The following is a 57,671-nucleotide window of genomic DNA, read 5'->3' on the forward strand; positions in this document are numbered from 1 at the left end:
AGAAGATGTGAATAGGAAGAGATTCTAGAGTGGGGTTTTTAGTTATTGTTTGGATATGAAGTCAAACATACACTAAACAATAAGAACAAGCAGTTTTATTGTTTACATACATTGCATTGTGTTCATGAGTCTTGCCTATAACCCTTTATTTTGTGAAAATAGCTTTTAACTTTGATTTTTCTAACTGCATGTCGAGAGTGAAAAAAATAAAAACATAGGAAAGTTAGGATTTGCAAGAGTAACACATGCTTATAGCTGGGCTTTATATTGAAACAAAAATTATGTGAGATATGTTAATGTTTTCAACTAGTTTAAAGATACGAAGCAAAAAGAAGTAAGATAGCCTATAAAGATAAGCTATCCAAAGTCAAAGTTATCTAACTTTGAAGATACATTTAAGGCAAATGAGATAAAAGCCTTTAGGTTATCCCGCATTACACCTTAGAGTATAACTAAGATTAGAATTTATATGAATAAGATGAGCCTACATAGATTGCTGCACCAACGCTTGTTGTCTTGCCATCCATGTTGAATGCTGCACCTACTTTTGCACCGATATCAAACTCATGGTGAGCCCTCACTGTTGTTCTTGAGCCGATATTGATACCAGCAGTTGTGCCAACGGTTGTATTGCCTCTTGGTTGCCCAGCAGGCACATAGATAGGCGTATTAATAAGCGCACCACCAAAGAAACCACAATACATACCAGTTGTAAAGTCATCATCGCTTACAAAGTCAAATAGCATGTCGCCGTTTAAGTCAGCCATAACGCTAAGATTCACATTCATACCAGATGTAACACCACCAGCACCATTCACACCAAGCAAACCAAATGCACCGATACCAGAAAGATAGAATCTAGCCCCAATTCTATCGTAGAAAAACGCCTGATAACCACCTTTTAAACCAACTGCAATTGAAGAGTTTAAGGAAACATTATTGCTTAATTGCCCAGTAATCATACCGCCAAGATTTAAACCTAAAAACGCACCATTGTTTTCCTCTGCTGCATTCAATGCACTAAAGCTAAGTGTGCTAGCAAGCACCGCTGAAGCTAAGTATTTTTTCATAAGTAAGTCCTTTTCCTTTAAAAGTTTGTAACCGCATTCTACAAAAAAAAAAAAAGGATTTTCAAGGTTTTTTTTATGATTTTATAAAATATTAAAAAATGTTACTATATGTAACAAATTAAGATAAAATATAGCATAATTTATGACGATGTTGTATGAATGTTAGAATCTCAAGATAGCACTTCAAACATTTTTGTTTGACATAATTTATGTAAAGTCATATATAGCATAAATGAAATGTTAGTGCCTACACAATTAGCTCAAAAAATAGCTATTGGGCGAAGAATGGGGTGATCAAGGAGGGCTATTTTTCACACACAAGCCACACAAAGCTTTAGCTGCTTTGTCCTACGAAGCAAAGAAACTAAAGAAACTTTTGTTATAATTCCATTCCATAGGATTTTGCAAATAGATAATACATGGAATCTAAAAGGGAAAATATGCAAACACAAAATAATATAAAAATACTCGCACAAACAAGAAGTAATAATAATACAAACAAGACCTTTATTCAGGCAATGCTTGACCCAAATGCAGAATATGGCGGACTTTATACATTTTGCGATATAAAACCTCTAGTAAATTTAGAGAATCTTTACGCTCTCTCATACAACAAAATGTGTGAAAAAATTTTCACGCATTTAGGTATTGACATTCCCTCTAATCTTTTAGAATCTGCACTGAAAAGCTATGAAACATTTCGCACAAAAGAGATCGCTCCGCTTGTAGAAATAGAGAAAAACTTGTATTCATTAGAGCTTTATCACGGACCAACCTATGCGTTTAAAGACATGGCATTGCAGCCTTTTTCAGCCCTGCTATCAGCCATTGCTCTGCAAAGAAATGAGAGATATTTAATCCTTAGCGCTACAAGCGGCGATACAGGTCCTGCGACATTAAGCGGCTTTGCAAATAGGGAAAATATCAAAGCCATTTGCATTTATCCACAAGGTGGCACAAGCGATGTGCAACGATTGCAAATGACAACACAAGATGCAAAAAACCTAAAAGTATATGGCATAAAAGGCGACTTCGATTTAGCCCAAAGCACATTAAAATCTTTGCTGAAAAGTGAAACATTTAGGGATTTGGTAGCAAAAAAGGGTTATGCTTTAAGTGCGGCAAACTCCGTGAATATCGCGCGAATAGCATTTCAAATAATTTATTATTTCATAATCGGTAGGGAACTAGCAAAAAAAGGTTTGCATGAATTTAGCGTAATTGTCCCAAGTGGTAATTTCGGCAATGCTTTAGGGGCATTTTTTGCAAAGAAAATGGGGCTACCTATCACAAAAATCTGTATCGCTTCAAACCCAAATGACATTTTGACGCAATTTTTCACAACAGGCGTTTATGACATACGCAGCAAAGAGTTAAAACTCTCGTATTCTCCTGCTATGGATATTTTGAAAAGCTCAAATATTGAGCGACTTTTGTTTGCCTACTTTGGTGCAGAAAGGACAAAAGAGTGCATGCAATCACTCGATGAAACGCAGTATTTTAGACTAAACACAGATGAATTATCGCTTTTACAAGATATATTTGAAGCAAGAAGTTTTAGCGATGATGAGTGTTTGCAAGGTATTAAAATGGCGTTTGAAAAAGGTTATGTGCTTGACCCTCACACAAGCAATGCGTATCTATTCGCACAATATCGCAAGGAAAAATTAAGCATAGATACGCCACAAGTAATCATCTCAACAGCGCATTTTGCAAAGTTCGCAAAGGTAGTATGCAGGGCATTGTGCGATATAGATGAGAATACACTAAAAGATTTAAGTGACAAAGAAGCCCTAGATAGAATCTTTATGCGTTTAAAAGAGTGCGATATAGCCCAAAATGGCTTACAAATAGATTCTAGTATTTTAGATCTTTTTAATAAAAAAGAGATTCACACTCAAACCTATAACGCAAAAGATCTAGAAGATTCTATTCTTTCGTGGTTGTAGATTATTTGTTGTTGTGTTGAGAAGTGCTAAGAATCTAAATACAGATTCTAGAAAAGATATTTTGTCAAAGGCGTATGTGTATGAAGTTTTTACTCAATATTTGCAAACACGACAAGAAATAGGAATCTAGAAGTTTTAATAAAACAATAGTTGCACGTGTATCTAAGGAGGTAAAATGGAATATTTGGTTGAAATGGAAAATGTTTCACATAAATTTGATGTCGTGCTATATGAAGATATTTCTATGCGTTTGAAACCTATGCAAAGCATGGCGATTTTAGGGGCGAGTGGTAGTGGAAAAAGCACGATTTTAAACCATTTATCAACACTTTTACCGCCACAAAAAGGACAAATAAATCTCGCACATTTAAAAAATATTTATAATCTTAATGAGAATCAATTATTGCTTTTGCGTCAAAAGATTCTAGGCATTATCTTTCAAACGCATTATCTTTTTCGCGGCTTTAATGTTACACAGAATCTCCAAATCGCCGAACTCATCGCCCAAACCAAAATAGATATGCAAATGCTTGAAGAATTTGGCATAGCACATACACTTAAACAGCAAATCGGTGAGTTGAGTGGCGGACAACAACAACGGCTAAGTATCGCACGCGTTTTGACAAAAAAACCAAAGATTCTACTTGCTGATGAACCAACTGGAAATCTTGACAAAGACACCGCAATGAGTATCATGCAATATCTTTTATCGTATGTAGAAAAAAATGAAGCTGCCCTCGTAGTAGCCACACACGACCAGCAAATCGCTGAACTTTGCACTCATATAGTTTTACTTGAAGATAAAACCTTAAAACAGCTAAAATAACAGAATTATGCAACATGTATCTGTAAAAATCACAAATACATCATATTGATAACTTTAGTTATTCATCATCAAACCCAAAACCACCAAAGCTTAAAGGCTGCAACAATTCCACATATACACTTTGCTTATCATCAGTCATTCTAGCAGAGTAGTGTATGAACTGCTCTGACAATACGCCATTATTCCTTTTATCTGTTATGGCTACCTGAGCTTTACATACTACCTTTTTTGCTTGTTCTTCAACCTTTTCTGTCATAAATGTTGAGTATTTATATGCCATATTGTCATCATCTTTACGCACTATTTGCATGGAATCTAGCTGGTCTTGTATGATTGTAGTTAAAACATCTTGCACTGCTTTATCATCGCAACTTGGCACAGCACTACCGCAACCACTAAACACACCAAAAAACATCGCACTTGCGACACATGAAGCAAACATCTTTCTCATTAATAAGCCTTTCTTAAAAAATAAACATTTTAAATATCACTAAGACTTTAAAATGCGTGGGAAATTATATATATATAAGATAAAGCTTAAAAAGTAAAGATTGAGATCAAAATCCCAATAATCTCTCATTTGAATAGTTGAATGATTATGTTATTTTACAATGCATTGAAATGCAATTAACTCAGAATCTACACAAATACATTTCTATACTCCACCATATACGCAAGTGATTATGGGTGTAGCTGCCTGTAATTCGTGTAGATATAGGATTAAATCGCAAAATAATAAGATTCTAGAATCTTTTCTGTCAAACTTATTTACCATAACACTATTTTTTATGTTACAATAACGCTTCCATTTTACATAATGGATCTTTAGCTCAGTTGGTTAGAGCGCTCGGCTCATAACCGAGTGGTCGTAGGTTCAAGTCCTACAAGATCCACCACTCCTTTTCTTCCTTGTATTTAGAAATCCAGTGATATTCCATGCACTCTTAGGTATTTTTTTATTAAATGATCAAAACAATGAAATAATATGTCTTACACACAGAAGTTAAGTAGATAAGGCTGGGTTTTGTTTTTTAATATGAGTGTGCAAGCAGACAAAAAGCTTTTTACAAATTGTGCTGACGATAACAAAATACTATGTTTTTCATTATTGAACATTTTCTTGCATTGTAATCATAGTAACCCATAGAATCTTAAAATTCGCTACAATCAATTATCTAGCTATTTTTGTAATCTTTTCGAAATCTCTGTTGCAATGGTATAAGCATCATTCATAGCTAGGGCAATAGAGCCGCCATTTTTGAAAAGAATATCGCCGACTACAAAGAGATTGGCGATATTGCTTTCTTTGACTTCATTGCATTGTGCTACGCCATTAGAATCTAGCTCTATACCGCATTTCTTTAGAAAATCCACAGGCACAACGCCACCAATAGCATACACAATCCTATCAAAAACGCCCATGCTTTCATCACTAAAAGTTACTTCTAGCTTAGAATCTTTATCGCTAACTGCAATAATATCAGTGCCAAACTTTGATATTAAGCCATTTTGCAAACTCTTTTCAAGCTCTCTTGCATTCTCATCATTAATGCGATTAAATTCCTTACGGCGATAGTTTAGCGTTGTCTTTGTCATCGCATTTAGGGCAATGGCGTATTCAACCGCAGAATTACCACCGCCAACGACTAAGATCTCTTCACCTGCCACACAATCATTGACATTGAAGTTAATCTTTTTACGCAGACTTGTAGGCAGTGGATAGCTCGGCTTATTTGGCTTACCCATTTTTCCGATACCAATAATCACATGCTTTGCGTGAAATTCCATATTGTTTGTCGTTCTCACAATAAATATAGAATCTTTCTTACTCACATTATCGACTTCATGTTGCAATTTTATCTCAACGCTATTTTCATTTAAAAGCTTTGAAAAAAGCTCCAGTGTGCTTTCCTTATTACCATCGCTAAAGGGTATATGCCCAGCAAGTGTTACCACCTGCCCCTTATAATCCTTATCAACCCGCTTTCCATCTTTGTAATACTCGCGTATCATCGCAGAAATATTATCTGCTTTCTCAAGCAGCACAATATTTTCAATACCCATTTTTTTACACTCAATCGCACTTGCGATACCACCGGGTCCAGCCCCTACTATTACAACATCATAAATTTTCATGTTTTTTATCCTTTTTATCTTGTTTTGCCATGTTATTTAGGTCGCTAACATTATCAAAAAGCACACCACGCATCATTTTTTCTTTATCATCAAACTGCCCACTTCTTAGCCCCCATAAAAAAGCAACTAAGCCTAAAAATCCCATACATAGTGATACGCCAAGCATCAGCATGACAACCCAACTACTCATAGAATCTCCCTTTTGTAAAACAATGTGAAGCACGATTATAACGAACATTTTTTAAGAAAATTACAATCATTATGTTTTTATATACACAAATAGTAACTATATGCAATAAAATATGCTTCTTTTAAACTCACTTATAAAATCATGGAATCTAAATAACGCTAGATTCTATTCTAAAGATATGATTACACAAATACCTTTATATTTTCATTATCATAAATTTTTGATACATGTTTCTAAACCACTTTTACATAAAATCCTGCACAATAAGCCCAATATTTACACCTAGTATCTCTTTTTGCAGTAAATCCCCATACAATGCCTTTGCTCCATTGACTAAATCAGGGCTACTTACACCATGTGCGATAGAAATTCTTGCTTCAAGGAAAGCGGTGAGTTTATCGCAAAATTTTAGCAATTCTCCGCATACAGGCATGTATTTATCATGGTTAAACTGCGTTAAAAGCTGATTTATATCACTAGCAAATACCACTTTATCATGTTCTTTATAGCGGTTTGCAAACTCATCTTCAGTCCAATAGATGAGGTCATTGCGGATAAAATGCGGAAGTTTGCTTAGAATCTTTGTCTCCATTTCTTCTTTTTCAATGCCTTTAATAAAAGAGTCAAGCCCTTTTACAGACCGCTTTATCGGCGAGATAATATCTCTTGTCAAAACTTCAGGCAAATCATGGAAAAGCCCACCAAAAAAGTGATTAATCTGCATTTTCTCACATACATTGAGATTGACACTTAAAAGATATGCACAGATTGCCACCATTAGCATGTGTCCTAACACTGAAGTTTGTGGGATACGCGGTGTTTGACTCCACCTTTTTTGGAATCTAAGCTCTGCAAACATGCCAACAAGCTCTTTTATATCTTGATAGAGATAGAGATTTTTCATACCTACTAAATCATAAAAGCCCTCTGTTTGAGAATCTATAATTGCCTTAATATTCTCAATATCATAGAGTTTTGGATTAAAATGATAGATAATATCAAACTCCCATTTAGACGCATAAAAATGTGCTGCTTGCAATATCTTTGTCTCTAAATCATCATTTTTTTCAGCAAGATAACTCTGCATTGAGTGAAAAAAGTCAAACCCCTGCAATTCGTTTGCAAGGCTTTGTGCTACAAAAGCTGCTAACTCTTTTCCATGCGCACTCTTTAGTTTATGAAACACAGGTGGTTTAATGTCTGTTAGCACAATGCGTTCAAAAAACTCAAATAAAAATTGCCGTATTAGCTTTGTGTAATTAATACTTCTGCCTTCATTTTCTTCATACTTTGCAAAGATATAGGCAAGGATTACCTTATGTGCTTGTTTGTCTAGCTCCACAAAGTCAAGCGGCACGGCTTTATCATTCCATCTTCTAATAGATGCACTTGTAAAAATTCTCTCTAAAAGCTTTTTATTTAAATGTGAGGTTTGCTGCATAACAATCCTTTATAGAAAATCCCTTAACTTTTGTTTATTAAAATCTGGATAATCCATAATCGATAATGGAATCTGTGCGGCAAACTTTGTCTCTGTATTAAATATAATAGGAAAAAGATAGTTAATTTCTGAAGATTCTAAAGGGCTATTTAAATCAAGCGGACAATATACAAGCAACTTGCTTTTTTTTGTAATATGTAAAATGAGTGTCAAATACTCTGGTATCATAAAGGAATAATTGCGTAATTTATAAGGATTCACAAGGGCTAATACCATAGGCTCACTCTCTTTTGCTTTCTCTTTTTCTTGCGTTATCTCTCTATCTTGTTTTATCTGCATAGGTGCAATGAGATTTTTTAGGCTATCTAAATTTGAGTTTAGAGCTAGTTTATCTTCTAGTAAGCAATTTTTTTGCTCTTGCAAGGCAGCTGCATTGAAGAAGTCGTCATTATGCTGTGTTGCATTATTATGCTTTGCTTTTAGATGCTTTGATAGTATTTGTGTGTTTTGCTTTTGTGTGTGTAAAATAGCGTCATTAATATCTTTTTGTGTGGTTTGCACATTTGCTTTTTGATTGTATTTTTTTATGGCTTCATCATCTGCATAGTTCATTGATAAGCTTTTTTTGCTTAAAAGATTCAGTCCTTTCACATGAGAAGCAAATAGCCCTTGATTTTGCTCACTGCTTGTATTAGTCTGTGGATAAAGCATTTTTGCAAACACAGAATCTATTTTCTCTAAAATTACTTCATGATTATCTTGGCAAATCACTCTGTGTGCGTTATTGATATTTGATTTTAAAAGATATTTATTCTTCATATAAGTTCCATATATGCGTTTTATCAATGATGGTATAAAGCAAAATGTGTGCCTTATCTTGTGATATGGATTCTATGTGCTAGAGCAACTCGCTTTCAACTTCAATATTTTGTAAAGATTCTATTTCAATATTTTGTAAAGATTCTATAAATTCGCAATTTATGTATATAATTCCTAGATTATTAGTAAGGGGCTTTGATTAATTCTAATTATTTTAAGGATAATGTATGGGTGCGTTGGTTAGCTTTTTTGAGACAAGTGGAGTTATTACTCTGCTTGTTATTTTTTGGCTATCGCTTTATGTGATTGCTACATTATGGATTTTTATCTATAAATGGTTTGTGATACGCGGTATTCAAGATAGGGAGACTTATTCACTTGATTTATTGTTATCAAAGGATATAAGCATTCCACAAAGTGCGGTATTTGCACGCTCAAAAGGGCATAGGCTTTTATCAAAAGAAATGTTACAAGTATGGAAAAGTCAGATTCTAAAAAATGCGAGTGGTGGGCTTACATTCTTAAGCATTGTTAGCTCTACTGCACCATTTATCGGCTTGTTTGGCACAGTTACAGAAATCCTTGATGCGTTTGCACATTTAGGTTCGCAAGGACAGGCGACTTTTGAGGTGATTGCCCCTATTATTTCAAAGGCGCTTGTGGCGACTGCATGGGGCATTTTATGTGCTATTCCTGCGTATTCTTTCTATCTTATATTAAAACGCAAGATTGCTGTGCTTGGCGTATGTTTGCAAGCACAAATTGATGTAGCCCTTGCTGCTACCACTGATATGGATAATAATGGCTTTGATAGGACTAAAGAGGCTTTCACACAAGAAAAAACTAACAATATTGTATGGGGCGGAAAAGTCAATGGATGATTTAGAGCTTGAAGAAAAACCAGAGTTAAACATTACCCCACTTGTTGATATTATGCTTGTTTTACTTGCAATCCTTATGGTAACAACACCAGCGATAGTGTATCGAGAGGATATACAGCTACCAGATGGCTCAAAGAGTAAGCGTGCAGAAATAAATCCTATACTCTCTGTGCGTATCGATAAAGATAGGCAAATCCATGTGGATAAAGATGTGTTTGCCTATGAGAGTTTTAAAGAGAACTTTTCACTGCGTGCAAATAGATATGATAAATCGCAGTCAGTCTATATTTATGCAGATAAGAATCTATACTATGGCGAAGTTTTGCCTATATTTGCAGTGCTAAAACAAGCAGGATTTACTAAAGTATCGTTAGGAACGCAATGAAAGAAGATGTCGTTATGCATAAAAATAGCCCATCTTTGCATGTAGCAAGTGGATTTGCAGCCTTTTTGATTTATGCGCTTATGCTGATTTTACTTATTGGCGGCTTTAGATTCTATAAAGAGCAGGTGCGATATGGTGAAGAAGAGGCGGTAATGGCAGAGATTCTAGCAAATGAAAGTATTGAGTTGGCTGATATTGCACCACAAGAAGATTCTGCCCTGCAAGAGTTGCAACAAGCAATGAGACAAGAAAATACTCCACAAGAACAAATAGAAGAAAAAATGACAGAATCCATTGCAAAACAAGAAGCAGAAACACCAAAAGAAATAACGCCACCAAAACAAACATTAGCAGAAAAAACACCAGAAAAATTAGTAGAAAAGCCAAAGGAAGCACAAGAGAAACCAAAAGAAGTGAATCTTGCTGATGTGTTTGCAAATGTGTCATCAAAGACTTCACAAGATATACGCAAGGAAGAAGAAGCAAAGCGTCAAAAAGAGTTAGATGAGGCAAGGAAGCAAAGAGATGAAGCACAAAAAGCAAAACAAGCACAACTCACACAAAATGCACTCGCCCTAGAGCAAAGCACAAAAGCCCTGCAACAAGCCACACAGAATCTTAAAACAAATATTAAACAGGCAATGACGACAAAGATTATGCTCGAAAAGCCTAAATTTTCTGGTAACGCTGAAGATAAAAAGAAATATGATAAGTGGTATGCCCAAATTGAGCAAATTTTAATGAGTGAATGGCAAAAAAGTGGGGGCTTTCATCAAGCAGCCACAAGTGCGAAGGTCCGCATTAGAATCGATGCAGGTGGAAAGCTAACCTATCTTTACATGGTCTCTCAATCGCCCTATGGCGACTATAATAGCTCTGTAATTGCCTTTTTACGCAAAATGGAGACGAGACTTTTTCCACCTCCACCAGCAGAAGGCGTTGATTTGTCTATGGAGTTAGAGAATACTTTGAGACATTGATTTTAGAGTATTGTAAAAAAGGTTTAACATAACATTATTTAGCCGCATTAGTCTTAGATTGCATAGTTTCTCAAAATCCATTTTAATTTATATAAAAGATTGTTATTTTATGTGTATAGACTTAGAATAATGCTATATGGCATATAATCCAATAAGATTATTAGGTAAAAGCTGCTTAAAAAATTCTAATGCTTTTAGCTAAAAACAAGGGAACAAAAATGGGTAAGTGGGGGTAAAATAAGCTCTATCAATGCAAACTATCTTACATCAATACTCATAATACCAATATGACTTTACAGAAAAACCCACTGCTTTGCAGAATCTATGCAAGGCGGTATAAACCATATAGAATAGATTCTAAAAAATTATATCGTTAGGGATTGTAGCTTTGGTGTGGGATTTTATAACTATACCTTTAATGTAAATTTCCACTCAAACACAATCTAATCATATTTATTGCAACAGCTTTTTTGCCATATCTGATATTCTTTTACCAATAGCGACTGCATTAAGGCTTTTTGCTGCACCCATGACTTTGCCTAAATCCTTAGAATCTTTTGCGCCAACCTTTTCTATAATCTCTTTTATAGCATTTTCTAGCTCGTTATCATCAAGCTGTTTTGGTAGATATTGCAGAATAAGTGCGATTTCATAACTCTCTTTATCCGCTAAATCCTGTCTATTTGCATTCAAATAACTCTCTTTTGCATCCTCTCTCTGCTTCAGTGCAGTCTTTAGAATCCCTATGCAGTCCTCATCACTTAGCACGATCCTTTTATCGATTTCTACTTGTTTAAGTGCTGAATGCAGAGTTCTCAACGCATCTCGTTTTGCGTTATCACCGCTTTTCATTGCCTCTTTAATGTCTGCCATTATAGAATCTTTAATACTCATATAAATCCTTTTTGGGAATGTAAATTGCTTTGAATTATACAATATTTTACTAAAGGATGAGTATGAGAAAAGCGAGTATAAGAAAAATAGGCTTAGCATTATTACTTCCAGCATTGCTTTGTGCGTATGAGCCAGAAATTGATATGAATGCCCCAGATTATGTAAATGATATGCCATCAAAAGACTTTGTGCCGGAGTTTCAAAGACCGGGCTCTTTGTTTGGACAGGGAGAGAGACCGCTATTTGCAGATAGAAGGGCTATGCGTGTCGATGATTTAATCACGATTAAGATTAAGGAAAATATCACAAACGACTTTAAGATTGACAAAAAATATAGTGGAAGTAGTGGAGGGAGTGTTACCCCTGCACAAATGACTTATAATGGACAGGACGCACAGCAGCAGGCAAACACAGCTTATCTTAACGATCAAGTCAATTATACGCTAACAAAGCCAAACAATGCGACTAACTTTCAAGGTGGTGGGACATATTCGCAATCACAGAATCTTGCCCTAACGATTACGGCTAGAATCTTAAAGGTTATGGAAAATGGTAACTACTTTATCTATGGTAAGCAGGAAATGCTTGTAAATGGTGAAAAGCAGATTATCCAAATCAGCGGTGTTGTCCGCCCTTATGATATACAGCAAAATAACACGATTGAAAGTCAATATATTGCTGATAGTAAAATCTCTATTGTAAGTGTTGGCAAAATCTCTGAAACTCTCACTAAAAAGCCAACTACAGATGCAATAGAATCAAACTGGCCTTATTAATCCTTTATAAATCTCTCCTGCTAGAAAGTCGGGGTTTGTCATTGTGGCTTGATGTTGTGTAAGTTTAAAATAGTTGTTGTTGCATATAAAATATATAACCCCTTAGGATTAAAACAAGAGATAGTATGGAATTATAAGGAAATGGGGACTTATACGCATTTGTTTTTATAAGTTACAAAGCATAACATATTAACAAGACTTTTATGTTTTAGTGTATTTTTTTGCGTGATAGGGAGAGAGTTTTTTCTAAAATTCATGCCCGTAATATTTTATTTATGGGTTTTCCATATATTAAATATACTTGAAAAAGATGAAGAAATTGGCATACTTAGAGATCGCATCTCATTTTGCATGGAGTAATAAACTTTTCGGACGCACAAAAAGAGATTATTGCTTAGAAATGCAGGTTGATGATGTTGCTTGCAATGAAAGTAATTTTAATCTCAAAAAACACCTTAGCAAAGCTTCAGGATAAAACTCATCAAAAGATTGTTTGGCTGGAAACATGGCATTGACAGATAGTTCGCAATTTTAGAAGCATTGCATAAGGCTGAAAAAGAAGTGCTAGAGATGATGATGCAGGGTCTAGTTTAAACAACAGCTTGGGCGTGGTGTATGTAGGTTAGACAAAGGCTATATGTTGATCCTTACCGATCAGGGCAATCTAATCAATCTTCAACACCGCAAGGAATGCCTCTTGTGGGATTTCGACTTTACCGATTGCTTTAAGTCGTTTTTTGCCTTCTTTTTGCTTTTCTAGAAGTTTTCTTTTTCGTGTAATATCCCCGCCATAGCATTTTGCGGTTACATTTTTACCCATAGATTTCACGGTTTCTCTTGCGATTACTTTATTGCCAATACTTGCTTGAATAGCCACTTCAAAAAGCTGTCTTGGCACAATCTCTTTCATCGCAGATACAAGCGCCTTGCCTCTCTCATAGCTCTTGCTTTTATCCACGATAACACTTAAAGCATCAACAACTTCCCCGGCCACACGCACATCAAGCTTTATGAGATTACCCTCTCTATACTCAATCGGCTCATAATCAAAACTCGCATAGCCTTTAGTCTGTGATTTCAGCTTATCATAAAAATCCATAATGATTTCATTGCTTGGCAGGGCATAGGTTAGCATAACGCGATTTTCATTCAAATACTCCATATTCTCTTGCACGCCTCGCTTGTTATTAAGCAGTACGATGATATTACCTAAAAACTCACTTGGCGTAATGATAGTAGCTCTTACAAATGGCTCTTTTATGCAAGCAATCCTTTGTTCTGGTGGCAACTCGCTTGGATTTTGCACCATAACCATGCTGCCATCTGTTAAATGCACTTCATATACAACGGTCGGTGCTGATGCGATTAAATCAAGTCCAAACTCTCGCTCTAATCGCTCTTTGACAACCTCCATGTGTAAAAGCCCTAAAAACCCAACGCGAAATCCAAAGCCAAGTGCCACACTGCTTTCTGGCTCAAACTGCAAGGCAGAATCATTAAGCTTTAATTTATTCAAAGCATCGCGTAAATCCTCAAACTTATCTGTATCAATAGGATAGATACCCGCAAATACAAAGGGCTTTGCTGGCATAAAGCCCTCTATTGCTTCACCCGTTGGATTCTCAAGTAAAGTAATAGTATCGCCAACCGCCATTTCTGTAACACTTTTTAACCCAAGATTTAATATCCCAATCTCGCCACTTTTTAGAATCTCGCTATTTTGCTTATGAAGCGGATGCGGATAGGCTAGTCCTAAGACTTGATAGGCATTATTTGAACTCATCGTTTTTACCATATCACCCTTTTTTATCTGTCCCTCCATGATTCTAATAAGCCCCAATGCACCTAAATAGTTATCAAACCATGAATCATACACAAGGGCTTTAAGCGGTTTAGAATCATCAATATGTGGTGGCGGGATAAGTGTAACAATGCTTTCTAATAAAGATTCTATACCCTGCCCAGTCTTTGCACTCACAAGCACCGCATTAGAGCAATCAAGCCCTAAAATACTCTCAATCTCTGCGATAACTCGCTCGGGCTGTGCGGCTGGTAAGTCAATCTTATTTATCACAGGGATAATTTCAAGGTTATTCTCAAGGGCGATATACACATTTGCGATAGTTTGGGCTTGTATGCCTTGACTTGCATCAACGACAAGCAACACGCCCTCACATGACTTTAATGAACGCGATACTTCATAGCTAAAATCCACATGTCCGGGCGTATCAATGAGATTTAGAATATAGGTTTGCCCCCCTTGCTGATATAAAAGTCTCGCACTTTGGGCTTTGATAGTAATGCCCCTTTCTTTTTCAATATCCATGGTATCCATCATTTGTGTGCTTGCTTCACGCTTAGATACACTGCCACATGCTTGCAGTAAGCAATCAGCAATGGTGCTTTTACCATGGTCGATATGGGCTATGATAGAGAAATTTCGAATATTACTTTGCATGTTATACCTTATAGAATCTAAAATGCGACAACGGAGTGCCATAAAAATTATGTCTTATTGTAAATAGCTAAAAGGCTAGATTCTATCAAAAATATACATGATTGTCAAAATATCTTTTATTAAGGTTTCATCGTAACGAATAATTTTGCATAGGAGATAATGGTGATTTTGAAAATGCTTTTTCATTGCTTTATCGTATGCACAAGCTACAACAAACCCTAAAACACCCATTACAATAGAATGTAATAGGCTGGTAGGTTGTGTTAAATGGTGTTTGGTGGAGCATTACAAGCTTTTCTGTAGTGCTTGTAGTTTTGCTTGATATACTTTCCTTGCTTCTAGGGCTTCTTCCATGCTAACTTTTTGGAATCTTACCTTATGGTTTGGTGGTAGTTGCCCCATTCTATCTAAATCACAGCTAATAACCGTGCAATACATAGCAAAGCCCCCGCCACTTGGTGCATCTCTTAAAAGCACAATAGGTTCATTTCCACCCGGTGCTTGCATAGAACCGACTGGATAACACGCATCTGTAATATTGCTAGGATCGCTTCCTGCACCAAAGGGCTGCGGCAAATCTTTGTATTTAAATTTACGACCATTTTTAAAGCGATAGCCAGTCCTATCGGCTTCACTTGAGACTACAAAAGTGTCTTCAAAAAGTCCTTTTACAGAATCTTCTGTGAGTTTATAGTCTTGTAAGCCCATGATTACGCGTAATGTCTCAATAGATTCTAACTTAATCTTATATTCATCTTGCAATGCCTTGCCAACTTGTGGTTTCTCTGTGAAATCTCCGATAGGTAAAATATCTCCTGCTTCAAGTTTTCTGCCCTTATATCCGCCAATGCCACCAAGCGGATAAGTAGAGCGAGAACCCATCACAACAGGCACATCAATACCACCTTTTACACAAATATAACTTCTAGCACCACCTCGCAAAAAGTCAAAACTTAGTGTCCCACCTTTTGGAATCTCAACGACACTATGACTAGCCTTTTTCTCACCATTTACAATAGGAGTCATCTCTGCCCCAGTGATAGCTACAAAGCCACCTTCTTCAAACTCTAAAACGGGTCCCATTAAAGCCGCTTCAAGTGCAGCAGCATTTATATCATTGCCTAAAAGCAAGTTTCCAGCCTTAAAGGACATTTGGTCTAATGCCCCACCGGGTGGAATGCCTAAATGATAGTATCCATAGCGCCCACTATCTTCTACAAAGGTTGCAAGTCCGGGATTTATTACTTTAATCTTAGCCATTGAATACCTCCAAAAGTTTTTTATTGTAATTATTTGGGTCTTTTTGCCACTCTTTTAGTGAGAATTTTACATTCGCACTTTTTAGTGTAAATGTGCCATCTTCTACTTCTTTTACCGCTTTATTATAAGTTGCTTCATCAATAGACTTAAACTTTATAATATCCCCTGGTTTTAAAAATACCATAGAATCTTTAAAGTATTCAAGCTTTTGAGCTGGATCCCATACAGGTGCAGGGGTTATTCCCATCATTTGATAGCCACCGCCACCACGCACAGCATAAATGCAGCCAAAGCAGCCACCATGTCCTATGGTAAGCTTTGGAGTGTCAATCCGTGCTTTTAGATACTTTGGCACTTCTATTTGCTTTTGTCTCTCTACAAGCTGATATAGCCATGGAAGTCCTGCTACAAAGCCTATCATGCTTACAAACCATGGATTTTCTGAATGTGCTTTAATATAAGATTCTACGCTATTATAGCCATTTATCTTACTTGCGTATTCTATGTCCGTGGTGTTTGGATCAAATTTAGAATCTTCTGCCCTTACTTGATGATTATCCCTAAATCGCATTAAGGTTTCATGCGTATAAGGGTCTTGGTAAAATACAGGAAATTCAATAAGTCGTGTCATAATCTCTGCATTCGTGCTTTGCACTTCTTTTTCCAGCTCTTTGCATATCTCAAGCACTTTATTATAATGCAAAATATCAGGGTCAAATGCAACCATATAAGACGCATTTGCCGGGCAAATCTCTGTAATACCCTTGATATTTCTCTCGCGTAATTTATCACAAATCGCCATCGCTTGAAAGAATGCTTCAAGGCTCATGCCTTCTTCACTTACTTCCACATACAAAAAAGTATCGCCACCAAATGTATATCTAAACATGCTATGCTCCTTTATTATTTTGCTTTGCCATCCAAGATTCTAAGAAATTGATATGATAGTTACCACTTGCAACATCTTCATCTTTAAATAAGTCGTTAAATAAAGGCAGGGTTGTCTTAATGCCCTCAATCCTTACTTGTCTTAATGCTCTATTCATACGAGAAATAGCCATCGCTCTATTCTCATCATAAATAATGAGTTTTGCTACTAAAGAATCATAAAAAGGCGGTATCACTCTGCCATTAAAAAGCATACTATCTACGCGGATTCCAGAGCCGGTGGGATAAAAGACTTCGCTAATTTTTCCCGGGCTAGGAAAGAAATTATTATTTGGGTCTTCAGCATTAATGCGTATTTCAATAGAATGCCCTTTGATTTTTATATCCTCTTGTTTAAAACGCAAAGGCTCACCATCAGCAATACGCAACATTTCACGCACTAAATCTACACCTGTTATCATCTCTGTAATAGCATGTTCAACTTGGATTCTTGTATTCATCTCTAAGAAATAAAATCCACCTCTTTCCTCATCATAGAGAAACTCTAATGTGCCAGCACCCTTATAATTGACTAATTTCGCAAGTCCTAAGGCACTCTTGCAAAGATTCTCTCGCATTTCAGCACTAAGGGCTTGACTTGGGGCTTCCTCTACGACTTTTTGCCTTCTTCTCTGCAGGGAACACTCTCGATCATAGAGATGAATAACATCCTTGCCATCGCCTAAAACCTGCACCTCAATATGCCTTGCTTTTGGTAGATATGCCTCTAAATACACGCCACCATTTCCAAAGGCTGCTAATGCTTCACTGCTTGCTATGACATACTGCTCTTTTAAATCCTGCTCATTTTGCACAATGCGAATGCCCTTGCCACCGCCACCTGCAATGGCTTTGATAACGACTGGATAGCCTATTTTTTTAGCTTCACTTATGGCATTTTCCACATCGCTTAATACTGGACTGCCCGGTATTGTCGGTACATTTGCTTCTTTTGCTTTCAGAATCGCTGCGGCTTTATCGCCCATTGTTTTGATAATATCACTACCTGGACCAACAAAGATCATACCCGCATCTACCACTTTTTTCGCAAACACTGGATTCTCACTCAAAAAGCCATAGCCCGGATGAATCGCATCGGCATTTACCTGCTTTGCTGCTTCAATCACTTTATCCATATCCAAATAACTTTTATGTGCTAGATTCTCACCAATATGCACGACCTCATCGGCTAATTGTGAAGCGAGATTCCCAATATCTGCATCACTGCAAATTGCCACTGTAAGCATATTAAGCTCATGTGCTGCTTGGATAACACGCACTGCAATTTCTCCACGATTAGCGATTAAAACTTTCTTAATTTTCTTAGGTTGGTATGACATATTGCTCCTTTTACTCATATCAATTATCTAACAATTGCAACTGCAAATAAGATTCTATAAAATTACCTCTATGCTTTGATACCCATGTGATTTTAAGAATCTTTTTAGAATTACTCAAATCTCAATTTCTACTTTACAGAAGACACTCCAAACTACTTCTAGTCAATAAGTGCCCTTAGCCTCAAGGTTAAATATGGCTGACATATATCACTAAAGAAATAGTATTTAGAATCTCTCTCATAGCCTATTCAATGACAAATAGCACATCACCCGGATTTACAAATGCTTCGTTTTCCGCACAAATCTTTGTTATTTTCCCTGCTGTCCCAGCCTTGATTTCATTAAAAGTTTTCATCACTTCTACAAGACACACCGTTGTATCTGCCTCTACTACACTGCCCACTTCTACATAAGGCGCTGCATCTGGATTTGGTTTCCTATAAAATGTTCCTGGTATTGGACTTAAAACTTCTGCCATGTTGTTTCCTTTATAAGTAATTTTGCTAGAATCTAGCCCTCTATATCCATTGAAGTTGTATAGAGAGATACACAGGGTTAGATTCCATAACATATTCGTGTTTTAAAAGTTGCTTATTGCCCTTATTTATGCGTTACCATATTTGCAATGAAATTAAGATCTAAAATCCAATCTTGTTGTTTTAAGTCTTTCAAAAAGCAAAAATCTCTTCTAGATTCTATATCGAGATTTCACTTTGTGCAACACAACAAAGATTAGAGACTAGCCTCTATAATCCATGCACCACTGGTTGCTTGATGGTAATACCATTTTGCTCTAAAAGCTTTCTTGTTGCTGCAATAAGCTGCAATGCCCCAGCCGTATCACTATGAATACATACAGAATCAAAATCTACTTCAATGGTCTTTCCTGTAACACTTGTTACCGTGCCTTCTTTGCATGCTTGCAATACTTTTTTTGCAACTTCATCTGGTGTATAAGCCCTAGCTCGTCTTACCATTACAAGCTGTCCATCATCACCATAATCTCTATCCCCATAAAACTCTCGCACATAAGGGTGCTTTAGCTCTTTTGCAACATCGCAAGTAATCGTCCCCTCCATGCAATAAATAGGGAGTTTAGAATCTATTTTTTGCAAAGCCTGTATTAATTGCGTAGAAAAATCTCTATCTTTAGAAGCGTGAATATAAAGATAGCCATGTGGTTTAAAATGATGGAGTTTGCCACCCTCAATCCCTATAAACTCTCGCAATGCCCCAAGCTGATAAATACAATCATTCACTAACTCATCTGGCCTTGCAATAATTAATCTTCTACCAAAACCTACTAAATCCCTAAAGCCCGGATGAACACCTATTGCTACATTATTTTTTATTGCTTGCTGAACAGAATGTCGCATAATATTTGGATCACTCGCATGGAATCCTGCCGCAATATTACAGCTACTAATAAGTGGCATAATCTCATCATCAACACCATCACCGATGATCCATGGACCAAAGCACTCACCCATATCACTATTTAAGTCAATCTCTTTTTTCATAGCCATTCCTTTATGTTACATGATTCTCATGCTACAAACATGAATACTTTTAGAGTATAAAATATTTTGTTATAAAAGCAAAAATAACATGATTTTTTAGAGAATGGTTATAAAATGTGTTAAGGAATAATGCATTGATATATTTTATTTATAATAACTAAAATTGTAAAAAATACTTAATATGATAGTTTTTATCTATATGTTACCTTATGCAACAAGAAGGCATATTTATAGGTTGATTAATGGTTTAATGAATTTTTAGGTGAGTTTTTCAAACAATGCATAAAATTTTGTTAGAATCCCTATTTTACTTTAAGGATTACTTTTGGAAGCAATACTAAAACTACACAATGTGAGCAAACATTATGATGGAATAATAGCTCTTGATAATATCAGCTTTACGCTAAATAGTGGCGATATTTTTGGGCTTTTAGGGCGAAATGGCGGTGGTAAAACTACAATGATTAAAATCATTACTTCAATGCTTACAGATTTTACTGGCGACATTGAGTTTTTAGGACATAATCTAAGGGATAAAAGGAATCTCATCTTTTTTAAGCAGCATATTGCCTATTTGCCTGATAGAGATTTTTTATACTCACACATGAATGGCTTGCAAAGCATTGCGTTTTTCAAGGATTTTTTCAGTGATTTTAATGATAAGAAGGCTTTAGAGATTTTTCAGCTATTAGATGTAGCGCCGACACAAAAAATTAGCACAATGTCAAAGGGACAAGCAGAAAAGTTAGCCCTATCACTCATGCTTGCAAGGGAGGCAAAACTCTATCTTTTTGATGAGCCTTTAGCTGGGGCTGATGTGATTAGCCGTGATGAGATTTTTAAGCTGATTGCTACATATTGTAAGAGTGGAGCGACTATCATTGCTACACATTTAATCTCTAGTGTAGAAGCCATTCTCACTAAAGCCTTGTTTTTGAATAAAAAGGCTATGGCTTATGGTAGTAAGGAAGAGTTATTAATAGATTTTAATAGCCTTGAAGATAGCTTTAGATATTATGCGAGTGATAGCACTATAAAGCCTTTAAAACAACTTGAAAATACAGAATCTAAAGAGTAAGGAATATCATGCAAATAGCAAAAACCCCATTAAAAACGCATATCTCACACGCCCTAAAAATATGTAAGCATGAGTTTCTCATGTCTAGAATCTTGCTTATTATCGTATGTATTATCATGGCGATAAATCTGCTTATATTTATCAATAATGATCGACATTCTGCTACATTTTACATTTTAATAGTGATACAATGGTTTGCATTTTTTATATGCAGCATCACCTATGTGCTAAGTGCGGCTATAAGCTTTTATCAAGGTGTGTTTGGGAAACACGCCTATTTAACACATGCTTTGCCTGTGAGTATTGAGAGCATTATTGGTGCAAAGATTCTCATTTATTTCTTATGGTTTTTAGTGATTTTTGCGGCTTTTATATTTGCCCTTTATGCAGGCACAAGCGGCATATCGCAGGTAGGAGATCTTTTGGCGTTGTTTCAAGATGCGTTAGTGTGGAAAATTATTCCGTTTTTTATACTATCTGTTTTACAAGAGATTGTGTTTATATTTATGGTGGTAGCCTTAGTCCATCGTAAGAAGACTTACACTTTATTTATTGGTATTTTGACTTATTTTGGAATCAAAGTGCTATTACTCATACTTTTTGGAATATTATCTAATTTAATGCCAGATAACATAGAAGAGAATACAATTTTATTATTACTCTATCTTTATAATATTTTATTGCTTTGCTTGTTTTACTTTATATGCCATAGAATCATTAAGTATAAATTAGCACTTTAGGGTTTTGTGAAGTTCTTTTGGATTCTAAAGTTAGAGACTATTGTTTAAAATTTTATATCAGTTAAGAATTTACATTTCAACTGCAATTCACTAAACTCTTCTTCTGCCAAAGATTCCCATACAACTCCACTGCCGACACCATAGTGATAATATGCTTCTTGCTTGGGCTTATAAAGTGTGCGGATAGGCACACTCATAATGCACTCTTTTTTGCTAATCACACCAATAGCACCACAATATACATTTCTTTCTCGCTGTTCTAACTCACTAATGATATGCGTAGTTTTGTATTTTGGTGCACCTGTGATAGACCCGCATGGAAATAGTGCTTTTAAAATCTCAATGATTCCATAGTGTTTTGGCAGTTTTGCCTGTATTGTTGATACCATTTGATGTAGCGTAGGATAGGTGCGGATAGCAAATAGTTCTTTGACACGCACACTTCCTTGCAGTCCTATGCGACTTAAATCATTTCGCAATAGATCTACAATCATCACATTTTCGCTGCGATTTTTAGAATCATAATGCAGTGTTTTAAGGTTAGAAAAATCGCTTACTTTGTCAATGCCCTTTATTTTTGGAATCTTTTTATATTGTTTGTAGAGTTTTAGATTTGGCTTTACTTCGTTTTTTATTTTGTTTTTCTCTATAAATGCACGCTTTATTGTGCCTTTCATAGGTTGTGTTGTGATCGTGTGATTTTTATAATGAAAAAAGAGTTCTGGGGATAGGGATAAAATCTCTACATGTTTATTTGTGATATAGGCTTTATAAGCTGTGTTTTGCCGACTGGATAGAATCTTAAAGTAAGTAAAAGAATCTTTTTTTAATAGTGGGGATAATAGAATCTCTTGTGTGTAATTTACCTGATAAGTATGCCCTTGTTGTATATTTTCTTTAATGCGTGAAAAGTCGAGAATATATCGCTTTTTATCAAGGGGTTTTACTATATTAAAGAGTTTATTTTTTTGATATTTTTTTTGGATTGGTTTAAATTTCTTTCGTTTTAGAAAAAGCTCAAAATAGAGAAGTGGTTCTTTTGTATTATTTGTGCTGGGGTTAGATTCTGTATTTCCTTTTACTTGGGTGGGTGCAGGGCATTGGGGTGTGGATTTTTTAGAATCTACATTCTTGCAAGTGTGAGTTGCTGTAAAAGTTGAAAAATCTTTTTTAGATTCTAAAACTTTAGATACTTCGACTAAAGTCTCAGTATGACAAGTTTTAGAATCTAGATTCTCTATCGTTTGTGCCTTAAATCCCGCACTTCGCTCAAGTTGTTTAGAATCTAGATTTTTACCATCTTGCATACCATAATAAGAATCTTGCAAAAGTAATCCACATTCATAAGTTAAATAGCCGACAAAATAGCCCTTCTTTTTTCTTTTTGTATGATTTTGCATGATACGCAAACATGCTATAACCTCATCATAGCTAAAAGCTTGCAAAATGCGTTTAGAATCTGTGTAGATATAATCTCCAAAAACAAACATAAATCTACCTATTTAAAGCTATTAAATCGTAAAATCATATAGAATCTGTGTAGCATTTTCATTGCTAACTAAATCATGTATAAACGCATTTTGTATCCATGATATTGGCATATTTTTCCAGTCATTCTGTGTAGCAAATACACTAAACCATCGCATAAAAGCAAGGCGAAATGGGCTATTCACCCATGATAAAGGGGCAATCTCATCACACATACGCCACACTTTAACAAGCTCTAAGCAAACCTGCATTTCATGCTTATATAAAGTCTGTATTGTAAAATAGTTGCCTTCAGTATCAACCGCATAAAAGCCACTAAAAGATACATTAGGGCGTATGTTTAAAGCACTAGATTCTAAGATATGTAGCTCTAAAGGCATGGATTCTAAAAAGCCAGATTCTGTGTTTATTGAAGTAGCGTTTGTGCTATCTTGTGCTGTATTTGTAGAATCATTATTTTTATCAATCGCATTAGAATCTATTGTATTTGCTTGAAGTGTTTTGCTTGAAGCGATACGCATATTAAAGCTATTGATCGCTTTTATAAAGGTTTTAAACTCTGTCTTACCATTGATTGTAAAGAGAAGTTTTTGTGTTTTTATATGAAGTATTTCTGCGATTTTTTCCTTCTCGCTTTGTGGCAGGGCTGTTGCTTGAGTAAGATTTGGGAATATATTAAGCAGATAAATCTCATGTCTATTTGTTTGAGCAAAAAGCATGGAATGTGATTTATTTTTAAAATAGTCTATAAGCTTTTTTTGTTTATCTTTATCTCGTAAAAATTTTGGCAATTTAGATTCCATTATAGAATCTTTAAACATATAAAAGTTATTGTTGTAAAAAGAGATGATAAACTGCTTACTAAAAAGCTTTTGTGTGATATGTAAAGGAAATCTTACATGCTCTAAGACACTCTCTTTATTTGCTTGAAAATAAGGGTTTTTATCTTGGCTTAGATGAGATCCCCTTGCTACAAACTGCCACTTTTTTGTATCAATAATGCAAGGATAAAATGCATGTATAAGCTCGACTAAATCCTTTGGTCGCTTGATTGAGGGATATTCTACACCGATAAAATCCCTGTTTTCTTTCAATATAAATTGTTTGTTATGTAAAAGACGATCGAAAAATTTTTGTAGTTTTCTTTGTGCTTCTTTCTCTTCTTTTGGGATAAAAATGGTATTTTTCAAGCTTTTATCTGTAAAGCCATGCTGGTTTAACTGCAATATGCGTAAATAGCCTCCAAACTCAACTTGAGATTCTAGAATAAAGTTTTTATCATTTAGCTGTATAGGCAGCCCTGTTTTATTACGATGTCCAAACACTTGATAGAAATTCTCTGGCACATTGTATGCAAATGCTTGTGAAATGCTGCTTGCATTAAGATATGAGCCTACACCATGTATGCTTTGTGCGGCACTAAGCAGGACTAAATGCTTTGGCATATTTGAGATTCCACCATGTGTGCAAATTACTCTTTTATCATGGAATTTGTAGAAAAGATAGGGCTTTAATTTGAGATACAATCTTTTTGCATCATTCTTATCCAAGCCTTTTTGCTCTAACTCTATCTGCGTGCTGAAGCGAAACTCTTTTGACTCAACCTCTCTATTATTTGCCCACTCCCATAGCCATTTCTCATGATTACCCTCAAGCAAACACACATTTTTTCTATCCATAATCTGCATTAAAAACTCTAGCACTTCATAATTTTGGAATCCCCTGTCAATATAATCCCCAAGAAATATATAAAACTCATCATTTTTCATATCTTTTAGATATTGCTTCAATACATGATATGAGCCATGTATATCGCCTATGTGATGGACTATCTTGTAGCCATTGAGATTATAAGGCTCTGTATCTAGCATTGTCTTAATCTCATCTGGTGCTATAATCTTACATTTAATGGGAATCTCTTCATTATTCATGGTGTTATAGAGAGTTTGTAACTCTTCTTTTGTATAAGGGTCTTTTTGTGCGCTATTTCTCTCACAAATTGTCTCAAAAGGCACATCACTAAAATCTACTATAAGCACTTCATAGGCATAATGCTTTGCCATTTCTTTGTAGTTACTCCAGTATGATTTTAATATATGTAAATCTTCTATAATGATAAACTCACCACGCTCCATTCTTGACTGCAAGGCTGTAAAAAGCATTTGATACGCAAGCTTATCATTTTGCTTTGGCTGTGTAAATTTTCCAGAATCATCAAGCATAGGTGCGTGTAAGAGTCGCTGAAAATGCTTTGGATTCAATACATAAGATTCTAAATTATATTGCTGTATCCATGTAGTTTTCCCACATAAAGGCATACCGCGTGTTACAAGTAAATATCGCATTATTTTATATCCTTTTTCTTTACCATGAAACAAAAAAATAATAAGCAATTATAACGAATTTTTAAGGGGAGATTCTAAAATCTCTTCGGTGCTTTTATCCCTTTTATTCGTAAGTATCTGTAAAAAAGGGTTAGGGCGTGGTGTTCCTTAGCTTCTATTTTGTAATAAATATGTTCTAGATATTTGGTGGCAAATGTTTTTGTAATGCCAATTTTTTTCACATAAGGCATAAGTATGTAGTGTGGAATCTTAACTCCTTTATATCTCTTTCCTTGTCCTAATTTGTGATTAAAATCTTGTATAAGATTCTTATAAAAAGTGTCATTTGTATGAAAACATGCACGACCAAAAACAAAGGGGAGACCAGTCTTATCATACCAGCATTTTGCCATATCATAATATTTTGATGGCTTGTTATGTTTAAGAGTAGAGTTTTGAAAATGAGAACTTTTAGAGTTGGTATGCTTAGAATCATAGTGGTATTTTAATGCCCTATCGCCGATTAATACTGCCCCTTTTAAATCAAGCACTAAGCAAAGTGCATTAGAGGTTGCTGACTGATAATCACTTGCGGGGCTAGATTCTAAAACAAGCACACTCCATACTTCCTTATAAGCTATTATACCTGCTTTGCATGCTTTTGCTTTATAGTGTGCGTTCATTCCCGCGATAGATGAGATAAAACCAGCATCAATACGACGAAATAAAAACTCTTTATTTAGCTTTGCAGGATAGCTTTTTTTGTAATTGCAAGTGCTTTTAAAACTATTGCTTGTTCTATATCCTTTCAAAAATACATCAAATGGCAATAAATTTAAGTATTCTATTTTCCCAAATCGCATGAAAAGCCTTGAATCTAAAAAAGATAATGTAAATTGACACCAACAACAATAGTATTATTTAGTCTCAAATCTTGATAGATAGGATATCCACCATACACTTCTACCCGAGTGCCAATCCCACTTACTGCTAGTCCGATTCTAGCAGCGACATTTGGCGTGTCGTATATGCTAAGTGGCATTAAAGCTGCTGCTCCAAAAAATACGCCAAACCCACTCAAAAGGCGTCCCTCTAATACCATATCATAAAAATAATCAATCGCCCCACCAATGCTGTAAAACTCATCTTTTAAAGTTAAGTTATAGTTACTTATCAATGAGAATCTAAGTCCTTGATGTCGTGAAAAACGCGTAAAAAGTCCAAGTTGTAAGCCTGTGCTAACAAGAGCTTTACCATCATTATTTGTCTTTGGCAATTGATACTCAAGCCCCATGCCAAAACACCATGTAAGCTTTTTGTATGGTTCTAAACCTTGCGTATTCTCATTTTGGATAAGATGATAACGAAAAGGCGAGTGTGAATGTGGCTTCACTACATGCGGTTTTGAGTTGCTATTACGCTTGGTGCTAGATTTAAAAAGGTTAGAATCTGCTTGATTATGTTTTTGTTTATTGTGCTTTTCTATCTCTGCCTTCTCTTTACTCTCTCTTAAAGATTCTAAAAGGGCATTATCAATAGAATCTGCAAATAAGCCTTGCAAACATAATGCTACACATACTAAACCTGCTTTTTTCATGCTCTCTTAATCACTTCTTATCGCATGATATGATATCCCCATTATAGCCCATTTCACATGCTTTTAGATAATACTTTTGTGCAGTTCTAAAATCGCCTTCATTATAGATGATGCTGCCAAGATTCGCACATGCTTCATTTGCAACTTTTGCTTCGTCGTTTGTATCAAGCGGACATGCAAGTTTGTAATAATCTTTTGCGTTAAATATACTTTTTTGCACCCCAAGCCCATTGGCATACATCTCTGCTAATCCAAGATAGCTTCTAGCTGAATGGTAGTTTTTTGCTGACTGCGATAACTTATAAATATCCATTGCCTTCTCATAGCTTTGTCTTACCCCAAAACCATTAGCATACATTTGGGCTAAATAAAAGTAGTCATTTGGTATATCTAAAGCATAAATGCGTTTATATGTATCAAAGGTTTTATTATACTCTTTTGCGTAAAAGTAGGCTTTTGCAAGTAAATCAAGAGCTATTGCATCATCTTTTGTTTGATATGGCTTTAACGCATGAATTGCTTTTTGATATTCACTTTCTTTTATCGCATCTTTAGCAAAATCAAGGCATATTGACTTTGCGTTTAAAGCCGTTTTTACAGGCTTAGAATCTTTTTCATCTTGCCCTTGTTCTTGTGTGCCAGAATAGCTAAATGTGCCTAAATCATTGCTAGAATCTTTTCTCTCTTGTGTTTTAGTTTTATTTTGTTTAGATATAGTATCTATATTCTTGCTATCTTGCATTTGATCAAGTGGCAGGGCGTTTAGATTCTTACACATTGACTCTTGCAATACAAAGTCTTTTTCAAATACTCCTTTTGTTTCATTGTAGAATCTTATACAAGCTTCTGCTACATTGCCTTTACATGCTTGTTTGTAAAGTAATAGACTAAGTGTTTTATCATTATCTTTTGCAAGTGGTTTTGTATTATTTGTGATTTCTATTTGTAGTGAATCTTTATTTGGCATGATAAGCATATTTTGATAGCTTGAATCTTTTTGTATTAATTCAAGCAAGGTGGCTAACTGATAGCATGAGTTTGCATTCTCTGCCTTACACTCTTGGGCTAAGTTTGGCAAAGTAAGCTTTTTCTTACATGCGTTTTGCAAGCCTAGACTACATGCCCTCTTGTAATATTGCAATGCTTTTGCATAATTTACATGTGAGTTTTCTTTTGTTGTATGAGTGTGTTTATTTTGAAACTCAAATGTGCTATAAATATTTGCAAGATTGTAGTAAATCTCATCATGTGGGGCTTCTTTATGCTCTAATAATTCTTCATAAATGCGTATAGAATCTTTTTCATTTATAGCTAAATATTCCCCGTTTATAGAGTGTTTAGCAAGTTGCATACAGCTAATTACAGAATCTTTACTTAAATTACACGCCTTTTCATACCACTTTAATGCACTCCGCATATCTTGCCTGTAATTCTCATGTAACACACCCAAACGCTCACAAGCAGCACTATTTTCATCGCTTATTTGACAAGCGTATTGATAGGCTTCAATGGCTTTTTCTATATCTTGTTTTACATATTCACCCCTCTCATATCCAAGCCCTGCAAAATAGCAATGATTCCCTGCTTCTCCTTTTTTCATACTCCACGCACAAGCCCTTTGCATAAAGCCCAATGCTTTTTCTTTATTCTTTGCTACACGATCACCATTTTCATACATATTTGCTAACTCTGTGCATGATTCAATGATTCCACCTCTGCAAATTCTTTGTAAAAGTTTCACATATCGTTTTACATCATTAAATGTAGGTAAATGTCGCAACTCATAACAACTAGTCATATCTCCGCTATCACATGCAAGGGAGAAAAACTCTGGTCGCACATTCTGCACACTAGAACACGCCCTCATATCATTATCCATAATACATTCTTTTGCATACTTGATATTAAAGATTGTATCATCACACGCATTTGTATCAAGCTTGCAGGCTTTTTGTAAGAATCTTGCCGCTTTTACAAAGTCGCTTTTATCATCGTATGTATCGATATTATCGCTTATATAAAAGTCCTGTGTATAATAAAGGCTTATTTGATAACAAGCTATAGAATCTTTCTCATCGCATTTTCTATTCAGCTCACCTAAATCTTTTGCTATCTTTTCTCTATACTCTTTGTATGGATTGAGTAGTTTGCATGACTGCATATCACCTAGCATACACTCTTTTGTAGCAAAGTCTAAGGCTAGATTTACAAGTCGTTCTGCCTTTGGTCTATTTTGTGCTACACCGATACCATACTCATAGAAATAGCGTAAATATAAACACGCCCCTACATTAGAATCATAGCAAGTATGCTCTAGCATATTTACCGCTCTTTCTTGATACTGCAAGGCTTTGCTTTGGTCTGGCTTTTCACGCATTAAGCTAACAATAGATTCTGTATCGGTAAAAAACTTCTTTGTTTCATTTGCGTAATTAGAATCTGGCAAGGGGATTTGTGTGGGTATTTTTTGTGCTTGTATATCTTTTTTTATCGCTTGTATTGCTGCATTTTCTCTCTCTTCATAAATGCGTGAAAGCACAAGGCATGTTTGATAGTCTTTCTTACATGCACTATCCATAATATCAAGCAGTTTTGTTTTATAAAGGGTGATATTTTCTTTATTATTTTCTTTTTTTGCTTGTTCTAGTAAGGCGAGACATGCTGGGCTAAAGTTATTTTTACATTCATCATTAAGCACCCCATTTTTCCCATAAGAAAAACCAAATAACGCCATAAAAAATATTGCAATATACATAAAATTATTTCTCATTAAAGCCACCTTAATTTAATATAGAATCAAGTATTTCATAGCGACAAAATTCACTATGTTTTTTACATGCAATGTGAAAATAGCTTTGTGCTTCTTCTTTATCTTTAGCAACGCCCAAGCCCCTTGCATATTTTATGCCAACTTCACCGCACACTCTCATATCATCAGCATGTTCTTGTTTGGCTTTTTTACATGCGGCAAAATCTCTTTGAAACTCTACTGCAAGAAGTGCATTTGCGTTGCTATCAAATTGTGCTTCAAATGCCTTTTTTCTAAAGCATTCCTTATCATTTTCAAGTTTGCAAATCTTATCTAGCGTATGGCTAATCTCTGCTTTTTTAGAATCTGTTATATCACTTATCGCTTCTTTTAGTAATATATCACTTAGTTTTAGACAAGATTCCTTATGATCTAAATCGCAAGCCTGCTGATATAAAAGCACCATATATTCTTGCTTTGCATTCTCTTTTGTAAAATTGCTTAAAAGCAAACAAGATTCTACAACGCCATTATAACAAGCCTTTGTAAAATAGCTTTTTGCCCTAGTCATATTTGGCAATACGCCATAACCCTCATAATACGCCCTGCCGACAAGCCCACATGAAGCATAATTTCTTTTAGCACATTGCTGATACCATGCTAAAAAGCTACCTTGTATCGCAGTAAGTGGCTTTTGCGGCACAAAGATTTGTGTGCTTTGTGTTTCTGCATGAGCGATATGAAACATGCCATATACAAATAAGCCTAATATAAATAATTTTGAGACAAACAACCTAGCTATAAAGCATTTAGCAAACAAATCCCTAAAGCCTTGCTTGTGAAATTGACTTTGATTACAACGCATAAATCTTGCTAAAAAGACTTCCATTACACCACCTTTAAAAACCCAAAATAAGTCTGTATTATAGCTAAAATCATTTCATTTTATAGTGCGTGAATAGTGTTTTGCTGAAATTTAGATAGGTTTTGTTTGTGTATCTGTATGCAAGTTTAAAAACTAATGCAAGAATCAAGAGAGATCCCAAACATTAAATCAATAAGTTACAAGCAACAAAATCTAGCTTGTTATCACCTTAGATTCTATACCATACACAACACGCTATTTACAATATGTCCTATCATGTGTGTTGAGTTTATCTTTTGCGTGTGATATATCAGATTCTATTTGTGTTTTTAGGTCGCTAAGATTAAAAAACTTTCTATTATCACGCAGGTAGGCTACAAAAAAGATTGTAATTGCTTCATTATGCCTTGTGTTTATAGTTTCATTAATAATATGTGTTTCAATACAGAATCTCTCATCAGTGCTGAAGCGATTGCCAACAAATGATACTGCGTTATAAAGCATGCCATTATAATAAGCAAAGGTCGCATATACCCCATGTTTTGGCACAAAATAAAGTGTATTTCTCATATTAATAGTAGGATAGAGTTCCTTGCTGCCTATACCCTGTCCCTTTATAATGCGTCCTTTAATATGATAGAATCGCTCAAGCATAGCGTTTGCATTGTGTATTTCGCCTTGTTTTAAAAGATCTTTAATAATGCTTGTATGCAATGGTATATTGAGATAAGTTTGTGGGGCTACAATCTTTATTTGGACTTCAGCTTTACCCATGAGTTTTAATAGTCCATATAAATCACTTGCATGGCTCATTCTATCCTTGCCAAAGTGAAAATCATAGCCTATGACAATACATTTTAAATGCGGCATAACCATAAAAAGTAATTGCAAAAACTGCATAGAATCCCATGTTTTAATACTCTCAAATCGGAGACGAAAAAAGGGGATATGCGTATATTTTGTCCGCTCTTTTGGCGGGGTTATAAAGGGGGGCTTGACTGAAGCAATGCTTAGGGCACAGCCATTTGTCCCCACAAGTCCTAGTAGATATTTATGTGCTTTGTGCATACCATCAAATTTGCCAATAACTACGCGCTCATAAGGGAGTTTAGAATTGACAAAAGATAAAAAACTCTTCATTACCTTCCTTTCCTGCTAAGAGTGATTTTTCCACAAAGATATAAAGCGCGTTTTTAGCTTTTAGTAATGCTAGAAAAGATTCTAAACGTGCTAAGATTATTTTTGTGTCTTTGATTACACCTTTTTTATTGCGTTTTGCTTGTATGCCGACTTCATATTGTGGTTTGTATAAAAGTAGCATGGTTTTTGAGAGATTAAGCAGGGATTCTAAAATATTCTCTAGCGAGATAAAGCTTACATCACATACTAAAAAATCAAATAGATTCTCTTTCAAGGCTCTATGTTTAGAATCTTTTATGCGTTCTAGAATCTTTTCTTTATAGATATGAAAATCTTGTGAAAAGATTCTAATATCTACATTTTCAATAGACACAATCTCATCTCTCTTAGATAGGTTAGAATCAAGCTGCAAAGTCCCAATATCCTGTGCGACTATAAGCTTTGGCTTATATGTAAGTAGCACTTGGCTAAAGCCCCCAGCACTTGCCCCAACATCAAGGATAACAGAATCTTTTATGAGTAAAGGCAGTATTTCTTTTAGACTTGTTGTGATATAAGTTTTTAGGCTAGATTCCATATTGTGTTTTATAGAATCATGGGCTTTTTGCCATACAACTAAATCTTGCGTAAGATAGGATAGAAAGCTATTTTCTTTTGTTAAAAGCAGGGGGTTATAGAATACAGAATAATAGACACTAGATTCTGTATTATGTAGAAATCTTTGCAGTTTTAATGCTGCCCTACTACAAAAAATCTCACTTTCTATAAAAAAGTCCTGCTTTATATGTATAGAATCTGTATCATTGACATTAAATGCGGATTTTAAGATAATCTTGCCATTTACGCTAACTTGGGCTTGTTTTATAAGCTCGAGAGCTTTTTGCCTTGTGATATGCGTATATTTTTGTGTGATAAAGCAATCAAGCCGCATAGAATCTACTCAACAATAACTGCATCTTCAATATATGCGTTTGCTTCGTTGCTATGATTTTCACCATACCAAGAAAACATATAATGCGTTAATACAAGCATTTGCCATGTCGCAATAAAGCAATTTAGCACAGGTATATAAAGCGGAATAAAGATAAAAATATTTATAGCAATAAGTGGCAGTCTATTTGTCTGTAAAAATAGCTTATAAGAATCTTTTGACATAATGCTAATGCCAATATCATGATTTAGATTCTTGCAATAAAACTGAAAATATACAAAAATGCCAAGTATTAAGCCAATAAAACCTAAACCGATAAATGAAAGCAAATAGCACCCAAGTGAAAAGATGATAAATTTTAGCAAGGTTTTTAGAAGTAGCACAGAGCTTAAACGAAGAGATTCCATAAAGTTTGGTGCGTTTAGCCGTATATAAGGATAATAAGTCTTATGCACGAATTGCACTACAAGCGGGGCTAAAAACGCATTTATGATACTCATGCAAATACCTACTAAAACCACACCGCATAGCACTAAAGAGATAGTCGCAAAAAATATGAGTAGATAGTATGAGATTTTAGGCAAGATTCCTTCACTCAAAGCGTAATTAATCCAAATGCTAGGAAACTGATGCAAAAACCAATCAAAATGCGTAATACTTAAAGTAATCACAACTACCCATAGCAAAATAGAGCAACAAAATGGCAAAAAGCTTAAAAGCAATATGTATTTATACTGCAAACTATGCCATGCTTGTTTAAAGCATTGTGTGATTATAGTCCTTGCATAATTGGGCTTAATATTAATTTTCATCTACGCTATCCTTATATCATTTAGAATCATTTAGCATGATGAAAGCTTTATGTATATATTCATATTTTAATCCTTTTTTATTGTTGCTTTTTTGTCTTTTTTGCTTCTATAAATCACATATAGCCCGGATACTACGGGCAAAAGTCCAACCATTGATAACATAATTAACGCTAAAGTTTCATGTTTCATAACTAACCCCTTTAATCTCTCAAATTTTCAGCAATATTAAAGAAAATAATACCAACAAAAATAAGACAAATAAACACAATCCCTATGCCATAATATAGTATATTCATTATTATTTGTGAAAAAATACCCAATTAATCCAAGTTCTGCTACAAACAAAGCAGTAATAATGTTTTTGAGCAAATCTATAACAACCTTATAGTATTCCTTATCTCCATTCAACATGCTTAAATCCTTTATTATGTGTTTCAAATGTGATATTAGGGTATTTATAAGCAATTTACAATTAATCGCTATAATTATAGCTTATTTTTGACATTCTAAGTTTAGGAGTAGTGATGAAAAGTTTTGTTTTAAAGCGTGTAGCACAAGTAGCAGCGATTTCTAGTCTTTGTCTTATGCCAATGGCGTTGAATGCAAAGGCTCTTGTTAATGTTGATGGTATTGAGATTTCTGATTCTATTTTTTCAGCATTAAAACAGCAAAACCCAAGTTTTAATTATGACGCATTGCCTGAAGCACAAAAAAAGCAATTATTAGATGAAATCATTGATGGTGTAGTTACAGCGAATGCAGCAAAAAAAGAAGGGCTTGATAAAAGCGAAGAGTATAGAATGGCAAATTTACAAATGCTATCTGGCTTATGGCTCAAAAAGCAAGTTGATAGCCTTTCAAAAACGATTAATGTAAGCGTTGCGGAAGCACAAAAATATTACGATGCGAATCCAAAAATGTTTGTAACGCAAAACGCTGAGGTAAGACATATCCTAGTGCAAAAAGAACAAGAAGCAAAAAACATCATCGCAGAGATTAATAAGGTGCCAAAAGGAAATACTGAAAATAAGTTTGCCGAACTTGCAAAAAAACTCTCAATCGATCCGGGTTCAAAAGAAAATGGTGGTCTTATGAAATTACCTATCAATAGCCCAGCAATCGCACCAGAATTCGCACAAGAAGTGCTAAAAATGGGTGCAGGAACTTATACAAAAAATCCTGTAAAAACTCGTTATGGTTATCACATAATCTATCTTAAAAAGCTTGATGAACCAGCAACACAATCTTTTGATTCTGTAAAAGGACAGCTTGTTGAGTTTTTAAAACAACAAAAAATGGAAGAAGTGCTAAAAGAAAAAGTGAAAAAAATGCGTGATAGTGCAAAAATTACTTATGGGAAATAGTATATACAAAGTTTTTAGACACATATAGCACAAACTCACAGAACAAAGATAGAAAATCTAGCCAAGATTCTCAAGACTAGTTTTCTATAGTTTGCCATGCGTAATAGATATAGTAGAATGTATTAGGTGTTTGTGTAATCACACAGAATCTTTTCCTATCAATTTTGCATTGTCTTATGTCTATATAACAAAGCAAGGTGTGTTTGACACAAGGGGCAAAGTGCTTTCAAAGGAGCTACTTTAAGAATCTAAAGGAGTTATCATGAGTAGTATTATCCGCAATAAAAAAGCATATCATGATTACTTTATATTAGAACAAATTGAAGCAGGGCTTGTATTAGCAGGGAGTGAAGTCAAATCCTTGCGTAATGGCAGGGCGAATCTTAAAGATAGCTTTGTGCGTATTATAAATAATGAAGCCTTTGTATTCGGTATGCACCTAACCTATCATCACACTACAAATCCCTATTTTAAACCCGATGAAAAGCGTCCAAGAAAGCTGCTTTTACATAAAAAGCAGATTGACAAACTCTTTGGGCAAGTCAGTCAAAAGGGTCTATCCATCGTGCCATTGCAAGTGCATTTTAATAAAAAAGGCTATGCAAAAATGCTTATCGCACTTGCAAAGGGAAAAAAAGAATACGACAAAAGAGAGACAATTAAAAGAAAAGAGCTAGATAGAGAAGCTAGAGCAAATATGAAAAATCATACATATTAAAGGGTTATTATGGAAAAGGTAGCAGATTATGCGCTGTATATAGATTATGGAATCTTTGGTTTTTTGGTATTTTTGAGTTTGCTTGTTATTGCCATTGGGATTGAGAGACTTTGGTTTTATTCTATCATTCGGCTTGATGATTATAGCGATAAAAGGGAGTTAGAGCTTGATTTACACAAGCGGCTTACACTCGTTGCTACGATTGGCTCAAATGCACCTTATGTTGGTTTGCTTGGCACTGTAATTGGGATTATGCTAACCTTTACTAGCATTGGGGCAAATAGTATGCTTGATACAAAGGGTATTATGGTGGGACTTGCTATGGCGTTGAGAGCTACTGCATTAGGACTTGTTGTAGCGATACCTAGCATTGTATTTTATAACCTTTTAGTGCGAAAGGCAGAAGTGATTCTAACAAATTGGGATATTTTCACAAATCCAAACACAAATACAAAGAATAACCCACGACTTGATTATAGAGAAGATCTAACAAGCAATCAATTACGAGAAGATAAAAGACCAAAGCCATATAGCTATACAACAGATTCTAATCTCAAGGACCGCATACACAAAGCAAAGCGAATAGAGATAAAAGATATAGAATCTAGCACAGCAGACAAAAAGGACTAGCATGAAAAAGATAGATTCACTAAACCTTGTGCCTTTTATTGACATTATGCTTGTATTGCTTGTGATTGTTTTAATGTCAGCTTCTTTTAGTGTCTCATCTCAGCTACCCATTCAAATACCACAAGTTGATGAAGGCACACAAAATAGCTTAGAATCTAAACGCATTCATATTGCATTAGATAAAGATGGCAAAATGTATATAAACTCACAGCAAGTTGATAAAGTGGCAATGCAGGGCTATTTACGCAGCCTAGATTCTAAAACTAGCGTGATTATTAAAGCTGATAAAGATGCAAATGTGCAGCAGTTTGTAGAAATCATGGCAGCATTACAATATTTTGGTTTGACAAATGTCTTTACAGAAGTAGAGCAGACTAACCCCTAAGACTTTAGATAAATAAGGGCATATCATGAAACAATATCTCTATATTATTCAAGCAAGTAAAGAGCCAAGCAAATGTAAGATTGGAATCACAAATGATTTAGAGCGGAGATTGAAAGAATATAATAGTATTACAGGTATATCAGCTGAAAATACATATAGCCTATTATTTGCCGCTGAAGTGAGTAATATGAGAGCATTAGAAAATGATATTAAAATGCAGTTTTCATTTTTGCGAGAGAGAGACAATAAAGAAATCTACTTTTATAATCCAAACCTTTTTGAAATGTATGTGAATTTTATCCTTGAAAGTCCGCATTTTATTAAAAGAGTTGTGTCTAAAGAATCTAAAAAAATGCGTCCCGCAAAATCTAGCCCACAACCCACTATGCAAGATAGGGGAGTTACAAGAAAACTGCTACTAGAACAAGCTAAAAGGGTAAAAAATGATGAGTTTTATACACGCATAGAAGATGTAGAGAAAGAACTCTCAATGTATCCCACTAAAATATGGAAAGATAAAGTTGTATTTTGTAATTGCGATGATGCGATAGGAAGCAATAGAGATTATACAGACTCTTCAGCCTTTGCACTCTATTTTCTTAAACACTTTTTACGATTAAAGCTTATATGCACTCATTATGGAAGTAGAGCAGATTTATTTAACGCAGGGACAAAAGGCTATATCTTTACAAAAGAAGGGGCACATGAGCTTTATAGAAACCCGCTTAATTATACAGGAAGCTTTGATGAGTTAGAATCTCTTAGAATTCTACATGAAGAAGCAGATATTGTTTGCACAAATCCGCCCTTTTCTCGTGCGGCAGATTATTGGCAGATTCTAATAAGAAGTCAAAAGAAATTTATCATTATCTCAAATGTTACAAATTGTATTACCCCTTCGTTTATTCCTTATTTTGTGGATAAAAAAGCATGGGCAGGATATACTAGTGTATATTGGTATCTCAATCCTAAAAGAATCCCGGTGAGGGCAGCAGGACATTTCTTTACAAATTTTCCTATAAAAGATCGCCCTGCTAAAAGCCGCTTAAAGTTTATGCCCTTAGAAGAGATTCCAGATGTGTATAGAATCTTTGATGATAGCGGTGTATTGCTAGTAGATCGCAGCTATATACCAAATGATTATGATAGACCTTTTGCAGTATCAACAAATCCTATTCTAAATGGTGTGTTAGAATGTGGTTTCAAAATCATTATAAAAGAACAATATTTTCCTTATATAAAAGGTAAGAAAAAGTTTGCAAGAGTATTAATACAAAAGACACAAGATTAAGGATTATTATGCAAGAGATTAAAAGCTATGAAGAATATTTAGAATCTATTAAAACGCTAAACCTTTATGCAAAGCATTATTACGAGTTAGATGACCCTATTGCTAGTGATTCTGAATATGATATGCTATATAAGGCAGTGAAGCTTTATGAAGAAAATAATATGGATAAAATCTCAAAAGATTCCCCAACGCAAAGAATAGGCGATAAGATTCTAAAAGATTTTAGTAAAAATAAGCATAAAAGGCGTATGTGGAGTTTAGAAGATGTTTTTAGCTATGATGATTTGTGTGAATGGCTTACAAAGTTGTCCAATGCAATACTTAGAATCCAAAAAAATAGCATAACTCCAACACTTTTTGACACAGATATTGATCAGACAGATTCTATAGATATAAACACCCTGCATTTTTGCATCTCACCAAAATATGATGGCATGAGTCTTAATCTCTTATATGAAAATGGAATCTTACAAAGTGCGACTACAAGAGGTGATGGCGAGATAGGTGAGCTTGTAACACAAAATGCAAAGACCCTGCATTCTCTCCCACATACAATCCCCTTTAAAGGCAGCATAGAGATAAGAGGCGAAGTCGTGCTATCTAAAGAGAATTTTGCGAGACTAAACGAAGAGCAAGAAAGGAATAATAAAGCCCTTTTTGCAAATCCACGCAATGCCGCTGCAGGGAGTATGAGACAGCTAGATCCTAATCTCACAAAAGAGCGTAATCTAAGCTTTGTAGCATGGGGTATAGGCAGTGTTGATATGAAAGAGCTAGAGAAATATGCTAAGAAAACCCATATAGGCTTTTATGATATGCTTATGTTATTACCAGAGTTTGGCTTTAGTCCCTTTAGATATTTAGAAAGAGTGAATGCAGAATCTATTGAGCGTGAGTATCAAAAGATTCTAAATGATAGGGATAACTATCCCTTTATGCTTGATGGCTTTGTGATTGTGCTAGATGATTTAGCCTTGCAGGATAAATTAGGCTTTACACAGAAAGCCCCAAGGTTTGCTTGTGCGTATAAATTCCCCGCAACAGAAGTGGTAATAAATATAGAATCTATTACACCACAAGTTGGCAGGACTGGTATCATTACACCCGTTGCAAACTTTAAGCCCACACCGCTAGATGGTGCATTTATCAGTCGAGCGACATTACATAACTATAAAGAGATTGAGCAAAAAGACATACGCATACGCGATTATTGTCTGCTTGTTAGAAGTGGCGATGTGATTCCAAAGATTACAAAGGTATTGCATGAGAGAAGAAAGGGCGATGAAATAAAGATAGTAAAGCCTACGCATTGTCCAATATGCAGTCATGAGTTAAGCTATGAAGATATTTATATCTACTGCACAAATCCAAATTGCGATGCGATAATCAAGGCAAAACTCATACATTTTGCTTCAAAAAAATGTATGGATATTGATGGGCTAGGCAGTAGCATTATAGAGCTTTTAGTCGATAATGGCGTGATTAAAGAGTGTAAAGACATTTATAGCTTAAAGGAAGAAGACTTTTTAAGGTTTGAAGGATTCAAAGAGAAGAGGGCACAAAATCTTATCAATGCGATTAAAGATAGTGTAGAAAATAGGGAATTTTGGCGGTTTATCCACGCACTTGGAATCTTACATATAGGCGAAGTGGCAAGTAAAAAACTAGCAGACTATGGCTATGAAATCTTTGATTATGATATAGAAAAATTACAAGAGATTGAGGGCTTTGGCAAGGATATGGCACAAAGCTTTTATGACTTTTGTATCCATAATAAAGATTTTATCAATGAAATGCAAGAGATATTAAAGCCACAATTACAAGTAAAAACTACACAGATAAACACAGATTCTATTTTTTATCAAAAGACCTGCGTTATTACTGGCACTTTTAGCTTAAGCAGAGATTCTATAAAGGCAAAGCTAGAAGCACTTGGTGCAAAAGTCTCAAGCAGCATTAGCTCTAAAACAGACTTTCTAATCGCAGGTGAAAAAGCTGGATCAAAACTTAACAAAGCACAAGAATTAGGCATTAAGATTATAGAATCTGGCGAACTCATGCAGATTTTAGAAATGTAGGGATTGTTTGGTGTGTTAAGTGTAAAGGAATGGGTTAAATCTCTTTACTAGTGAATCTTATAAATGCTGATTGCTAAAATCTATGATTATAAGGTAATTGTGAATGATAAAACAGATTTGAAATGCAAAATAAACTTCATTATGGAGCAAGTTATGGCAAAAAATAAAGCAGTATTTTTTGATAGAGATGGTGTGATTAATGTGGATTTATCTTATGTGTATAAAAAGGAAGATTTTAGATTCTATGATGATTTCTTTCCTTGTGTTACACATTTTAAAAAGCAAGGGTATAAGCTCGTTGTAGTTACAAATCAATCGGGAATTGAAAGGGGTTACTACACGATCAAGGACTTTTTATCATTAAGCTCTTATATGCAAGATTACATGCAAGAGCGACTGGGCTTTCGCTTTGATAGAATCTATTTTTGTCCGCTACTACATGATACGATAAGACGCAAACCAGCAAGTGGCATGATTATACAAGCCATGAATGATTTAGATTTAGACCTTAGTAAATCTTGTCTTGTTGGTGATAGATTAACTGATATTATGGCAGCCAAAAATGCAGGTATAACAAAGCGATATTTGCTATGCAGGGATAAAAAGCATGAAAATTCAGCGGAATTAGATAAGGGTGAATATACACTCATTCATACACTTGATGATTTTCTTCCAGACAATTAGCATGTTTAAACTATATATACCCATAAGCTATAAATAAAGTTGTCAAAAGCATGAGTGAAAATCTCGTGTATTTCAGTAAAGAATGTAAATAGTCAATAATAATGGAACGCATAAAGAGGGCAAAACGGCAATTAATTCACATGCCCACCCCCCCCCAAAAATATGCGTGTTAAATGAACGAAAAGGCTTTTCTTCCAAATGGGCTGGGTGTAGATTTAGGGTGTGAAACAAAAGATATCACACCAGCAAAATAAGCATTACACTCTCCTTATTGCATTTGTGGCGATATTATAGGCGAGATTCTTAAACTAGGTTCGGTTTAGATTTTATTCACTCAAAATCTTAATGAGTTTGGATTCAAAATCATTTTTATCTCATAAGATTCTATACCCTATACTCCACGACGCAGTAATGCGGCAGAATTTCTTTTACTCTTTCTGTTAGGATTCTACCTCTCTCAATAATCTCTTTATCGGTTACTTCCACCCAGCCGCCTTTTCCATCAAATTCAAGCTCAAAATAATCATACGCCCATTTACTCAATTCTTCATCAAATTTTTCTATCTCTTCCCTATTGCCTGTTATATCAATCCCCAAGTCATCCTCCAAAACACTTTCAAGCAAAGTCGCACAAGCCTCTTCATCCCACAATCCACAATCATAATCACTTAACACATAGTAATACTTTATCTCCTTTATATCATCTTCACTCTCAACATAAGTCTCTATATACGCATCGCCTTTAAAGTGTGCTTTCAACGCCTTAGCAAGTTCTAATTTTTGCTCATTAAAGGCAGCATACAGCTTTTTTAGAAACTCATCTGCATCATCTTTATACCAATACAGCCCATACTCATCGTGTAGCCTTTGCCACTGCGTAAATTTCCACGCTAAATCTTGCGGTAATCCCAAAAGTTCATACCCAACATTTGGAAATTCTCTTTCTTGCTTTTCATCACTCCAAAGACTCCATATCCCACTACTATAAAATTCCCCCCACACTTGCAAATGCCATTTATGCTTGCAATACTTATCGCCACAGGGCTTAATATTTCTTTTTTGCTCTAATTGCTCTTTATGCTTTTGTAGTAGCTTTTCATATCGCTCTAGCACGCCTTTATTTGGCTCTTTTTTGCTATTTCTCTCCATAATGTCAATAATGCTTTGTGGAATCTCTTTGTAAGTTTCAATCACATTTAATGCCATATTGCGACAGCGAGTTACATGGCTTTGCAGGGCAGTTTCTACAAACTCTAGCCCAATAATCTCATCAAAGTTTCTAAGATTTTGCACGATGAAGCTTATTTCATCATACACCCTAAACTCCGCCCCAAGTCCTAGCTCATCTTTTGGCTCACTTTTTAAAGCCTTCAAGTCAAATCGCTCCTTTGCTAAAGCACAAAGCCTTTTATATCTATCTTTAGAATTTGTAAGCGTGAGTGGATACCACTCTTTAAACTCCGTATTTTCCCTAGCGATGTTAAACATATCCTCCCATATATCAATGCCAAGATGCCTAGCAATGCTCCTTGCATCATAGTTAAATACATCAGCACGGATTTGCCCCTCCCAATCAATCCCGCTATGAAAGGCTAGAGTATTGATAATATCTAGCAGCTCCTTTTTCTGCTTTTCATCATATTCTAGCTCCTCTTCAATCGGGCTAATCAACGCACAAATAATGGCAAATCGCTCTATATTCATCACTTTGTTTTTAGATTCTTCAATAAACAACGCGACTAGTTCTTTAGAATGTGGATAGTCTGCAAAATGCACCTTACTCAAGCCACAAAAGCTTTTTAGCATTTGTCCCGTTGCTGTGTAGATTTTTTCATCAAATCCCCGCTCCTTTATAAACCCTAGCAAATCGCCCTTTTCTAAACACTCAAGCACAATATGATCAATCCCAATCTCACATTGATAGCCTTCAAGCAGCAGCCACTCTCGCTTTTTCTCATCATCAATTTTCACATAGTCCACATAGGCGATTCTCCCCCAGCCCTTTGTGCGTTTTGCTAGATAAAAGATTTCATCATTTTTCTCATTACGCATTAACGCCACGGCGACAAATCTCGCAAACTCATCTGCCAAGCCCAAGTATAAAAGCATAGCTATCTCTTTTTCATCAAGATTGCAAATCCCAAGCACGGCAATGCCAAATTTAATCGCCTCTCTATGCACCCCGCTACGCAGAAATTGCCTAGCCGCAGTGATACAGAAATGCAAAAGCCTCGCATTATTATCCGCCTCATTGATTAGTGCTTCTAAAAAGCCATCAATATACCCAAGCGTTCTATGCTGGATAATAAACATATAAATCCCGCCTAAATGCTTATCTATCAATTCATCGCTTAATGCATCAGAATCCACTTCCGCAAAATGCCTAAACATCGTAAGTAGCGTATCTGCACCATTTTTCTCATCTTTTCCCATAATGCCATCTAACATTCCGGGCATAAAGTTTAGCCCCGCAATCTCTGGCATAGCAATATGCAGACTATCATCATCTGGCAAGTCTTTATCTAAGCCCTCTTGTGTCGCATTTTCTACAATCCACTCAAGCAGCCCCTGCTCCCCGCTTATAATCTTTTCATAGCTTTGCATAATCTTCCTTTTTGTAGTTTGCTTTATTATAGCATTTTAAAAAGTATTGCATGGGATTAATCGTTTAAAATCACAAACTACTAAAAGTCCAAAAATTTTATTTCATTTACTATATATATTAGAATGCACTCCGTCATATTTTTTTGACAAATATTTTATTTACAAGGAGATCGGTATGTCTATTGATAGGTTAATAGTAAAGTTTGCGGATAAGCAAGTAGCTGAAAAGTATGCAAAAGCTGCAGGGGAGGCAAAAAAACAACACAAAACAACATGTTTTGTAGATTCTGCAGAATGGAAAGTGGCAGATATTAAGAATGCTCTTTTAAAAAGTGGCAATGGTGCATTAGTAAGACAATATGGTTTAGAATAGGGAGAATAGATATGGCTAAAAAAATCATCGTATGACTACACAAGCGGAGTTTGATAATCATTCAAATCAGTTAAATCCAACTCACCTAGAATATCAAAAAGTGCATCCAGAATCTAAAAAAACTGGCACCAATGCTTCTAAAGGAAGTAACAATAGTGGTCATAAAGGTAATCCTAAGAAGTAGTTTGGAATCTTGCAAGATGAATTTTTTATTGCGATAGCTTTTAAAGATGTCTATTTAGATAATAGGCAATGGGAAATGTGATTTAAGTCTCTGCGTGAGATGCCGTGTCGCTATAATATGCGATTGCCGTAGAATCTAATGTCTTACACGGATTCTACGATTTGACTTTCTAATTTTAGATTATTGTATTTGCTTCAAATGTATGCAGTTGGTATTTGTTTCGCCCTTTCTTGTTGTAGAAATGGCTTCTCTATCATTTGTCATTTTGCTTGAAATATCTTTTTATGTTCTTGTTTATCGTTTAATATTTTTATTTCTTTAGTTTTGTATTGACTCTTTGTAGAATGCAGTATTCATAATAGCACACCAAAACCATGCGATTGTTATATTTTTAATAACACTCTGAATCTACTTCTCAAAAATAGAATCTAAAAGTCCATTGATAAAATCTTTTTCTTCAAATGCAATGAGTTCATCAGCCTTTTCACCAACACCCAAAAATAGAATGGGCAGTTTAAACTCATGAATAATGCTTAAAATCGCACCGCCCTTGCTTGTGCCATCCATTTTTGTGATGATAACGCCATCAAGTCCTAAGGCTTCATGAAAGATTCTGGCTTGTTCTATACTTGAGCTGCCTTGTGTGCCATCTAGCACTAAAATCTTATGAAAAGGCTTGTTTTCCAAAGCCTTGCTGCATGTTTTTGAGATTTTTATAAGCTCATTTTTAAGATTTGTTTGATTGGGTAGTCGCCCCGCTGTATCGATAATAGCATAATCCATATTCCGTGCTTTTGCAGCATTAATTGTATCAAATGCTAACGCACTAGGATCATGAGCGTGTTTTGTGGTAACAATCTCTACGCCGATTTTCTCACTCCATAGCTGCAACTGCTCGATAGCTGCCGCACGAAATGTATCCCCTGCACCAAGTATTACCTTCTTGTTATTATCCTTAAATCTTTTTGCAAGTTTTGCGATTGTCGTGGTTTTTCCCGCACCATTTACACCGAACACAAGATAGACGATAGGATTTTCTTCTATCTCTTGGAATCTAATCTTATCATAATAGCTTTCCCCGCGAAAAAATCTCTCAATAGCAACACGCAAGGCATCTCTACTGACATTTTCATCGAGATTATCTAGCATTTTTTCAATGATTTCATAATGAATATCTGATTCTATTAGAATCTCTTCTAGCATACTTTTTTCTATCTTTTGTTGTTTTTGTCCTAAAAATCGTGCTATATTTTCTGAAGTTTTCTTAAAAAATGAAAACATGTTTATTCCTTGTCTTAGGGCTATTTAGATTGTAGAGATTCTGTGCTGCTTGGGGCACTTTGACTTAGTGTATTATTTGGTGTCTTTTCTGTCGTGTTAGAATCTAGCTTGTTAGAATCTATTTTATTGTCTTGTGTTAAAAGATCTGTTATCATTTGTTCAAATATCTCTTCTAACACCGCCCCTTCAATGCTTTGTATGATATTATTGTGAGTGTCTTGTAGTATAAATAATGGTGCTTGGTAGTCTCTAATCTCAATATTTAATGTGCGTTTTAGAGAATCTAGAAATAAATCAAGCTTATTATTTGTATCCACAAGATTCACTAAATTTTGACTAAGCGTAATTGGAAAATCTCTGTAACTATTAGCATGTATTGCCTGTTTGCTTAAAATAAATACCTGCAAATTTTTTGAACGATGCAATAAATTGTTAATATGGATAAAAGTTGGCATACACATACTGCAGTCTTTTGGGAAAAAAGCAAATAATTTAACTGCATTGCTAGATAGCATGCTTTGCTTATTTGTCGTGTTTGTAATATGTAGCTGTATTCTGTTATTGATATGTTGCAATGAAATCTTTGCAGTTGTGTTGTTGCTTATATTTGTGAAATCATAAGATTCTGTTTTGCTATCACTTGTCTTATTATCATCAGTATCACTACAACCAAACAAAGCTATAAGTAAGCCAAAGCATAAAGCAAAAAGATATGTGCTATATGATTTTGCATATAGTAAATTATGTGTAAATTCTCGCATATTTCCTCATTGACAGGTTTTAGATTCTAAAAATTAAATGTGAATTATAGCTAAAATAGGCATTTAGCTATAATTATGGAGTGAGTCCTTAAGGCATATCTTTAAAAAGATTCTTTAACGCTATTAAAACATTTTCTTCTACTAAGTCATTTATGTCTTTTTCTGTAATCTCTGATTTACTGCCTAAGTCAGCAATTTGCGAGGATTTTAGATTAAGCTTTGCGTGTTGTGTGCTTGTAAGTGTTGTCAGGCCGCCTTGGTCTGTTGGGATAAGCATAATTGCATGTATGGTAATATCAAAGCTATTATCATGCTTGTCCTGTATAAAACCACTTTCTGTCTGCAATGTTTTTTTTGCTTCTAGCTTTATACGCAAGTTTGCATTGCTATCACTAGACTTTTTAAAACAACTTTTTGTCAAAGCCTTTTTAGCAGTCTTTTCAATCGCTTCTGCCATATCACCCTCTACTTCAAAAGTAGCACTAGCAAAAGTTTTAAAGACTTCGCATTGCGCGATATTCTTTTGTTCTACTTCGGCTTTTTTGGCACAACCACTATTAAGCATGATAGCTGCTAACGCAATACCTAAGATTTTTATTTTAAAAGACATTGTATTCTCCTTGCAAGTTTTTGACTAAACTAAATAGATTCTATAAAGCGGATATTCTACAATAATTTGCTATAATATGCGTTAATTTTTTATATTTTTAAGGAGCATTTATGCCATTACTTGATAGTTTTAAAGTCGATCACACAATTATGCCTGCCCCAGCCGTCCGCCTTGCAAAAAGCATGGAAACACCAAAAGGCGATAAGATTTCTGTATATGATTTGCGTTTTTGTAAGCCGAATATAGAGATATTAGATGAAAAAGGTATTCACACGCTAGAGCATTTATTTGCAGGTTTTATGCGAGATCATCTCAATGGCAAAAATACAGAAATCATTGATATTTCTCCTATGGGTTGTAGGACTGGATTCTATATGAGCGTGATTGGCACACCTAGCGAATATGAGGTAAAAGAGGCGTGGGAAGCAAGTATGCGTGATATTTTGCGTTTAACAAGCGAGGAGCAGATTCCAGAACTAAATATTTATCAATGCGGCACAGCAAAAATGCACTCTCTTCATAATGCACAAAAGATAGCACAAGACATGCTTGATAAGGGCATTGGCGTAATGGATACGCAAAAACTTTTATTGAAAGAATTTTGTCAGTAATGTGGAATCTAAATAGGAAAAAGTATGGCAAAGCAAAAACAATATGATTTAAAGCAATTAGGCAAAGAGACGACATATACTTTCAGCTATGATCCAAATGTCTTAGAATCTGTGCCAAACCCACATCCACAAAGGGATTATTTTATTAAGTTTAACTGCCCAGAATTTACTTCACTCTGCCCCATCACAGGACAGCCAGATTTTGCTACCATATACATTAGCTATATAGCCGACAAACTTATTGTAGAATCAAAATCGCTTAAATTATATCTATTTAGCTTCCGCAATCATGGCGGTTTCCATGAAGATTGTGTAAATACAATCGCAGATGATTTAATTAAACTTTTATCGCCTAGATATCTTGAAGTTTGGGGTAAATTTACACCAAGGGGTGGATTAAGCATAGATCCTTATGTAAATTATGGAAAAGAAAAAAGTGTGTATGCAAAAATGGCAAAAAAGCGTTTATGGCTACATGATTTATATCCCGAAACAATTACAAATCGCTAGGTTAAGATCGTATTGATAGGGTTTTATACTATCATATTTTTATATTTACACACCGCAATTCATTTACAAAGAACACCAATGAAACACAAAGATACACACACCCTTACAATCTCGCCGCATATATATGCCATTTTAAGTAAAAATAAAAATTTACTTGCTTTTTCTGGTGGAGTAGATTCCACCGCGCTTTTTTTTGTGTTAATGGAGTATAAAATAGAGTTTGATATCGCAATTATTGATTATGGCAAAAGATCTCAAAGTAAAGATGAAGTGCTATATGCTAAAAGCCTTGCAAAGCAGTATAAAAAGCAATGCTATACACTCATTTCAGAATCTATTACAAAAGATTTTGAGTATAATGCAAGAAACATTCGATATGATTTTTTTCATAAGATTATAATCACACATAATTATCACAATCTCATCACAGCCCATCATTTTGATGATAGGCTTGAGTGGTTTTTCATGCAGCTTTCTTGTGGTGCTGGGCTAAATACCCTGCTAGGTTTTCATGATATAACAGAACGCATGATAAACAACAGGGCATATTATCTTGTGCGTCCATTTATCACTTACACAAAGCAAGAGATTCTAAACTACAATCACACAAATAATATTAAATACTTCATCGATACAAGTAATAGCGATACAAGCTATAAACGCAATCTGTTTAGACAGCAGCTTTCTGGGCTAATGAATAGGGATTTTGCAAATGGTATCAAAAAAAGCTTTGTGTATTTAGAGAAAGAGAGGGCTAGGCTTTATCCGCATGTTATGGTGTGCATAGATTATAATCTTTTTATATGTAAAAGTCATATACATGAGATTCACACGATAGATATGCTTACAAAGCGACTTGGCTACATTATGAGTGGCAAACAAAAAGATGAGTTGCAACACACACTTTTAAAAAATGGGGCGTGTGTCATGGGTGGCAAAATCGTAATTGCAAAGAATGAATCTTTTATATTTGTAGGCATTGAGATTAGATGGCTTATAAAAGCGTTTTTAGAGAAAAGAAGGGAAAAATATATACATTTTCCTTGTGATATGGAGCATTTATATAGCTTAATAGAAAAAGATTCTATAAAGATTCCAAAACAAGTGAGAGAGAAATATAGAATCCAAAATATCCCTCCTAAAATACGCCCATTGCTTTATATCAATAGCCTTGATATTTGGGAGTAATTTATGGGCTATTATTTAAACCTTATTGTTACTTGGCTACAATACGCTTCATTATTTTATGTAAGGAAAAGCAATGACACAAAAATACGCACTTTTGAGCGTGAGTGATAAGACTGATATTATCCCTTTTGCTAAGGGGTTAATAGAGCTAGATTATAAGATTCTAAGCACAGGTGGGACTCTAAAAGTCTTACAAGAAAATGGTATTGAATCTATCGAGGTGAGTAGCTATACACAGAGTGAAGAAATGTTTGATGGCAGGGTAAAGACGTTGCACCCAAAGATTCATGGTGGAATCTTGCATAGACGAGATAATAAAGAAGATAAATTAAGCGCAGAAAAACATGGAATCTTTAATATCTCTCTTGTATGTGTGAATCTCTATCCATTTAAAGCAACGATAGAAAAGACTGATTGCTTTGATACAATCATTGAGAATATAGACATAGGCGGTCCTAGCATGATACGCGCAGCAGCTAAGAACTTTCAGCATGTAGTAGTCGTTGTAGATTCTAAGGATTATAGCTATATTTTAGAGAATCTAAAAAGTAATAATACGCTAGAGTTTCGCAGAAATTTAATGATGAAGGCCTTTAGCCATACCGCTGAGTATGACTGCATGATAGCAAACTATATGTCTAGTCGCTTTTGTGATGGCTTTGGAGATTCTGTATTTATCACTGGTAAAAAAGTCATGGATACAAACTACGGGGAGAATCCGCATCAAAAAGGCAGTCTCTATGAATACAATGAGTTTTACTCAAAGCATTTTAAAAGCTTAAAAGGTATAGCAAGTTTTAATAATCTCACCGACATGAATGCAGCTATAAAGATTGCAAGTGCGTTTGGTGATAAAGATTGTGTGTGTGTTGTAAAGCATGGTAATCCTTGCGGTTTTAGCCTCAAAGAAAATCTTATAGAATCTTATCGCCATGCCCTGCAGTGTGATAGTGTGAGTGCGTATGGTGGTGTTGTAGCGATTAATGGTGTGCTAGATTTAGAGCTTGCTAAAGAGATTCTAAAAAACTATATTGAAGTCGTTGTAGCAAGCCATGTAACCCCTGAAGCCCTAGAATCTTTTAGTCATAAAAAGCGGATTAAAATCTTTACCTGTGCTAATGAAGCGAATGCCACTAGACTTTATTTTCCACGAGATATGTGGGATTTCAAACATATTGAGGGTGGTTTTGTGTATCAAAATAGCGATTTTATCACGCCAAATGAAGTGAGAGATTCTAAATGCGTGAGTAAAGCAAAGGCGACACAAGCCCAAATGCTTGATTTAGAAATCGCCTATAAAATCGCAAGTCTTACAAAGTCAAACTGCGTAACTTATGTAAAAGATGGCAGCCTTGTTGCCATTGGTATGGGTATGACAAGCCGTGTTGATGCAAGTCATGCGGCTATCAAAAAAGCAGGGGAAATGGGGCTAGATTTAAGGGGCTGTGTGCTTGCTAGTGAGGCATTTTTCCCTTTTAAAGATAGTATAGAACTTGCTGCAAGTGTGGGAGCAAGTGCAGTTATTGAGCCGGGTGGAAGCATAAGAGATGATGAGGTGATACAAGAAGCAGATAAACATAATATCGCACTTTATTTTTCTGGCAAAAGACATTTTTTGCATTAGCATTAATATCGCTTGGATATACCTAGTAGTCCATACACTTAGAATATGATTTTACTGCAAGTAGAAACAGAATTTTATCGACAGATATTTTTTCATGTAGCTTATGTTGCTTTCATGGGTTTTATGTTTGTTCTTAAATGATCGCATACAATGCGAGAATTTATAAAAACCAAAACCACATTACACACAAGTCTTGTGTTTGTCTATAGAAAAATAAATCTGTATTAGCACAAGTGCAGGTGAATAGAAACCGTAACAAAAAACCACAGCCCTATATTTCCAAACACATAGAATATGGCGGAATCTTATTTAATTTTCTTGCTCTTTTCTCTTATTAAGCCATTCATTTAGTCTTGCTACATAACTCCAAAAAAGCGGAATGAAAAATATTGCGATAAAAGTTGCTGCCATCATACCACCAGTAACACCTGTGCCGATAGCATGTCTGCTTGCACTTCCAGCCCCGCTACTTAAAGCTAGAGGCAATACGCCAATACTAAATGCTAAAGAGGTCATAATGATAGGGCGAAATCGTAGTTTTGCTGCACCTATGGCAGATTCTATAATACCTTTTCCTTCTCTTTCATGCAAATGCTGTGCGAACTCCACGATTAAAATTGCATTTTTAGCCGATAAAGCGATAAGCATAACAAGCCCGATTTGAAAATATATGTCATTATCAAGCCCACGCAAAGTGGTCGCAAGGACTGCACCAAAAACTGCAAAAGGCACTGCGGTAAGCACCGATAAAGGCATAAGCCACCGCTCATATTGCGCACACAGAATGAGAAACACAAAAATAAGCCCAAATACAAAGGCAATAGCACCTGTGCCACTTGCATTTTTCTCTTGATAGCTTGAGCCTGAATAGGCTATTGTATAACCCTGCGGTAATACTTCTTTTGCTACTTCTTCAATAGCCCTCAACGCATCGCCACTTGAGTAATCTCCCTTTGCTTGTCCTGTGATTTTCGCACTCATAAAGAGATTGAATCTATCTACAATGTCTGCCCCTGTAACGCGTTCAAATTCCACTAAAGAACTCGCTGGGACTAGATCACCCTTATTTGATTTTACAAATACGCGACTTAAATCTTCTGGTGATTTTCTAAACTCACTTTCAGCTTGGATATTCACTTGATATGTTTTCCCATAAAGGTTAAAGTCATTGACATAATATTGCCCAAAAACGCTTTGCATAGTTGTGAAAACATCGCTTACATTCACACCCATAGATTTTGCTTTTTCTCTATCAAGGGTGATGAAGTATTGCGGGATATTTGGATTAAACATGCTATTTACGCGTGTAAGCTCTGGTCTTTGATTTGCCTTTGCGACAATGAGATTTGTATATTTCTCAAGGTCTTGTATCGTGCCATTATTTCTATCTTGCACATAGATTTCAAACCCACCTGCAAGGGATAAACCACTGATTGCAGGTGCGCCAAATACAATAGCATTTGCTTCAAGTTGTTTATTTAATAGGACATAGAATTTACCCACAATACTTGCTGCACTCTGCTCTCTCTTGCTCCAGTCTTTCAAGGTTGTAAAGATGATAGCCCCACTTGTCCTTGCTGCACCAGCAAGCATGTCATAACCTGCAATCAAAAAGCTATAATCAATATTTGGATCTTGCCCTAAGAAAGATAATGCCTTTTTACCCTCTACAATTGTGCGTGAGAGTGAAGCAGCAGGTGGTAGTTGCAATGAAGTTATGACAATACCTTTATCTTCGCTTGGGACAAGACTTGTTGGTAGCTTTTTAAATAATCCCCAAGTAACGCCAATGATTGCAATAAAACAAAGTGTGAGAATCCCACCCCTACGCAACGCCCTTGCGATTTGTTTTCCAAACTTAAAGGTAAGCCAGTCAAATACATCATTGAATCTTTTTACGATATAAAATGGTTTAGGCTCTTTTGCCTTTAAAATAGACACACATAAAGCAGGGGTTAAAGTCAATGCAACAAAGCCAGAAATAACCACAGAAATAACAATAGTAATTGCAAACTGCTTATAAATTGCCCCAGTAAATCCACCGATAAATGCCACCGGGATAAATACAGAACAAAGCACTAATACAATAGCTACAACAGGTCCTTGAATCTCACTCATAGCCTTTAGTGTCGCCTCTTTTACTGAATATTTTTCTCCATTTTCATTTGTTTCTGTATGTAAGATTCTCTCTACATTTTCAATCACAATAATGGCATCATCTACAACAATACCAATGGCAAGTATTAGTCCAAAGAGTGTTAAAAGATTGATTGAGAATCCAAGTGCATACATACCCGCAAATGCCCCTACAATAGACACAGGGATAGCAATAACAGGGATAATAGTCGCACGGAAATTTTGTAAGAAAAAATACATGATAATAATAACGAGCACAATGGCTTCTACGAATGTTTTAATCACTTCTTTGATTGAGATTCTAACGAATGTAGTCGTATCATACACATTGTTGTATTGTATCCCATTTGGGAAGTTTTCTGCTAACTCTTCTAGTTTTTTTGCAACGCCATTTGCCACATCAAGCGCATTTGCACCCGGTTGAGCTGAGATACCAAACCCAACAGATTCTTTACCTTTAAATAGTGGGCTAACGCTATAATCTTTTGCTCCAAGCTCTATTTTTGCCACATCTTTTAGACGCAATGCACTACCATCGGCATTTGATCTAATGATAATATTGCCAAATTCATTCGCACTAATAAATCTTCCATGCGTGCTTACAGAATAGGTAAAAGCAACTTTATCATTTAGCGGCTCTGCACCGAATGAACCTACTGCAAATTGTGAGTTTTGCTCAGAGATTACTTGTGCTACTTCACTTGGTGAAAGATTATTTTGTGAGAGTTTATCAATGTCAAGCCAGATTCTCATAGAATAATCACGATTGCTAAAAACGATGACATCACCCACGCCCGGCACTCTTTTTAGCTCATTTACAACATTGAGTAAGGCGTAGTTTGCCACATAGGTAGAATCATGGATTGCATTATCAGAATACATAGCATAGATAGCAAGTAGTGTTGAAGATTTTTTATAGACATTTACACCCACTCTTTGCACCTCTGCAGGAAGCCTTGAGAGTGAAGACTGCACGCGGTTATTGACATTTACCATTGCCATATCTGCATTTGTGTCATTGCTAAAATATACACTTATGCTTACAACCCCACTTGATGATGACGATGACTTCATATACAGCATACCCTCAACACCATTAATGCTATCTTCTAGCACACTTGCCACAGTGTTTGCAACAACCTCAGCACTAGCACCTGTGTATGTTGCCTGCACGACAATTTCATTTGGCACAACTTGGGGATATTCCTCCACCGGTAAAATATAGATAGAGATCGCACCAACAAGTGTCAGCACTATGGATAAAACCATAGCAAAAATAGGGCGATTGATACAAAACTTTGACATCAAATCCCCCCTTTATCCGTATATAGAATCTGCTTTGCTAGATTCTATATACTTGTCATATTGAGCCTTTGAAAAAGGCGAAATATCTTGTTGAGATTCTATCTTGGATATTCCGCTATGTTTAACATGATAAGTGGAAGTAGATTCTATATTATGCTGCATAAAACTCACACTTTTTGTATCTTTAGAATCTTGTGTGCTTGCATTAACAGGCATAGTTGGGCGGATTTTTGATAATTGATTGATGATAAGCAAGTCGCCATTTTTAAGCCCATCAAGGATTAAGACTTCATTATTTGGCAGATTCTGTCCTAGCGTTACCCTTGCTATCTCTGCTTTATTGTCCTTTGCGATAAATACATAGCTTCCATCTTTATCTTGTAAAAGTGCACTTTGTGGTATTGTGATGGCATTTTGTGCTTCAAAGCCTTTTAGTCTCACACGCATAAATTCATTTGGTATAAGTTTGTGTTCATCATTATCCACAATCGCCCTTGCTTTGATTGTAGCTGTTTGTGAATCTAGCACACTATCGATAAAATCTAGTTTGCCAACTTTGCCATAAGCCTTACCATTGCCTAACACAAACTCAACTTGTATGCTACTATCTTCCAACCCTCTCATAAAGTAATAATCTCTGCTAGGGATAGAAAACTCCGCATAAATAGGGCTTAACTGCGTAATAGTCGTCAATACATCTTGACCGCTTGTGCCGACAAGATTCCCAACATCATATTTTCGCATACCAGCCCTACCGCTAATACTTGCTACCACATCAGTATAACCTAAATCAATCTTAGCATCTTCAAGGGCTGCTTTTGTATTGGCTAGATTTGCTTGAGCTTGTAAGTAGTTTGCCCTTGAAGTATCGTATTGATCTATGGTATATACGCCCTGCTTATACAGGCTTTCCACTCTTTTCCAATCGCGATTTGCTTTTACAAAACTTGCCTCTGCGGAATGATATTGTGCTTTTGCTTGATTCACCCTTGCTTGATAGCGTGCCGCATCAATCTTAAAGAGTAACTGCCCCTTTTCTACAATATCACCCTCTGTGAAATTCTTTGTTAAAAGTGTGCCTTGCACCCTTGCATATACATTCACACTTTGGATACTTTTCAGTCGTGTTGGATACTCAAAGTTTAAGGCTACATTTTTTGATTCTATATTTTTTACTTGGACTTGCAAGGCTGGGATTTCTTGTGCTTGTTGTGTGGAATCCTTGCAGCCTACAAACATTACAAGCATAATCACACAGAAAATCATAAATGAGAATTGAAAAGCTTTCATTGTGTTAGCTTTTATGATTCTATATCTTGCCTGTGTGTAAAAAACATAGAATAGTTGTATATATGATTGTATGCCTTTTTGCATAATTTACTCCTTTTGCAAATGCTTTATTTATCTATACTTCAATAAAAAACTTTGTATTCTAGCTTGATTTTGTAAATATTTGCGTATGCAAATAATTCTTTTTTGCATACTTTTTAATTTTTTATTTAGAATCTAGCAAGGCATTTTTACACAAGTATTTCAAAATATGGAACTTTTGCTTGAATAAACGCATATCAAAATGCACTCTTAGTTTCTAGAATAATAAAAATATCAGTAAATATGTAGTCGTTTATGGAATCTGAATCTTATGTTAATAGCTAGATTTTATGCCTAGTGTAGCAAACTTGCATACAATCTTACATGCCTTAAGAGTCTGGTAAAATATAAGAACTATAGGAAAATATGCTAAAGTCACAATTTCATTTTTTCACTTTAGAATCTTTACTATTTTATATGGCAAAAGGGGAATTTATGAGCGTTTTATTTACTAGCACATTTTTTGGCATTTCGCTTTTATATGCAAATCTACACGCAAAAGTATTGAATGAATGTGTCAGTGATACGCATAGGCAAAGAGGCTGCATTGAGAAAATGTATTGGCTGACAGAAATTGGTGAGAGTGCTATTGTAAGATTTCAAGTGCCTTATCATAATGGCAAAAGAGAGGGATTATACAATACTTTAATGAGAGTGGAAATCTTGATATTGAGGTATTATACAAAAATGATAAAAAATGGTTTAGAAATAATCACATAGTTCAAATAGGTGAGAAGGCTCTAGTTCTGAGACACCATATAAAGATGGTAAAAAACATGGCATAGAAAAAGTGTATAGTGTTGATTATATAAGGACGTTGGTTGGGGAAGGCATACTTATCCGTGAAACCCCTTATATAGACGATAAGCAACACGGCATGGAAAAAGAGTATTATTTAGAAGAAGAGGGAAAGATACGCAGTGAAGTGGAATATAAGAATGGTAAATTAGAAGGTATTACAAAAGGGTATTATAAAAACGGGTAACTCGCGTATTCTGCAACATATAAAGATGATAAAAGGCATGGTGTAGAAAAGTGGTATTATGATGATGGGGCATTGTTGCGTGAGAGTGCATATATAAATGGAGAGAAAAATGGCATAGAAAAAACATACTATAGAAACGGGAATCTATCATCACAGGCTAACTATGAGAATGGCAAGAGAGTGGGTATTACAAAAACATATTATAGCAATGGGAATCTTTTAAGTGAGAGAGAGTATAAAAAAGATGAAATAGGGACAAAATATTATAATGAGAAAGGGGAAATAGGCTTAGAAGTCATTTTCATTGTATCCATTAAGTTTCTATCATGGGTTTAAATTCTCCGTATGTAAAAACGGCAAAGTCCTAACAAAAGACGAACAAAAAGATATAATTAGAATAAGCAATATATTCTCAGATTTTTCGCACATATATCATTCCGAGTCGGATGCTATTTGGATTAGCCTACTATCTGACAGACCTATAACAAGCCAAGAAGTATGGTATAACAGACATAATTACACAATATATGATAAATACCTCGATGTTTGTGGTGAATAATCTAGCTGATTGTGCCATCTCATGCGTGCTGACACACCGGCCTATGATAAGTCATCGCACATGATGGGTGTTGCCATAGCGGTAACGCTAGCAATGATTGTAAAACAATTGGCAACTTTATTCCCACACAAGCAACTTGCCAATCATAATAACTAGAAACTAACCTATATGCTTGATTTGGCTGTGTCCAATACAATGTGTTTCTTTCAGACTCCATGTCATTTAATCTCTGCGCTCATTTTTACACAATGCGTATTCCGCATATCTATCAAAACATTTCTACAATATTTTTTTATAATTTAAATATTATAGTAAAAAGTGGATTACATATTGACTTATTATCATTTAATATACTATAATGATAAAGTTAATTTGAAATTGTATCAAATTATCAAAATATTTTATTATATAGGAGCATAGTATGTTATCAGCTGAAGTTACAAAAAAATTAAATGAGCAAGTTGCAAAAGAAATGTTTGCATCAAATCTGTATTTAAGTATGAGTTCATGGTGTTTTCATAACAGATTAGATGGTGCGGGGCAGTTTTTATTTTCACATGCAGGACAAGAAAGCGACCATGCTAAAAAGCTAATCACTTATCTTAACGAAACAGATTCTGTTGTGGAGCTACAAGCGATAGAAAAGCCAGAATCTAACTTCAAAAATTTACTTGATGTGTTTGAAAAAACTTATCAACATGAGCTATCGATCACAAAATCGATTAATGATCTTGTAAGTTTTATGCTAGAAAATAAGGATTATTCAACTTTTAACTTTTTGCAGTGGTATGTAGCAGAGCAGCATGAAGAAGAGGCATTGTTTCGTGGCATAGTGGATAAAAT

The 57,671-nt window shown here is 35.2% G+C and carries 53 protein-coding genes, 1 tRNA gene and 2 pseudogenes (1 of these 56 running past the window's edge); 27 read left to right on the top strand and 29 right to left on the bottom strand.

Annotated features, from left to right (window positions below; translation table 11 throughout):
• Positions 1 to 458 precede the first annotated feature (458 nt).
• Positions 459 to 1,070 (bottom strand): outer membrane beta-barrel protein, encoded by a 612-nt coding sequence (locus C6H08_RS04605; RefSeq protein WP_034565023.1) that lies wholly within the window; start codon positions 1,068 to 1,070, stop codon positions 459 to 461.
• A 440-nt stretch (positions 1,071 to 1,510) separates the two neighbouring features.
• Here C6H08_RS04605 and thrC point away from each other — a divergent pair, with 440 nt between their 5' ends.
• The gene (thrC, locus tag C6H08_RS04610; protein WP_034580564.1) at positions 1,511 to 3,019 is read left to right on the top strand and encodes a threonine synthase; all 1,509 of its coding nucleotides are present in this window, start codon (positions 1,511 to 1,513) and stop codon (positions 3,017 to 3,019) included.
• Between the two features lie 184 nt (positions 3,020 to 3,203).
• Positions 3,204 to 3,845, top strand: a complete 642-nt coding sequence (locus C6H08_RS04615) for an ATP-binding cassette domain-containing protein (RefSeq protein ID WP_027338461.1) — start codon at positions 3,204 to 3,206, stop codon at positions 3,843 to 3,845.
• A gap of 58 nt (positions 3,846 to 3,903) precedes the next feature.
• Here the strand turns inward: C6H08_RS04615 and C6H08_RS04620 are convergent, their stop codons facing one another.
• Positions 3,904 to 4,296, bottom strand: a complete 393-nt coding sequence (locus tag C6H08_RS04620; RefSeq protein WP_034565018.1) for a hypothetical protein — start codon at positions 4,294 to 4,296, stop codon at positions 3,904 to 3,906.
• Between the two features lie 368 nt (positions 4,297 to 4,664).
• Between C6H08_RS04620 and C6H08_RS04625 the strand changes: the two genes are divergently transcribed.
• Positions 4,665 to 4,741 (top strand) — tRNA-Ile (locus C6H08_RS04625).
• A 283-nt stretch (positions 4,742 to 5,024) separates the two neighbouring features.
• On the opposite strand, the gene C6H08_RS04630 is transcribed toward C6H08_RS04625, so the two are convergent.
• The 4 genes from C6H08_RS04630 to fliW form a co-directional block, all read right to left on the bottom strand.
• The gene (locus C6H08_RS04630; protein ID WP_034565015.1) at positions 5,025 to 5,981 is read right to left on the bottom strand and encodes an NAD(P)-binding domain-containing protein; all 957 of its coding nucleotides are present in this window, start codon (positions 5,979 to 5,981) and stop codon (positions 5,025 to 5,027) included.
• Positions 5,968 to 6,171: a cbb3-type cytochrome oxidase assembly protein CcoS gene (ccoS, locus tag C6H08_RS04635; protein WP_004088570.1), complete on the bottom strand. Its 204-nt coding sequence runs from the start codon at positions 6,169 to 6,171 to the stop codon at positions 5,968 to 5,970. The genes C6H08_RS04630 and ccoS overlap by 14 nt, the downstream gene beginning before the upstream one ends.
• A 244-nt stretch (positions 6,172 to 6,415) precedes the next feature.
• A complete protein-coding gene (locus C6H08_RS04640; RefSeq protein ID WP_034565013.1) occupies positions 6,416 to 7,612 on the bottom strand; it encodes an HD domain-containing protein in 1,197 nt (398 codons plus the stop codon).
• Positions 7,613 to 7,621: 9 nt separating this feature from the next.
• The gene (gene fliW, locus C6H08_RS04645) at positions 7,622 to 8,431 is read right to left on the bottom strand and encodes a flagellar assembly protein FliW (protein ID WP_080732227.1); all 810 of its coding nucleotides are present in this window, start codon (positions 8,429 to 8,431) and stop codon (positions 7,622 to 7,624) included.
• Positions 8,432 to 8,658: 227 nt separating this feature from the next.
• Between fliW and C6H08_RS04650 the strand changes: the two genes are divergently transcribed.
• Genes C6H08_RS04650 through C6H08_RS04660 form a run of 3 tightly spaced genes read left to right on the top strand, consistent with a single transcriptional unit; the run spans position 8,659 to position 10,677 of the window.
• Positions 8,659 to 9,312 (top strand): MotA/TolQ/ExbB proton channel family protein, encoded by a 654-nt coding sequence (locus C6H08_RS04650; RefSeq protein WP_004086741.1) that lies wholly within the window; start codon positions 8,659 to 8,661, stop codon positions 9,310 to 9,312.
• A complete protein-coding gene (locus C6H08_RS04655; RefSeq protein ID WP_005217925.1) occupies positions 9,305 to 9,697 on the top strand; it encodes a biopolymer transporter ExbD in 393 nt (130 codons plus the stop codon). The genes C6H08_RS04650 and C6H08_RS04655 overlap by 8 nt, the downstream gene beginning before the upstream one ends.
• Positions 9,694 to 10,677, top strand: coding sequence for a TonB C-terminal domain-containing protein (locus C6H08_RS04660; RefSeq protein WP_034565011.1), 984 nt, complete (start codon positions 9,694 to 9,696; stop codon positions 10,675 to 10,677). The genes C6H08_RS04655 and C6H08_RS04660 overlap by 4 nt, the downstream gene beginning before the upstream one ends.
• A 453-nt stretch (positions 10,678 to 11,130) precedes the next feature.
• Here C6H08_RS04660 and C6H08_RS04665 read toward each other — a convergent pair whose 3' ends face one another.
• Entirely contained in the window at positions 11,131 to 11,571 is a 441-nt protein-coding gene (locus C6H08_RS04665; RefSeq protein WP_034565008.1) for a GatB/YqeY domain-containing protein, read from the bottom strand.
• A 62-nt stretch (positions 11,572 to 11,633) separates the two neighbouring features.
• Here C6H08_RS04665 and flgH point away from each other — a divergent pair, with 62 nt between their 5' ends.
• A complete protein-coding gene (gene flgH / locus C6H08_RS04670) occupies positions 11,634 to 12,347 on the top strand; it encodes a flagellar basal body L-ring protein FlgH (protein WP_034565005.1) in 714 nt (237 codons plus the stop codon).
• 664 nt (positions 12,348 to 13,011) lie between these two features.
• On the opposite strand, the gene lepA is transcribed toward flgH, so the two are convergent.
• The 6 genes from lepA to pxpA all read right to left on the bottom strand — a co-directional run bounded on the left by lepA (position 13,012) and on the right by pxpA (position 19,852).
• Positions 13,012 to 14,805 (bottom strand): translation elongation factor 4, encoded by a 1,794-nt coding sequence (gene lepA / locus C6H08_RS04675; RefSeq protein ID WP_034580561.1) that lies wholly within the window; start codon positions 14,803 to 14,805, stop codon positions 13,012 to 13,014.
• A 285-nt stretch (positions 14,806 to 15,090) separates the two neighbouring features.
• The gene (locus C6H08_RS04680) at positions 15,091 to 16,065 is read right to left on the bottom strand and encodes a 5-oxoprolinase subunit C family protein (RefSeq protein ID WP_034580559.1); all 975 of its coding nucleotides are present in this window, start codon (positions 16,063 to 16,065) and stop codon (positions 15,091 to 15,093) included.
• The gene (locus C6H08_RS04685) at positions 16,058 to 16,954 is read right to left on the bottom strand and encodes a 5-oxoprolinase subunit B family protein (protein WP_034580557.1); all 897 of its coding nucleotides are present in this window, start codon (positions 16,952 to 16,954) and stop codon (positions 16,058 to 16,060) included. The genes C6H08_RS04680 and C6H08_RS04685 overlap by 8 nt, the downstream gene beginning before the upstream one ends.
• A 1-nt stretch (position 16,955) precedes the next feature.
• The gene (locus tag C6H08_RS04690; RefSeq protein WP_034563513.1) at positions 16,956 to 18,332 is read right to left on the bottom strand and encodes an acetyl-CoA carboxylase biotin carboxylase subunit; all 1,377 of its coding nucleotides are present in this window, start codon (positions 18,330 to 18,332) and stop codon (positions 16,956 to 16,958) included.
• Positions 18,333 to 18,576: 244 nt separating this feature from the next.
• Complete coding sequence (locus tag C6H08_RS04695) at positions 18,577 to 18,810, bottom strand: acetyl-CoA carboxylase (RefSeq protein WP_034563515.1); 234 nt, start codon at positions 18,808 to 18,810, stop codon at positions 18,577 to 18,579.
• A gap of 268 nt (positions 18,811 to 19,078) precedes the next feature.
• Complete coding sequence (gene pxpA / locus C6H08_RS04700) at positions 19,079 to 19,852, bottom strand: 5-oxoprolinase subunit PxpA (protein ID WP_034563518.1); 774 nt, start codon at positions 19,850 to 19,852, stop codon at positions 19,079 to 19,081.
• A 325-nt stretch (positions 19,853 to 20,177) separates the two neighbouring features.
• On the opposite strand from pxpA, the gene C6H08_RS04705 reads away from it, so the two are divergent.
• Complete coding sequence (locus tag C6H08_RS04705; RefSeq protein ID WP_034580554.1) at positions 20,178 to 20,930, top strand: ABC transporter ATP-binding protein; 753 nt, start codon at positions 20,178 to 20,180, stop codon at positions 20,928 to 20,930.
• Between the two features lie 8 nt (positions 20,931 to 20,938).
• Positions 20,939 to 21,670: a hypothetical protein gene (locus tag C6H08_RS04710; RefSeq protein ID WP_034580553.1), complete on the top strand. Its 732-nt coding sequence runs from the start codon at positions 20,939 to 20,941 to the stop codon at positions 21,668 to 21,670.
• A gap of 44 nt (positions 21,671 to 21,714) precedes the next feature.
• On the opposite strand, the gene C6H08_RS04715 is transcribed toward C6H08_RS04710, so the two are convergent.
• From C6H08_RS04715 to C6H08_RS12270, 10 genes are all read right to left on the bottom strand, one after another.
• Positions 21,715 to 23,160, bottom strand: coding sequence for a chorismate-binding protein (locus C6H08_RS04715; RefSeq protein WP_034563522.1), 1,446 nt, complete (start codon positions 23,158 to 23,160; stop codon positions 21,715 to 21,717).
• Positions 23,161 to 23,181: 21 nt separating this feature from the next.
• Positions 23,182 to 25,503: a metallophosphoesterase gene (locus C6H08_RS04720; protein ID WP_034580551.1), complete on the bottom strand. Its 2,322-nt coding sequence runs from the start codon at positions 25,501 to 25,503 to the stop codon at positions 23,182 to 23,184.
• Between the two features lie 74 nt (positions 25,504 to 25,577).
• Positions 25,578 to 26,345: an MqnA/MqnD/SBP family protein gene (locus C6H08_RS04725; RefSeq protein WP_034565440.1), complete on the bottom strand. Its 768-nt coding sequence runs from the start codon at positions 26,343 to 26,345 to the stop codon at positions 25,578 to 25,580.
• A 14-nt stretch (positions 26,346 to 26,359) separates the two neighbouring features.
• The gene (locus tag C6H08_RS04730) at positions 26,360 to 27,079 is read right to left on the bottom strand and encodes a hypothetical protein (protein WP_034580549.1); all 720 of its coding nucleotides are present in this window, start codon (positions 27,077 to 27,079) and stop codon (positions 26,360 to 26,362) included.
• Positions 27,080 to 27,089: 10 nt separating this feature from the next.
• Complete coding sequence (locus C6H08_RS04735) at positions 27,090 to 29,849, bottom strand: tetratricopeptide repeat protein (RefSeq protein WP_034565443.1); 2,760 nt, start codon at positions 29,847 to 29,849, stop codon at positions 27,090 to 27,092.
• 10 nt (positions 29,850 to 29,859) lie between these two features.
• Entirely contained in the window at positions 29,860 to 30,717 is an 858-nt protein-coding gene (locus tag C6H08_RS04740) for a tetratricopeptide repeat protein (protein WP_034565444.1), read from the bottom strand.
• Between the two features lie 231 nt (positions 30,718 to 30,948).
• Complete coding sequence (locus C6H08_RS04745) at positions 30,949 to 31,833, bottom strand: bifunctional riboflavin kinase/FAD synthetase (RefSeq protein ID WP_034565445.1); 885 nt, start codon at positions 31,831 to 31,833, stop codon at positions 30,949 to 30,951.
• A complete protein-coding gene (locus C6H08_RS04750; protein ID WP_034565446.1) occupies positions 31,802 to 32,764 on the bottom strand; it encodes an SAM-dependent methyltransferase in 963 nt (320 codons plus the stop codon). Before C6H08_RS04750 ends, C6H08_RS04745 begins: the two co-directional genes overlap by 32 nt.
• Before the next feature lie 5 nt (positions 32,765 to 32,769).
• Positions 32,770 to 33,576 carry an EI24 domain-containing protein gene (locus tag C6H08_RS04755; protein WP_034580547.1) on the bottom strand — a complete coding sequence of 269 codons (807 nt, stop codon included), beginning with the start codon at positions 33,574 to 33,576 and terminating at the stop codon, positions 32,770 to 32,772.
• Positions 33,577 to 33,642: 66 nt separating this feature from the next.
• Complete coding sequence (locus C6H08_RS12270; RefSeq protein ID WP_267892879.1) at positions 33,643 to 33,765, bottom strand: hypothetical protein; 123 nt, start codon at positions 33,763 to 33,765, stop codon at positions 33,643 to 33,645.
• Positions 33,766 to 34,100: 335 nt separating this feature from the next.
• Between C6H08_RS12270 and C6H08_RS04765 the strand changes: the two genes are divergently transcribed.
• From C6H08_RS04765 to C6H08_RS04795, 7 genes and pseudogenes are all read left to right on the top strand, one after another.
• Positions 34,101 to 34,940 carry a peptidyl-prolyl cis-trans isomerase gene (locus tag C6H08_RS04765; protein WP_034565447.1) on the top strand — a complete coding sequence of 280 codons (840 nt, stop codon included), beginning with the start codon at positions 34,101 to 34,103 and terminating at the stop codon, positions 34,938 to 34,940.
• Positions 34,941 to 35,202: 262 nt separating this feature from the next.
• The gene (gene smpB / locus C6H08_RS04770) at positions 35,203 to 35,658 is read left to right on the top strand and encodes an SsrA-binding protein SmpB (protein WP_034565449.1); all 456 of its coding nucleotides are present in this window, start codon (positions 35,203 to 35,205) and stop codon (positions 35,656 to 35,658) included.
• Between the two features lie 9 nt (positions 35,659 to 35,667).
• Positions 35,668 to 36,099 (top strand): annotated as a pseudogene (gene exbB, locus C6H08_RS04775) (TonB-system energizer ExbB); the annotation flags it as partial.
• Between the two features lie 190 nt (positions 36,100 to 36,289).
• Positions 36,290 to 36,673: an ExbD/TolR family protein gene (locus C6H08_RS04780; protein WP_034565452.1), complete on the top strand. Its 384-nt coding sequence runs from the start codon at positions 36,290 to 36,292 to the stop codon at positions 36,671 to 36,673.
• A gap of 25 nt (positions 36,674 to 36,698) precedes the next feature.
• Complete coding sequence (locus C6H08_RS04785) at positions 36,699 to 37,964, top strand: adenine-specific methyltransferase EcoRI family protein (protein ID WP_034580545.1); 1,266 nt, start codon at positions 36,699 to 36,701, stop codon at positions 37,962 to 37,964.
• 8 nt (positions 37,965 to 37,972) lie between these two features.
• Positions 37,973 to 40,042, top strand: coding sequence for an NAD-dependent DNA ligase LigA (ligA, locus tag C6H08_RS04790; RefSeq protein WP_034580543.1), 2,070 nt, complete (start codon positions 37,973 to 37,975; stop codon positions 40,040 to 40,042).
• A 153-nt stretch (positions 40,043 to 40,195) separates the two neighbouring features.
• A complete protein-coding gene (locus tag C6H08_RS04795) occupies positions 40,196 to 40,726 on the top strand; it encodes a D-glycero-alpha-D-manno-heptose-1,7-bisphosphate 7-phosphatase (protein ID WP_034565920.1) in 531 nt (176 codons plus the stop codon).
• A gap of 384 nt (positions 40,727 to 41,110) precedes the next feature.
• On the opposite strand, the gene C6H08_RS04800 is transcribed toward C6H08_RS04795, so the two are convergent.
• Positions 41,111 to 43,330 carry a hypothetical protein gene (locus C6H08_RS04800; protein ID WP_034580540.1) on the bottom strand — a complete coding sequence of 740 codons (2,220 nt, stop codon included), beginning with the start codon at positions 43,328 to 43,330 and terminating at the stop codon, positions 41,111 to 41,113.
• 175 nt (positions 43,331 to 43,505) lie between these two features.
• Here C6H08_RS04800 and C6H08_RS04805 point away from each other — a divergent pair, with 175 nt between their 5' ends.
• Together C6H08_RS04805 and C6H08_RS11245 are read left to right on the top strand one after the other, a co-directional pair.
• Positions 43,506 to 43,703, top strand: a complete 198-nt coding sequence (locus tag C6H08_RS04805; protein WP_034563131.1) for a hypothetical protein — start codon at positions 43,506 to 43,508, stop codon at positions 43,701 to 43,703.
• Positions 43,704 to 43,734: 31 nt separating this feature from the next.
• The gene (locus C6H08_RS11245) at positions 43,735 to 43,887 is read left to right on the top strand and encodes a hypothetical protein (RefSeq protein WP_158656808.1); all 153 of its coding nucleotides are present in this window, start codon (positions 43,735 to 43,737) and stop codon (positions 43,885 to 43,887) included.
• Positions 43,888 to 44,295: 408 nt separating this feature from the next.
• On the opposite strand, the gene ftsY is transcribed toward C6H08_RS11245, so the two are convergent.
• From ftsY to C6H08_RS04820, 3 genes are all read right to left on the bottom strand, one after another.
• Positions 44,296 to 45,168: a signal recognition particle-docking protein FtsY gene (gene ftsY / locus C6H08_RS04810; RefSeq protein WP_034580538.1), complete on the bottom strand. Its 873-nt coding sequence runs from the start codon at positions 45,166 to 45,168 to the stop codon at positions 44,296 to 44,298.
• A 20-nt stretch (positions 45,169 to 45,188) separates the two neighbouring features.
• Complete coding sequence (locus C6H08_RS04815) at positions 45,189 to 45,929, bottom strand: hypothetical protein (RefSeq protein WP_034580536.1); 741 nt, start codon at positions 45,927 to 45,929, stop codon at positions 45,189 to 45,191.
• Positions 45,930 to 46,017: 88 nt separating this feature from the next.
• Entirely contained in the window at positions 46,018 to 46,539 is a 522-nt protein-coding gene (locus C6H08_RS04820) for a hypothetical protein (protein ID WP_034563125.1), read from the bottom strand.
• A gap of 110 nt (positions 46,540 to 46,649) precedes the next feature.
• Here C6H08_RS04820 and luxS point away from each other — a divergent pair, with 110 nt between their 5' ends.
• The 4 genes from luxS to purH all read left to right on the top strand — a co-directional run bounded on the left by luxS (position 46,650) and on the right by purH (position 50,472).
• The gene (luxS, locus tag C6H08_RS04825; RefSeq protein ID WP_005220079.1) at positions 46,650 to 47,150 is read left to right on the top strand and encodes an S-ribosylhomocysteine lyase; all 501 of its coding nucleotides are present in this window, start codon (positions 46,650 to 46,652) and stop codon (positions 47,148 to 47,150) included.
• Positions 47,151 to 47,174: 24 nt separating this feature from the next.
• Complete coding sequence (gene queF, locus C6H08_RS04830; protein WP_034563124.1) at positions 47,175 to 47,660, top strand: preQ(1) synthase; 486 nt, start codon at positions 47,175 to 47,177, stop codon at positions 47,658 to 47,660.
• A gap of 78 nt (positions 47,661 to 47,738) precedes the next feature.
• Positions 47,739 to 48,848: a tRNA lysidine(34) synthetase TilS gene (gene tilS, locus C6H08_RS04835; RefSeq protein ID WP_052092701.1), complete on the top strand. Its 1,110-nt coding sequence runs from the start codon at positions 47,739 to 47,741 to the stop codon at positions 48,846 to 48,848.
• A gap of 73 nt (positions 48,849 to 48,921) precedes the next feature.
• On the top strand, positions 48,922 to 50,472 hold the full coding sequence (gene purH / locus C6H08_RS04840; protein WP_034563122.1) for a bifunctional phosphoribosylaminoimidazolecarboxamide formyltransferase/IMP cyclohydrolase: 1,551 nt from the start codon (positions 48,922 to 48,924) through the stop codon (positions 50,470 to 50,472).
• Positions 50,473 to 50,781: 309 nt separating this feature from the next.
• Here purH and C6H08_RS04845 read toward each other — a convergent pair whose 3' ends face one another.
• Positions 50,782 to 53,913, bottom strand: a complete 3,132-nt coding sequence (locus C6H08_RS04845) for an efflux RND transporter permease subunit (protein WP_034580533.1) — start codon at positions 53,911 to 53,913, stop codon at positions 50,782 to 50,784.
• Between the two features lie 12 nt (positions 53,914 to 53,925).
• A complete protein-coding gene (locus C6H08_RS04850; protein ID WP_080732206.1) occupies positions 53,926 to 55,161 on the bottom strand; it encodes an efflux RND transporter periplasmic adaptor subunit in 1,236 nt (411 codons plus the stop codon).
• Between the two features lie 558 nt (positions 55,162 to 55,719).
• Here C6H08_RS04850 and C6H08_RS04855 point away from each other — a divergent pair.
• The 5 genes and pseudogenes from C6H08_RS04855 to C6H08_RS04865 all read left to right on the top strand — a co-directional run.
• Positions 55,720 to 56,004 (top strand): hypothetical protein, encoded by a 285-nt coding sequence (locus tag C6H08_RS04855; RefSeq protein ID WP_138154559.1) that lies wholly within the window; start codon positions 55,720 to 55,722, stop codon positions 56,002 to 56,004.
• Positions 56,005 to 56,074: 70 nt separating this feature from the next.
• The gene (locus C6H08_RS11250; protein WP_052092696.1) at positions 56,075 to 56,269 is read left to right on the top strand and encodes a toxin-antitoxin system YwqK family antitoxin; all 195 of its coding nucleotides are present in this window, start codon (positions 56,075 to 56,077) and stop codon (positions 56,267 to 56,269) included.
• A gap of 39 nt (positions 56,270 to 56,308) precedes the next feature.
• Positions 56,309 to 56,362, top strand: a pseudogene (locus C6H08_RS12525) (hypothetical protein); the annotation flags it as partial.
• Positions 56,345 to 56,605, top strand: a complete 261-nt coding sequence (locus C6H08_RS12530; protein WP_052092695.1) for a toxin-antitoxin system YwqK family antitoxin — start codon at positions 56,345 to 56,347, stop codon at positions 56,603 to 56,605. The pseudogene C6H08_RS12525 and the gene C6H08_RS12530, both read left to right, overlap by 18 nt.
• 644 nt (positions 56,606 to 57,249) lie before the next feature.
• Positions 57,250 to 57,671, top strand: partial view of a ferritin gene (locus C6H08_RS04865; protein WP_004088183.1) — the 5' portion only. 73 nt of this gene lie beyond the right edge of the window; only the first 422 of its 495 coding nucleotides appear in the window; the start codon lies at positions 57,250 to 57,252; the stop codon falls past the right edge of the window.

The sequence above is a fragment of the Helicobacter bilis genome (assembly GCF_900198365.1).
Classification (GTDB): Bacteria; Campylobacterota; Campylobacteria; order Campylobacterales; family Helicobacteraceae; genus Helicobacter_A; species Helicobacter_A bilis_B.

Bases quoted from the DNA above. Each gene is read 5' to 3' on its own strand.
- C6H08_RS04605 (WP_034565023.1), bottom strand. From the start codon at position 1,070: ATGAAAAAATACTTAGCTTCAGCGGTGCTTGCTAGCACACTTAGCTTT.
- thrC (WP_034580564.1), top strand. From the start codon at position 1,511: ATGCAAACACAAAATAATATAAAAATACTCGCACAAACAAGAAGTAAT.
- C6H08_RS04620 (WP_034565018.1), bottom strand. From the start codon at position 4,296: ATGAGAAAGATGTTTGCTTCATGTGTCGCAAGTGCGATGTTTTTTGGT.
- C6H08_RS04630 (WP_034565015.1), bottom strand. From the start codon at position 5,981: ATGAAAATTTATGATGTTGTAATAGTAGGGGCTGGACCCGGTGGTATC.
- ccoS (WP_004088570.1), bottom strand. From the start codon at position 6,171: ATGAGTAGTTGGGTTGTCATGCTGATGCTTGGCGTATCACTATGTATG.
- C6H08_RS04640 (WP_034565013.1), bottom strand. From the start codon at position 7,612: ATGCAGCAAACCTCACATTTAAATAAAAAGCTTTTAGAGAGAATTTTT.
- fliW (WP_080732227.1), bottom strand. From the start codon at position 8,431: ATGAAGAATAAATATCTTTTAAAATCAAATATCAATAACGCACACAGA.
- C6H08_RS04650 (WP_004086741.1), top strand. From the start codon at position 8,659: ATGGGTGCGTTGGTTAGCTTTTTTGAGACAAGTGGAGTTATTACTCTG.
- C6H08_RS04655 (WP_005217925.1), top strand. From the start codon at position 9,305: ATGGATGATTTAGAGCTTGAAGAAAAACCAGAGTTAAACATTACCCCA.
- C6H08_RS04660 (WP_034565011.1), top strand. From the start codon at position 9,694: ATGAAAGAAGATGTCGTTATGCATAAAAATAGCCCATCTTTGCATGTA.
- C6H08_RS04665 (WP_034565008.1), bottom strand. From the start codon at position 11,571: ATGAGTATTAAAGATTCTATAATGGCAGACATTAAAGAGGCAATGAAA.
- flgH (WP_034565005.1), top strand. From the start codon at position 11,634: ATGAGAAAAGCGAGTATAAGAAAAATAGGCTTAGCATTATTACTTCCA.
- lepA (WP_034580561.1), bottom strand. From the start codon at position 14,805: ATGCAAAGTAATATTCGAAATTTCTCTATCATAGCCCATATCGACCAT.
- C6H08_RS04680 (WP_034580559.1), bottom strand. From the start codon at position 16,065: ATGGCTAAGATTAAAGTAATAAATCCCGGACTTGCAACCTTTGTAGAA.
- C6H08_RS04685 (WP_034580557.1), bottom strand. From the start codon at position 16,954: ATGTTTAGATATACATTTGGTGGCGATACTTTTTTGTATGTGGAAGTA.
- C6H08_RS04690 (WP_034563513.1), bottom strand. From the start codon at position 18,332: ATGTCATACCAACCTAAGAAAATTAAGAAAGTTTTAATCGCTAATCGT.
- C6H08_RS04695 (WP_034563515.1), bottom strand. From the start codon at position 18,810: ATGGCAGAAGTTTTAAGTCCAATACCAGGAACATTTTATAGGAAACCA.
- pxpA (WP_034563518.1), bottom strand. From the start codon at position 19,852: ATGAAAAAAGAGATTGACTTAAATAGTGATATGGGTGAGTGCTTTGGT.
- C6H08_RS04710 (WP_034580553.1), top strand. From the start codon at position 20,939: ATGCAAATAGCAAAAACCCCATTAAAAACGCATATCTCACACGCCCTA.
- C6H08_RS04715 (WP_034563522.1), bottom strand. From the start codon at position 23,160: ATGTTTGTTTTTGGAGATTATATCTACACAGATTCTAAACGCATTTTG.
- C6H08_RS04720 (WP_034580551.1), bottom strand. From the start codon at position 25,503: ATGCGATATTTACTTGTAACACGCGGTATGCCTTTATGTGGGAAAACT.
- C6H08_RS04725 (WP_034565440.1), bottom strand. From the start codon at position 26,345: ATGCGATTTGGGAAAATAGAATACTTAAATTTATTGCCATTTGATGTA.
- C6H08_RS04730 (WP_034580549.1), bottom strand. From the start codon at position 27,079: ATGAAAAAAGCAGGTTTAGTATGTGTAGCATTATGTTTGCAAGGCTTA.
- C6H08_RS04735 (WP_034565443.1), bottom strand. From the start codon at position 29,849: ATGAGAAATAATTTTATGTATATTGCAATATTTTTTATGGCGTTATTT.
- C6H08_RS04740 (WP_034565444.1), bottom strand. From the start codon at position 30,717: ATGGAAGTCTTTTTAGCAAGATTTATGCGTTGTAATCAAAGTCAATTT.
- C6H08_RS04745 (WP_034565445.1), bottom strand. From the start codon at position 31,833: ATGAAGAGTTTTTTATCTTTTGTCAATTCTAAACTCCCTTATGAGCGC.
- C6H08_RS04750 (WP_034565446.1), bottom strand. From the start codon at position 32,764: ATGCGGCTTGATTGCTTTATCACACAAAAATATACGCATATCACAAGG.
- C6H08_RS04755 (WP_034580547.1), bottom strand. From the start codon at position 33,576: ATGAAAATTAATATTAAGCCCAATTATGCAAGGACTATAATCACACAA.
- C6H08_RS12270 (WP_267892879.1), bottom strand. From the start codon at position 33,765: ATGAAACATGAAACTTTAGCGTTAATTATGTTATCAATGGTTGGACTT.
- C6H08_RS04765 (WP_034565447.1), top strand. From the start codon at position 34,101: ATGAAAAGTTTTGTTTTAAAGCGTGTAGCACAAGTAGCAGCGATTTCT.
- smpB (WP_034565449.1), top strand. From the start codon at position 35,203: ATGAGTAGTATTATCCGCAATAAAAAAGCATATCATGATTACTTTATA.
- C6H08_RS04780 (WP_034565452.1), top strand. From the start codon at position 36,290: ATGAAAAAGATAGATTCACTAAACCTTGTGCCTTTTATTGACATTATG.
- C6H08_RS04785 (WP_034580545.1), top strand. From the start codon at position 36,699: ATGAAACAATATCTCTATATTATTCAAGCAAGTAAAGAGCCAAGCAAA.
- ligA (WP_034580543.1), top strand. From the start codon at position 37,973: ATGCAAGAGATTAAAAGCTATGAAGAATATTTAGAATCTATTAAAACG.
- C6H08_RS04795 (WP_034565920.1), top strand. From the start codon at position 40,196: ATGGCAAAAAATAAAGCAGTATTTTTTGATAGAGATGGTGTGATTAAT.
- C6H08_RS04800 (WP_034580540.1), bottom strand. From the start codon at position 43,330: ATGCAAAGCTATGAAAAGATTATAAGCGGGGAGCAGGGGCTGCTTGAG.
- C6H08_RS04805 (WP_034563131.1), top strand. From the start codon at position 43,506: ATGTCTATTGATAGGTTAATAGTAAAGTTTGCGGATAAGCAAGTAGCT.
- C6H08_RS11245 (WP_158656808.1), top strand. From the start codon at position 43,735: ATGACTACACAAGCGGAGTTTGATAATCATTCAAATCAGTTAAATCCA.
- ftsY (WP_034580538.1), bottom strand. From the start codon at position 45,168: ATGTTTTCATTTTTTAAGAAAACTTCAGAAAATATAGCACGATTTTTA.
- C6H08_RS04815 (WP_034580536.1), bottom strand. From the start codon at position 45,929: ATGCGAGAATTTACACATAATTTACTATATGCAAAATCATATAGCACA.
- C6H08_RS04820 (WP_034563125.1), bottom strand. From the start codon at position 46,539: ATGTCTTTTAAAATAAAAATCTTAGGTATTGCGTTAGCAGCTATCATG.
- luxS (WP_005220079.1), top strand. From the start codon at position 46,650: ATGCCATTACTTGATAGTTTTAAAGTCGATCACACAATTATGCCTGCC.
- queF (WP_034563124.1), top strand. From the start codon at position 47,175: ATGGCAAAGCAAAAACAATATGATTTAAAGCAATTAGGCAAAGAGACG.
- tilS (WP_052092701.1), top strand. From the start codon at position 47,739: ATGAAACACAAAGATACACACACCCTTACAATCTCGCCGCATATATAT.
- purH (WP_034563122.1), top strand. From the start codon at position 48,922: ATGACACAAAAATACGCACTTTTGAGCGTGAGTGATAAGACTGATATT.
- C6H08_RS04845 (WP_034580533.1), bottom strand. From the start codon at position 53,913: ATGTCAAAGTTTTGTATCAATCGCCCTATTTTTGCTATGGTTTTATCC.
- C6H08_RS04850 (WP_080732206.1), bottom strand. From the start codon at position 55,161: ATGCTTGTAATGTTTGTAGGCTGCAAGGATTCCACACAACAAGCACAA.
- C6H08_RS04855 (WP_138154559.1), top strand. From the start codon at position 55,720: ATGAGCGTTTTATTTACTAGCACATTTTTTGGCATTTCGCTTTTATAT.